We start from the raw sequence: 57,671 nt of genomic DNA on the forward strand, positions 1-57,671 counted from the left end.
CCCAGCCGCCGATCCAGACCTCCGGTCGGGGCTGCTGGATCGTGTCGGGGAGCGGCTGCCAGTCCTCGACGGAGAAGAACGGACAGTCGTAGGAGATCGGTCCGTCGGACTCGAAGAACTCCTTGATGAACTGGATGCCTTCGATCATCCGGCCCGCTCGCTCGTCCATCGGGACGTCGAAGGCGTCGAACTCCTTCTCGACGTAGCCGAGGCCGACGCCCAGGGTCAGGCGGCCGCCGGAGATATTGTCGAGCATCGCCGCGCGTTGGGCGACCTCAACGGGCTTGTACAGCGGCAGGATCAGGACGCTCGTCACGAGCTCGAGATCCTCGGTTCCCTGCGCGATGCTGGTCAGGCGCGTCAGCGGCGCGGGCCAGTAGTTGTCGCCCTCCGTCGCCTGGTGATCGTTGACCCAGCAGGTCTCGAATCCGACGCCCTCGGCGACCTGACACTGCTCGACGACGCCTTCCCACGTCTCTCCACCCTCGATGGGGAATATTCCGAATTTCATCGTTTCTGACCAGCGATTGGGACGCACTTACCTCTTGTGCTATTCCGCCTCGAGTCCGCCAGCGCTCGCCCGCGGGGTTCTTGCCGTCCGGGGGATCGAGGCCGGCGGTCGTCACGTTAATTGGCCACCTTCGAGTAGGTGAGTCGAATGCGAATCACCGACTACGAGCTGTACGAGGTACCCCCTCGCTGGCAGTTCTTAAAACTCGAAACGAGCGACGGACGCGTCGGCTGGGGAGAGGTATACACGAAGTGGCACTTCGCGGGCGACAGCGATCCGGCGACGCGGAGCGCGGTCGACCAGTTGATGCACCAGTACGTCCTCGGCGAGGACCCGAGCCGCATCGAGTACCTCTGGCAGGCGATGTACCGCAGCAGCTTCTACCGTGGCGGTCCGGTCCACATGAGCGCCATCGCTGGCATCGACGAGGCGCTGTGGGACCTGAAAGGGAAGGCGGCCGGTATGCCGGTCTACGAACTGCTTGGCGGGCCCGCGCGCGACCGCGTTCGGCTCTACAAGCACGTTCGGGCACACGATGTCGACGACGTCTCGGACCCGGCAGCCGCGGCGGCCGCGGAGGCGCGCGAGCACGTCGAGGCGGGATACACCGCCGTGAAGCTCGTTCCGACGGGCGGCCTCGAGATCGTCGATACGCCGGCGGCAGTCGACCGGGCGCGCGAAATCGTCGGCGCCGTTCGCGATGCCGTCGGCCCCGACATCGATGTCGCACTCGACTTCCACGGGCGCGCCTCGAAGGCGATGGCCCGCCGGCTGGCGTCCGCCCTCGAGGAGTTCGAACCGATGTTCGTCGAGGAGCCCGTGACGCCGGAGCACGATCACGCGCTGCCCCGGATCGCCGAGGGGACGACGATCCCGATCGCAACCGGCGAGCGCCTCTATTCCCGTGGGGATTTCCGGCCGATCCTCGAGGCGGACGCAGTCGATATCGTCCAGCCGGACGTCTCGAGCGCCGGCGGAATCACCGAGACGAAGAAGATCGCGGACGTGGCGGAGACGTACGACGTCTCGATCGCTCCTCACTGCCCCATCGGACCGTTGGCGCTGGCGTCATCGCTGCACGTCGATGCGGCGGCGCCGAACGCCGTGATCCAGGAGCAGGTGATCGTTGGCGACGAGGCGGCGATGCGGTACGTCGAGAACGACGCCGTTTTCCAGCCGTCCGATGGCTCCCTCGAACTCCCAGACGGCCCCGGACTCGGACTCGAGATCGACGAGGACCGCGTCCGAGAACTCGCGGGAACGGACCTCGGATTCGACCGGTCGCCGGCCCACCGCGCCGACGGGAGCGTCGGCGAGCGCTGACCGGCACGGCGACGAACTCGGCGGCGGTCAGCGCTACGGTGTCGCCCCCGCCGAGTCCTCCGAGCAGGAGGTCCACCAGCCGCTGGCGGCCGTCCCCTCGCCGCACGCCGACTCGAGGGCGTCGATCGGCTGTCGTTCCGGCGGTGTCATCGGCGCTGCGGCGGTGACCTCGACGCTGAACGGACGGCTGTTACCGGGGTCTACCGACGGAACGGCGGGAAGGGAGCGTCGGTCAGGGCGGGCTGGCGTTCGGATCTTCGACGGCCAGCGCCCACTGATCGACCCACTCGCGCAGGCCGTTGCTCGGCGGGTTCAGCGAGCGGGTGTTCTCCGAGAGGCTCGGGTAGCCGCCGACATCGTCCGGGTGTGCCACCCAGTAATCGTACGGCGAGTCCGTGTACGCGTCGCCTGCTCTGCGTTCGATCTCGTCGACGACCCTCGAGTCGTTGGCGGTCCGGTCGGCCGGTCGCGCACCGGCGGCGGAGAGGTTGTGGCTTTCCACGCTGCTCGATCCCATCGCGTCGAGCCCGCTCGGCCAGAGCGGACGACTCGACAGTTCGGCGGTCCCGCCGGTCAGCGGCGTCGAACTCGGGTCCGTGACGTTGTCCTCGAGGTAGGCGTTGCCGTCCTCGATGACCGTGTCGCCGAGGTCCTGAGGGATGAAGTAATTCCCGACGAGCGAGGCCTCCGTGTCCCCGTCCATGTTGACCGACTCGTTGAAGAAGTACATCACGTTGTTGGCGAGGACGCTGCGCGTTTCGCTCTTCAGTCGGGGGACGCGTCCCCGGACCTTCGCCCAGACGTTGCCCGCCAGCGTGACGTTGTCGGCGCCGTCGCCGATCAGCGAGCCGTAGTTGTGGTCCGAGCCGTCGCCGTAGGGGTCGTACAGCCCCTCGTATATCAGGCAGTTCGTGACGGTGGTGTCGTTCGTGTCGTATCCTACCGAGAGACACTCGTCGACGCCCCACGAGGCGCTGACGTGGTCGACGACGTTGTTCGTCGTGCCGTCGGCGGTGTTGAACGAGTCGTTGCTCTGAATGTCGCCGTCGGAGCCGGGACCGACGCGCGATCTGATATGCTGGACGACGCAGTCGTCGGCGTCGACCTGAACCTGCCCCTTGACGAAGGTGATCCCCGGCGAGGGAGCGGTCTGGCCGGCGACCCAGCAGTTGTCCTCGGTGATCGCGAGCGAGTCGCCCCCCAGATCGATCGTCCCTGAGGTCTCGAAGACGATCAGTCGCGGACCGCTGGTCTGGAACGCGTCCTCGACGGCGCTGCGAGTCGGTTCGGTTACCGTGATCACCTGGACCCCGTCGTCGAACCACGACGTGTCTGCGAAGCCGGCGTCGAGGCCGAACGCCGAGGTGGTGTCGCCGCCCCCGCCGTCGCCGTCGTCACCGCCGTTTCCACCGTCGCCGCCGGAGAGGTTCTCGAGGTCGAAACGCTGGTTGTCGTTGCCGTAGTCCTCCCAGGTGAGAACGTCCGCGCCGTCCCCGGTCGACCGGCCTTCGACGTCCACGACGAGCCCGGTCTGAACGTTCTCGATCCTGTAGTGGCCGTCGCTGTCCCGGACGACTTCCCAGCGCTGCCGGTCGGTGTCCGACCACCCGTGCTGGACGCAGGAAGCGCCGTTATCGCCGCCAGTTCCCTCGACGTCCAGTACTTTGTCGCTGTTGACGTTACCGATCCGGTAGACGTTGCCCGAGAGGTGTTCGAACCGCCAGCGCTGGTTGTCGTCCCCGTCCCAGCTCTGTTGCTGGACGTTCGCACCGTCAGCGGTTGAACCGCCTGCCAGGTCCAGCGACTTCCCGCTGTGAACCGGCGTGATGCGGTAGACGGCGCCGTCTTCGACGCCGGACGCCTCGGCCGCTCCTGTCCCGGAGAAGCCGGCCAATGCGCCGAGTGCTATTCCTGTCGATCCGACTGCCTTCTTCAAATATGATCTCCGATAGTGTGTCATTAATAGACACCAGTTCTAGAGCATACATTATACAATATAAATCTTTGTCACACAAGTACTGTTACAAACTGGCGGACGAAACTCCCGTTTCGGCGACATCGCACAGCGCATCCAGATGGATTCTGACGATCCGTTGATCGTACCGCTGACGGCTCCCGTCGGCGCAGTCGACCCGATGCGACCGGACTACGGGACCGATATTTTGATGGTGTCCCCGAAAGGGCTAGACGTATGGACGTACTGATGACCGGCGTGTACGGCCGGTGTGGAACCGCAGTTATCGACCGCCTTCACGAGGACCCAGAGTACGACTTCACGTACTTCAATCGCTCCGACCGTTCCGAGGGCGAACCTTACGGCGAACTGGACACCGTCGTCGCGGACATCTCGGACAAGGAAGCGCTCGAGTCCGCCGCCGAGGGACAGGACGCGATGGTTCACATGGCGGCCTACCCCTACACGGACGGCGAGTGGTCCGATATTTTCGAGCCGAACATTATCGGGATGTACAACGCGCTCGAGGCGGCTCGCGAGCAGGAACTGGAGTCGTTCGTGTTCATCTCCTCGAATCACGTGATGGGGCTGTACGAACTCGACAACGCCCCCGAGATCTACTACCCGGACCACGACCTCGTCGTGGACCACACGGACCCGGTCCGGCCGGACTCCTACTACGGCGCGTCCAAGGCCTTCGGCGAGGACCTCGGTCGCTACTACGTCGAGCAACACGAGTACCCCAAACAGTTCTACGCGCTCCGCGTGTGTAGCGTCCGGATGCCCGAATACGACCACCCCTACGGCGACGCCGAGAAGGGCGTCGATGACGGGGAGTTCGAGCGCGGGAGCGAGGAGTACGAGCACACCGTCGCCCGCATGAAGGCCATGTGGCAGTCCCGCCGGGACTTCGCCCATCAGGTCGAGTGCTGTCTGGACGACGACGACGTTGAGTTCGGCATCTTCAGCGGCGTCAGCGACAACCACCGCCGGTGGTACGACCTCGAACACGCGCGCTCACGAATCGGCTACGATCCACAGGACGACGGCGAAGAGTGGGACGCGCCGCCGGAGTAACGACGGTCTCCGGTGTCCCCCTCCGTTCGACGGAGGACGGGGCGTCGTCTGCACGGCCCTCGAGACGGGAGTTCCGGTTCGGAAGCCGCGCGCCATTGCGTCGAAAGGTTTAGACCCTCTCGAGCGGATCGATTCCACATGGACTGCATCGGCGAGACCGGCAGTGTACGCTCTCGGGTGACTCGATGACGATCAACAGCGACTGGGGCGAGTGGTGGGCCCGCGAGGAACTCTACGAACCGTCGATAACAGGCGTTTCGCTGTGGTTCCTCGGCGTGACCGGCTGGGCGATCAGGACGCCCGAGACGACGATTTTCATCGATCCCTACTTCAGCACCGAACGGGACCGCGAGTACGTCGCCCGGATGCCGCCGGTGCCGATGGAACCCCAGTGGGCCGAAGCCTGCGACGCCGTGTTCTGTACGCACGACCACCGCGACCACTTCTGGCCCCCCTCGTTCGGTCCACTGCTGGACCACGGGGGATCGGTCCACGCGCCGCCAGAGTGTTACGATAATCACGACGTCAGCGAGATTCCGGCAGAGCAGCGGGAGGTCGCCGAACCCGGCGACACCTACGTGATCGGCGATCTGACGATCCGCGTTCGGGACGGCCGCGACCCCGACGCCGACGGGAGCGTCACCTACGTGCTCGAACACGAGGAGGGAACCATCTTCCACGGCGGCGACAACCGGCCTTGCGAGGCGTTCCGCGACGTCGGCGAGGAGTTCGACATCGACATGGGCATGCTCTCCTACGGGACCAGCGGTCGCATCGTGATGGACGGCGAAGTCAAGCGTCGGAAACTGTACAACGACGCTCAGGACGTCGTCGAGGCCGCCAACGCCCTCGAGATCGATCGGCTAGTCCCAACCCACTGGCGGCGCTGGCGGTCGATCCAGGCCGATCCCGGCGCGCTCTCGAAGGCCGCGACGACCTTCGAGTACCCCCGCGTGATCGAGGAGATCGAGGTCGGCGACCGCCTCCGACTCGACCGACCCGGGATCGTCCCGCCGGCCCGTCTCGACGGGTAGTGAGCGGTCGCCTCTCGCGAAGTCAGCGGTTTCGCGGCGATTCAGCCTCGAGACCGCTTCGTTTCAGAGTTATCGAAGCGACTACCGGTAGCGTAGCTTCGGGAGAGTAGTCGGAGTCCCGGCGATCGCTGCGAGGCCCTTCTGACGAGATCGATTTGCGTCACTGACCGCCATCGATCACACGAGAGCCGTTCGATCAGCGCTCACGCGCTGGTCGCTACTGCGAGACTATCATCTCACACCGTGACGGACGAGTCGAAGCAGCGATCGACGAAAAACGGAACGAGTGCTATGGGACGGGTCGACGGTGATCGGCTAGTAGTTCCGGTACACCGTCTTCGTCGACGTGAAGAAGTCGAGACCGGCGTCGCCCTGCTCTCGGTAGGTGTTCGTCGAGGACTGCTTGTAGCCGCCGAAGGGAACGTGGAGTTCCAGCCCCGTCGTCTTCTCGTTGACTTTCGCCACGCCCGCCTCGATGCGGTCGACGAACTCGCCGGCCTCGTTGAGGTCCTCCGTGACGATCGAGGCGGAGAGACCGTAGTCGACGTCGTTGGCCACCGCGAGCCCCTCCTCGAAGTCGCTCACCTTACTGACGGCGAGCACCGGACCGAACACCTCTTCCTGTGCGATTCGCATGTCGTTTTCCACGTCGGCGAAGACGGTCGGATCGACGAAGTAGCCGTCGGCGTACTCGCCGTCAGTGAGCTCCTCGCCGCCGGTGACCAGCTTCGCACCCTCGTCCTTCGCGATGTCGATGTACTCGAGAGTGCCATCGAGTTCGCTCTCCGAAACGTGAGGGCCCATATCGGGGTCGTCCATACCCGACCCGATCTCGATTGACTCGGCGTACTCGACGATGGCTCCGACGAACTCGTCGTAGACGTCCTCGTGGACGATGGCTCGAGAGGCCGCGGTACACGACTGGCCGGTCGTCCCGAACGCGCCGACGCCGAGAATCTCCGCCGCTTCCTCGATGTCCGCACTCGGCATCACGACCGTCGGGTTCTTCCCGCCCATTTCGGCCTGAACGCGCGTGAGGTCCTCCGCTGCGGTCTGGGCGACGGACGTCCCAACAGCAGTGCTACCGGTGAAGGAGACGCCGTCGATGTCCTCGTGGCCGGCGATCGGGCCGCCGACCTCTGAACCGGATCCAGTGACGAGGTTCGCTGCGCCGTCGGGGAGTCCCGCTTCGTCGAGGCATTCGAAGACGATGCGCACGACGTTGGGTGCCGCGGAGGCGGGCTTGAGAACTGCAGTGTTTCCGGCCGCGAGCGCCGGTGCGAGTTTCCACGCCGGAATGGCGATGGGGTAGTTCCACGGCGTGATGAGCCCCACCGTTCCGAGGGGTTCGCGTTTGGTGTACAGGTCCTTGTCCTGGCCGCTCGGGGATTTCACCGTACCGCCGATGTCGCGGGTCTTCTGTGCGTAGTAGTAGAAGATATCGATGGCGCGCTGGACCTCGCCGCTCGCTTCGGAGTAGGTCTTCCCCTCCTCCCGGACCAGCGTCTCCGTCGCCTCCTCCTTGCGCGCTTCGAGGCGCTTCGCGGTGCTGTTGAGAACCGCGCCGCGTTCCGGGCTCGGCATGTTCGCCCACTCATCCTGTGCCGCGACGGCCGCGTCGATGGCCTCCTCGGCGTCAGCCGTCGTCGAGGCCTGGAAGTGCCCGACTATTTCGTCGCTATCGGCCGGGTTCCGTACTGCGAACGTCTCCCCAGCCGTTGATTCGATCCACTCTCCGCCAACGTAGTTGTTGTACGTCTCCGTCATCGTACCCATTGTTGACTCTCCTGGGTAGTAATATTTGGGAAACCGTTTTCGCTGTCGAGCCGACAGCCCAACTGATTTATACTGGTATTCTGTAACAGGTGATAATGGGAACCACACAATCGGACACCGAGACCGACGTGGATACTAGAACAGACCCGACCGACTCCGCATACGAGCCGCCGAAGGGAATCGGCGGCGCCGTTCGCAATTCGGTGCTGCTCAAGATCGCGATCGGCGGCGTGCTGTTCGTCCTCATTGGTGCCTTTCTCGATTCCGGCATCCTCGTCCCCACGGGCGAGCTCTGGAGCATTTGGGCGGCGATCTTCGCCACGTGGGGCGCCGGACTCATCCTCGCCGGACTCGTCGGGTACGGCTTCCTCTGGTGGAAGCGTTCCTGAACCATCGGCTCTTTTTCCGATTCCACGTCGCATTCACCGTCGGACGAGCTGGGAAACGCCGTTCTCGTTCGACTCCCGCGTCAGCGACACCCCCTCGAACTTTCGGAGGGTGAACTCTCCGAGGACGTTCACCTCGCACCCCTCTTCGAGGTGGCCGCCGACGGTCCGCTCGCCGTCGAACCCGGTGACGTGGAGATGCGGTTCGCCGTTCGCGATGACGCCTCCAACGTCGGTTATCTCCCAGGCCCCCTCGAGCTCGAGATCGACGTTCCGCTGCGAGCGGTCCTCGGGCAGGTCCGTCCGGTCGACGTAGTGAATGTTCAGGGTGCTGAACGTACCGATACCCGACACGACCGCGCCGGTGTCGACGTCGTGTTCGTCGCAGGCGGCCTCGATCGATTCGAGAGCGAGATCGCCGCGGTCCAGTCGAACGATGACGTGTCCGTCGTCGCTTTCGAACGTCTCCATACGGTGTCTCTACGGGCGACAGGCATAAATTGACGCCCCTGTCTGGAGTCAGTCGGTGAACAGCGGGCAGTCTCGATGTCGGTCAGTGAACACGGGGTTGTCCCTGTCGCGTCTCCCGGTCGGACAGTCGTCCCCAAAAGACTATTGAGCGGGTATGCGAACTACTACCGTATGGATCGACGTGCATTTCTCGTCGCGGCAGGCGTCGCTATCGCGGGCTGTACCGGCGGGTCGGAAACCGAGAGTCCGTCCGACGAGACGGGAACCGGTTCGGCGAGCGAAACGGGGGAACTGGCCGTCACCGACGTGTCGGTGCCCGGCACTGTCGGTATCGGCTCCACCGTCTCCCTCTCCGTGACGGTACGGAACGACGCGGACGCCGAGGAGAGCTACGAGTCGTCCGTCTCCCGTCGGATTCGCAACGGGGAGTGGACGGAACTTGACACGACGGTCGAGATTTCCGTCCCGGCCGGCGAGACGGTCACCGAAGACGTCGCGGTGCCTGCCTACGAGTATCTGGCGGCCGGAACGTATCGGCTCGACGACGGCGAGCATCTCGCTCGCACCGCATTCGTGAAACGCGAACTCGAGCTCGGCGAGTCGTACACGACGCCGAACGGCGTTCGGCTCACCGTCTCGGATGTCACGTTCCCCGACTCGTACACGTACGACACCGGCGACGGAACGGAGACCATCGATGCCGCCGAGGGCGAAAAACTCGCGGTCACGCATCTCTCCGCGGAGAACACGACGGACTCGACGGTCCGGACGCCGGGCACCGAGGAAGCGGTACTTCGTCGTGACGAACACGAGTTCGGCGACATGAGCTTCGACTCGAACGTGGACAAGTACACCGGTGGCGAACTCGAGGCCGGCGCGCGCATCGAAGGGAACATCGCCTCCGACGTCCCGGTCGACGAACGGCGCGAGGACCTTCGGGTCGGCTACGAGCAATCCTTCGAGGAGGGAGAAGCGATCGCCAATTGGTCGCTGACGTAAAGACAGCGCCGTTACCTGTTCTCGACGGCCGCCTCCTCGCCTTCTGCTTCTTCCGCCTCGAGTTCGGGGATGGGATCGCTGTCCCAGTACTCGTGGTCATCGACCGCTCGGAAGCACATCGCTTCGTGCGATTCGGCTTCCGAGGCGCCGACCGAGGACGGCGACTCTCGCGTACAGATCTCGCGGGCCTCCGGACAACGGGTGTGGTAGCGACAGCCGCTCGGCGGGTCCGTCGGATCCGGGATGTCGATTTCGCGGATCGGTGACTCCGTGCGCTCACCCTCCGTGTGTAGTTGCGGCGTCGCCCATCGGAGCGCCTGCGTGTAGGGGTGTTGCGGGTTGTGGATGATCTGTTCGGGCGGGCCGACCTCGACGAGTTTGCCCAGATACACGACGCCGATTCGACCGCCGGTCTTCTCGGCCATGTAGCGGGCGTTCGAGAGGTCGTGGCTGATGAACAGGTAGGACGTGTCGAACTCGTCTTGCAGCTGGATCATCAGGTCCATCATCTCGACGCGCAGCGACACGTCGAGCGCGCTCACCGGCTCGTCGGCGAGGATGAGGTCCGGGTTCATCAACATCGCTCGGATGAGCGCGACGCGCTGTTGTTCGCCGCCGCTGAGCTGGTGGGGATAGCGTTCGATGTAGTCCTCCGGCGGCGCCATTCCGACGTGTTCGAGCAGGCCGAGGATACGCTGTTTCCGGTCGTTCCCGTCGAGCTCGTTATTCCAGCGTTTCAGCGGCGCCTCGAGGATGGCTTTGACGCGCCGGTGGGGATTCAGCGCGCCGCCGGGGTCCTGATGGACGATCTGGAGTGATTTGCGTATCTCTCCCCACGACATCCCGTCACCGCCGTTGGCCTTGACGTCCCAGATGTCGTGTCCGCGGTACTGCACGGACCCGCCGGTCACCTCCTGGAGACCGACGCCGGCCTTCCCGAGCGTCGTCTTCCCGCAGCCGGACTCGCCGACGAGAACGACCACGTCCTGCTCGTAGATATCGAGGTCGACGCCGTCGACCGCCTTGACGGCGTCCGGATCGGAGAAGAAGTCGAAGAAGCCATTTTCCTGTTCGAAGTGAACCTCAACGTCCTCCATCGAGACGACGGGTTCCGCGTTGGGGTCCGTTACGGACCGGTCTGCGTGCTTGTCGTCGAAGCCCGGAATGTCCGGCGAACCGTACTCGGCCTCGTCGTACTCGTCGGTCATCGGAATCTCGTCCTCGGCCTGCTCCCAGTGGTGACAGTGGACGTAATGAGTCTCGTTGACCTCGTATGGACCGGGGTCCCGATCGCGACACTCCTCGGTAGCCAGCGGGCACCGGGGGTGGAACGAACAACCCTGCGGGACGTTAACCGGATCGGGAGCGCTTCCCTCGACCGGTCGCATGGCCTCGATCGGGGAGTCGAGGTTCGGGGTCGACTTCAACAGTAATCGCGTGTAGGGGTGGGTGGCGTGCTCGAGGATCTCCTCGGTGTCGCCGAGTTCCGCGAACTCGAAGGCGTACAGGACCCCGATCCGGTCGGCGATGTCGGCAACGAGCGGCAGGTCGTGCGTGATGAAGACGATGGAGAGGGCGTACTCCTCTTTGATCTCCTCGATGAGAGAGATGATCGAGCGCTGCATCAGGAGGTCGAGCGCCGCCGTCGGCTCGTCCATCACGAGCACCTCGGGTTCCAGGATGAGCGAGAGCGCGATGAGCGCTCGCTGTTTCATGCCGCCGGAGAGCTCGTGGGCGTAGGCGTCGAGCACCCGTTCGGGATCCATATACAGATCGCGGAGAATGTCGTGGGCGCGCTCCATCCCCTCCTCGATGTCGTGGTCGTGGGCATCGAGCGTCTCCACGAAGTGCGTCCGGATGGGGCGAACGGGGTTGAACGAACTCATCGCCCCCTGGAACACCATCGAGATTTCCTCCCACCGGAGCTGCCGCAGTTCCTCCTTGTTCAGATCGAGGATGTCGACGTCTTCGCCGGGCGTCGGATGGTACGTGATATCGCCCTGTAACAGGCCGGGATCGACGACGGCGTCGAGGAGGGCGGACGCGAGCATCGATTTGCCGCTCCCGCTCTCGCCGACGACGCCGAATATCTCATCTCGTTGGATGTCCAGACTCACGTCGTCGAGGACCTGTGACGTGCCACGGTCCATGTCGAACGTGACCGACGCGTTCCGGATTTCCAGAATCGGGTCCGCTTGTTTTAGTCCGCTTTCGTAGTTGTCTTTGGAAACAGTCATGTTAGAGACCTCCAGTCTGACCGCCGGCACCGGGTGCTTCTTCGACTTCTTCGTCGACCTCGCCGGTCGTCTTCTCGTGGCGTGCCCGGACGCGCGGGTTGAACACCCGGTCGAGGGACTGTCCGAGCAGGATGAGGCCGATAGAGATGACGACGATCGAGATCATCGGCACGAGGAACCAGTGAATCGCCGCCATTCGTGTGTGAGCGTTGGCACCGTACGCGAGGTTGAGAATACTCCCCCAGTTGAGGTTCTGGAAGGGGAGAATCCCGAGGTAGTACAGTGCGACGGCCTCGAAGATGACTCGACGCCCCGCGTTGGTGAGGTTGATGACGACGAACGGCATCAGGTGCGGGATGATGTCCTTGAACACGATGGTGCGCGTCGGGAGTCCCAGCGAGCGGGAGGCCTCGACGAACTCCTCCTGTCGGAGGGTGAGCACCTGCGAGCGAATCGAGCGGGCGAGGCCGCCCCACGCCGCGACGCTCAACAACAGCCCGACGGCCCACGGGTTACCGAGGAGGGAGTCGGAGAACATCAGCCCCAGCACCATCACGAGCGGGAAGCCGGGAATGTTGATGAACACGTCGGTTATCGAACTGAGTACCGTGTCGGTCATGCCGCCCTTGTAGCCGGCGACGGAACCGACGACGGTTCCGATCGTGACGGTCGAAACCGCGCCAGCGGCGACCATCTTCAGAATCGTCGACGTGGAATAGATCGTCTGTGCCAGCAGGTCACGGCCCATGTCGTCGGTCCCGAGCGGGTACTCCCACGACTGGAAGGGTAATACGAGGGCCTCTCCCTCGAGGGGCTCAGTCTGCTCGATGAAGACCGGGCCGAGAACGCCCATCAGGAGATACGTGAGTACGATGGTGAACCCGATCCGCGCCCGCCAGTCCGTCCAGATAATGGCGATGGGTGTGTAGACGTACGCATCGTAGAGTTTCCGGAGTTTATCCTTCCGCGTCTCCTCGTACTCGGAGACGACGTCGAACGGTGACGCGTCGTCGATCGCACTTCCGCCGTCGGTCATGGGTTCGTCGGTGTTATCTGTCATCGGTCCGTTCCATCGTGTCGGCTGTTGTTCGAACTGCGTCCCATTGCTATCGCATCCGTGTTCGGTCTTGCCGCTCGGACCGGTGATGTGGTCTCAGTACGATTCATTGTTCTGTCCTCCGGCGCGCGGATCGACGAACGAGTACGTCAGGTCGGCGATCAGCAGGGCGAGCACGATCGCGACCGTGATGACGACGAAGCCGCCCATCATCAGCGGGTAGTCGCGCTGTTTGAGCGCGCTGAACAGGTAGAATCCCAGTCCGCGGTACTGGAACACCCGCTCGAGGACGACGGAGCCGCCGAACATCTCGCCGATGCTGATGAGGAACGTCGTGTACATCGGAAGGACGGCGTTTCGGGCGACGTACTGCGTCGAGATCCGGATATCGGAGAGGCCGCGGAGGCGAGCGACTCGGAGGTAGTCCTCACCGAGGACACGGATACTGTTCCCGCGCATTCCGAGCGAAGCGACCCCCGACGCGACGAGCATCGAGATAATCGGCAACGCGGCGTGGTTGATGATGCCGGTTATGTACGCCCACGTGAATCCGGGATCGACACTGGCCGGCTGCCGACCGCCCGACGGGAAGGGGCCGTGGTAAGCGAGAAAGATCAACAGGAGAATCGCCATCACGTAGTACGGAATCGAACCGATGACGACGGCGTAGGACGTGAGCCCGACGTCCAGTTTTCCGCCCTCCCAGTACGCCATTAACGCGCCGATGGCGATACCGAGGAAGAAGCTGATGAACACGGCCCAGCTCAGCACGAACAGCGTCCACGGGAGCGCCTCGGCGAGAACGTCCGTCACGGGTTTCGCGTAGTAGATCGACTCTCCGAGATTCCCCTGCAGCATGTTGATGCTGTACTCGACGTACGCCTCGTGGATTGGTTGGTCCGGATCGATGGTGAGCCGGGCGTCGATGAGGTTCTGTATCTGTGTGGGGTTGTACCCCTGTTGTGCCAGTCGGGTGACCATCGATCCCATTATACTCCCCGGCATCAGCCGAACGAGGGCGAAAGAGAGCGTGATGACCGCCCACACCGTAAATACTGTCTGGCCTAATCGCCTTATACGCCAGTCAATGGATACCATAGTTCGATGTAGCACATATTTCCGGGTCATTCCTAATGAACGTTCCCATCCGCTTCCGGGGAAGCGGACCGGCGATCGACTCATTTCAGCGGCCGGCGGGCACAGTGGGAGACATGGCGGGACGCGTCACTCGACGCGCAGTCCGCTCGAGCCGTTGTCTCGGAGCGTCTTCCCTCGCTTTGCTCCACTCGGTCCGCACGGAGAGGCTGTGCACGTGTGTGAAACGTATCGCGAGGGCGAGCCGCCTGCGTGTCGGGCTGACCGCGGCAGCGATGACTGCTCCGTTCGACCGGCGAAAGCCGCCGTCGAATCGACGATCGAGGCTCCCGCTGGCCACGTCGACTCGCCGCTCCTTCCAGTGACGCCGCCGCGACCACGCGAACCCTCACGGAAGCGCTCGGAACCCCGCTCTCTTCGGAATCATCGGCCGCGAAATCGGTCTCCGGTATCGAATGACTCCGCGCGGGCCGATCCGCTTCGAGCCGGCTCTCAGAACGGATCCCAACCGGTATAAATCACGATGACGCTCGCGATGAAGCTGAGGACGACCGGGATGAGCGTTAACTGTGCGACGATGTACGAGCCAGTCCCCGGCTCGCCCGCGAGCAGCGAGAAGGCGAGCAACAGGAAGAACACGACGGCCAGTGCCAGAACGACCTGCGATATCGATTGGAGGAAGCCCATACGCCCACATGCGGCTACACACTAATCAAACCACGATAAAAAGTACGGCTGGGGTATCGTATCGACTTACTCGCCGCCGACGTATCGAATCGTCCCGTCTTCCATCTTCGGTGCGATGTACAGCGCGTCGTCCACGCCGTTGATGATCGAATCCTGTGCGTCGATTTCCCAGTTGCCGCCGTCGTACGCACCGGCGTCGGGCTGGAACATCGCCTCCATCTCGGGGAGCGTCTGGTTCCACCACCACATGAGTTCCTTGTGGTACTGCTCGTCGCCCGTAATCTGCCACTGGCGGATGTGGTTTTCGACGTTGATGGTCTTGGTCCCGTCGCCGCCATCGGGGTCGCCGACCGGCATCGGGATGTCGCGTTCGGGCTGGTAGTGGGTGATCGATTGGATCCAGTTCGGCACGAGATCGAGCGTCCACATCGCAGTGATACCGTTCGCGGACGAGCCGTCGGGCATGACGTGGTAGTCGCCCGCCGACCGACGCTCGTCGAGGGTCGCGCTGTCGACCTGCTCCTGTTTGATGGCGACACCGAAGTCCTTCAGGTTCTGTATGAGGATTTGGTGATCCGGACGTTCGATACCGCTCATCCAGTTGATTTCGAACCGATCGCCGTTCGGACGGTACCAGTTACCGTCGTCTCGCTGGTAGCCCGCGTCGGTGAGCAGTTCGGTTGCGCGCTCGGTGTCGTTCTGTCCGTAGAGGGTAAAGTCCTTGACCCACTCGGCTGCGGGGTGGTCTCCCTCGGCGAGAATGTTCCCGGGAACCCGACACGGTCCCCACTCGAAGGGTCGGTTCACGCCCTGGAGAAGGCGCGGTAGTTCCTCGCGGTCGAACACGTGACAGACCGCCTTTCGGACCCGAACGTCTTCGAACGGCGTGTCGTAATTGTGGCCGTGGCCGCAGTTGAACGCGAACAGTTTGTTTGAGGAGAGCGTCTCGCGGAACAGGGTGTGTCCCTCCGGCATACGCCCCTGGAGGTCCTCCTGAACGGGGAAACCAGTGTGTGCGGCGTCGACTTCCTGGGCGGAGTACGGCTGGGTCGGTTTCCCGCTCTCGTAGAGGTCGAGCCTGTACTCTTTCAGGTCGATGTTGCCGGAGTGGGGGTGGTCCTCGTACACCTCCATGACGACGGTGGCGTCTCCGATTTCCGAGACCTGAAACGCACCGTTACCGACTGTGTCCTCGCTGAGCGCCGGTTCGCTACTCGTCGTGATCTCCTGGAGGACGCTGTTGTCCTCCTCGTCGAGGCGCGTCTTCCATCCCTCCCACGGCTCCTCGCCGCTCTTCGTGAAGATACCGCGTCCCTCGCGGCCGGCGAGGTCGGCGGTGGCGTTCTGGAGCGCCCAACTCTCGTCGAGCGCGTCGTGGAAGTTCACGTGAAGCGTCGTCTCGTCGACCGCTTCCGCGGACTCGACGAGCGGGTGGGGACGACCGCCGTCCTCCGCTTGCATCGCGAGAATGCCGAGCGCGATGTCGAACTGGAGCGCCCAGTCCTGTGCGGTAACCTGATCGCCGTTGTGCCACGTGAACTCATCGCTGAGGCGGAACTCCATCGTCGTGTCCTCCACCATCTCCCACTCCTGAGCGATGATGGAATACCCCTCGTTCGACGCGGGGCTGTGGACGACCGCCCGATCGAAGATGTTCGCACCGGGGTGCCAGCAGCCGCTCTGCGTGGGGTTCCACGGGTTCAAGTGGCGGTTCGCGGGCGCGGTTCCGCCAGTCGTTGGGTCGAATACGTTGAATGTTCGGCCGGTACTTTCCGAACCGCCCCCCATACAGCCGGCAGCGAGGGCGACGCCACCTGCGGCGCCGTATCGGAGAACGTCTCGTCTACTCGTGTCATCGAGCCAGTTGTTAGACTCTGGCATAGTCCATTGTCAGAGACAACCACATATATAATTAAGGATTATTCGCGGCGATCTGTTCTTCACCGGCACCCTGCTCACCAAAATTCTGCTGCGATGTCGAAACGAGTTGCTGCGGCGCGCGTCTCCATCCGCGGTCATCGCGCGGTCCGCCCGTACTACTCGAAGATGCGTGCGTCGTCGAGGTTCCACGCGGTGAGATACGCCCGCTCGAGTTCGACGAGTTCGACGAACAGGTCGCTCGAGACGGAGCCCCCCTAAAATAGTTCGTCTCCCTGTCACGGCCGCCGGTTACGCGCCGTCGTCGCCGTCGTCGACGGTTCCTGAAAGGTTTAACATGAAGAGTCTCATCTTGCGTGGCATGGCATCAGGTGACAGTATCAACCGTACCGACGAGAGGGGACCGCTCTCCCGGCGCCGACTGCTCGCGCTCTCCGGGGTCGGCCTCGCGGGCGGTCTCGCCGGCTGTAGCTCGAGCGAGTCCGACAGCGATCCGACGGATTCGAGCGATTCGACGGACTCCGGACCGAGCGGAACCGAGACCGAAACCGGCTTCGACGCCGTTCTCGCCGAGTCCCCGGGCTCGAGCATCGCGCCCGCCGACGGGTTCGCGGACACCTCGTGGCTCGACGGCGACGCGGCGGTCGTGAAAGTGACGAATCTCGAGGCGTCGGGAGAGGGCTCGCTTCGCTGGGCGCTCACCCGGCCCGGCTCGACGATCGTCATCTTCGAAGTCGGCGGCGTCATCGACCTCGAGCGAGAGCACCTCGAACTGTCGCAGTCCGAGACGTTCGTCGCAGGGCAGACCGCACCGTCGCCCGGAATCACGCTCATCCGCGGGGCCGTGGACGTAAACGCCGACAACGTAATTCTCCAGCACCTCCGGGTCCGGCCGGGCGACGACTTCGATGGACCGACGCAGTTCGACGGCATCAACAACGGGGGCGGGTCGAACGTCGTCGTCGACCACTGTTCGGTGACGTGGGCCACTGACGAGAACCTCTCGACGTCCGCCGGTCCCGCCAACTCGAATATCTCCTATACGAACAACCTCGTCGCGGAGTGTCTCGCCGACTCGCTTCACCCGAAAGGCGTCCACCCATACGGATCGCTCGTCAACGACGAGAGCAAGCGCGTGTTACTGGGGGGAAACTGCTGGGCGAACAACCTCGCTCGCACTCCCCGCCTGAAGGGGGGAACCACCTCCGTCGTCGCCAGCAACGTGATGTACAACTTCGAACGAGCGACGAACCTCGGCGGCGGCACCGAGGAGGAGACGCTCGCCACTATCACGGGGAACTACTACCGCGCGGGTCCGAACACTCCGCAGAACGATCCGATGATTGGCGCGACGTTCACCGACGCGGAGGGCTCGATCGAGGCGTACATCGCGTTCAACACGACCGATCCGTCGAGTATGTCCGTCATCGACGCCGGGGCACAACTCACTCGCGTCTCGAGTCGTCCGCTCTGGCCTGAGAACCTCTCGGCCGGAACGAGCGGCGTGTACGACTCGGTTCTGGAAACCGTCGGCGCGCGCCCGGCCGACCGGACCGAACACGACGAGCGCGTGCTGACCGACGTTCGCGAACGGACCGGCGACTACATCGACAGTCAGTCGGAAGTGGGCGGCTACCCCGACCTCGAGGCGACCGAACGCACGCTCGACGTGCCCGACACCGGGCGCGCCGAGTGGCTCGCCGAGTTCACCGCCGCCGTCGAAGTCGCTTCGTGACTCAGGACGCGTCCTCGAGTCGCGTCGTCGGATCCCACCCGTCGAACACCGTCTCCAGTGAGGTGTGCTCGGCGGCCTCGGCGTCCGTGAGTCGGTCGGCCCACTCGACGCGCTCCTCGGGGACGTAGCCGGGGCCGCTATTCTCGTATTCGGCGTACGTGGCCGTCTCCTCGTTGTCCGGGTCGCGCCAGTTGTGCCATCCCGCCGGTTTGATGTGGTCGTCGAGAGAGCAGTTCACGAAGACGGTCTTCGCGTACGGTCGCCACGGACGGCCTAGATAGAAGGCGTTCGACGGTGCGTCACCGGTTACCTTGCAGTCCGTGAACACGTAGCCGTAGTCGGATTCCTCGGGCGTCGAGGCGGCCGTGACGTATCCCTTGTCGCCCACGCAGAATATCTCGCAGTCCTCGAAGACGGCCGTCGCCCAGCCGAAGACGAAGTCGACGCGCCCCTCGATGTAGCACTCGCGGTAGTACTGCCGGGTATCCTCGCCGTACGTGTAGAGGGTGTCCTGCCAGCCGACGAAGCGACAGTTCTCGAAGACCGCCCGGTCGGCGTCTACCCGGACCGCGACCGCCTGTGCGACGTGGTCGGCGTCGTTCTCGAAGGTGACGTTCCGCGCAGTGAACCCGTCGCCGTTGACGAAGAAACTCGACGATCCCGTCGTCCCGATCTCATCGCCGTTCACGTCGGTTACGTCGGCGTGATCGTCGTAGGTGAGCACCGTTTCCTCGGCACCGGCCCCGACGAACGTGACGTTCGTCTTCTCCGCCGGTAGAACGAGTTTCTCCTCGTACCGTCCCGCTTCGATTCGGACGACGGTCTCCGACGGGTCCCGGTCGGTAACCGCGTCGATGGCGGCCTGTACTGTCTTGTAGTCGCCGCTCCCGTCGTCCGCGACCACGATGTCGTACTCCGTCGCTGCTCGCCGCTCCGATTCGTCGTTCGTTTCTGGGTTCCGTGTCATGTTCTCCGCGCCGCTGGACGGCGTTGTCACGTCCCAGATCGGGCACCGATAAAAAGGAATCGACGGAATGATCCGTCGTCGTCAGTCGCGGCGGTACAGCAGGAAGCCGGCGGCGAGCAGTGCCGTCAGCGCGACGGAAATGCCGAAGCCGGGCGTGCCATCGGAATTCTCTCCATCGTTGCTGGAGTCGTTCCCATCGTCATCGCCGCTGGTATCCCCGCCGTCCGAGCTCTCGACGGTGTAGTCGAAGCTAGCGGACAGGTGGTCGCTGTCCTCCGCCGGGTACGGATCGTCGGAGATCGGGAAGTCGTACTGTTCGTTGTCGTTGCTGTCGGTGTGGACCAACACGTACAGCGTGGTGTCCTCAGTCACGGCTTCGCCGAGGTCGACCGACAGATCGGTGTGGGTTCCGGTCTCCAAGTAAGCGGATGAACCGACCGTTGCGCCGGTCGGCGATCCCCTATGAACGGAGACGAACCCGCCGTCGCTTAGCTCGAGCGAGTCGATGGTGATGCTCTCGCCGTTACCGGACTGACCGGAGACGCTGATGGTTCCGGACGGCGGCTCGACGATCTGGCCGTCCGCCTCCGCGACCGTCACCGGCGTCTCGTAGTCGCTGGGCAGGTCAGCCACGATGCGTGCCTCCGCGTGGAGTTCCGTTCCCTGCGGGATGTCGCTCGTGTCGAAGGTCGCGGAGATCGTCCCCCACGGGTCCGTGTTCGGGCCGTCACAGCAGATCTGTTCTCCGAGCCCGTCGAGCGTCATCTCGCCGGTGGACTCGTCGAAGTCCTCGCCCTCCGCGACGAGCCTGATGTCCATCGCGGTACCGCGAGCCATCGTGGAGTTGAACGTTACTTCCGCTTCATCGGATTGGGTCAACTCGAGGTCGTCGGTCGCGAGGACTGTCTTGCCCTCGACGATTTCGAAGGTGATGGTCTCCTCGATAGTCCCCTGCGCTTCGGTTTCGATGGAGAGGGTCGCCTCGAACTCGTCGCCGATTTCGGGTTCGACCTTCTCACCGTCCTGGAAGAAGACCATATCGTTCAGCTTGAACGAGAAGAACAGCCCCGTCTGTTCGGTCCCGTTGTAGAGACGCGCATCGGAGGAATCGTTGTCCGGTGCGAGGAACACGCCGGAGCTGTTCTGTTCGAGGTCCAGCGTCTTCGGCTCACCGTTCGCGTTCGTCTGCGTCACATCGAGCGAGAGCGGTGAGTTGGTGAACTGCTCGACGGGGTCGGCGCCCGGTGACTTCTCGATCGCCGGGAAGACTTCGGTCCCCGTCTCGTAGTGGAGGAACATCTCGTCGAAGTACGGCTGCTCGACGTTGACGTTCTTTGCGATCGTGGAGTCGCCGGAGAGGTGGCCGTCACCGACCTGATTGGCGATGGCGCTGGCCTCCTTGTGGTCCGGGTTCGTGTACGCGATCGTCAGGGGTTTGGAGTCCCTGATGACCGTGTCCTCGATGGTGTAATTCGGGTCGATGACGTCGTCGACCGTCATCGTCGTGGAACCGAGGAGGTGTTCGAAGTCGCCGCTTCCGCGGCCGCCTTCACCGTACACGTACACCTCGAGTTCTTGGTTCTCCATGCCGGCGAGGTTGAACGTCGCGGACACCGTACCGCGCGGCACGGTGCCTGGGTTCGAGACGTCGCCAATTTTCATGTTACCCGTGACCGTGGTCTCGGCCGTCTGATTCTCGCCGTCTTCGGGAACGACGACCATCTCGACGTCCGTGTTGGCGCTGAGCGAGGACTCGCCTGCGACCTCGGCCTGGCCGGTGTTCGGCGCGCTGGCGTCATCCGCGAAGACCGCGTCGCCCTCGACCATGTCGAACGTGACGTCCTGGCTCTGGCCGTGGATGTCGATCTTCGCGTTGTACGATTCACCGGTCTCGAAGCTGGCTTCCTCGCCGTTTTCGTCCAGCGTCGCGCGGTTCGGATCGATCCAGACGTAGAGGCTCGTGTCCGGACCGCCGTCTTTCATGTAATCTGTCTGGACCTCTTCCGTATCGGCGAGGACCATAACCGGCGGAATCTCCGGTCCGGTGGGCGCGGCGACTTCGGCCGGCTCGAAGTTCTCTTGGTTCTCGGCGATGTCGAGCGTCTTATCGCCGCCGTCCTGGCTGATCTCGAGGTCCCAGTTCTCGTTCTCGAGGAATTCCTGCGTCACGACGCCGTCCTCGGCGGGGTCGTCGGAGGCGGGCTCGAGTTCCTCGAGCGTGTCCGCGCTGACCTCGATGTTGAGCGCGACCATGTCCCACTTGCCATTGGGGTTCTTCGCCGTCGAGTTGTCGACCGCGATGTGGTCGTCCCCTTTGGCGTTACCGAACATGTGGATGCCGTTCGAGTCGTTCCCCTCGTACTCGTTTGGCGGAACCGGGTACGGGCCGTTACCGTCGCCGTCATCGCGGAACCAAGAGACCGTCATTACCTTGAGACTGTCTTCCTGGACGTCCGCCGACGACTGAATTGCCGACGACATGTTCGCCGTAGTCGTCGCGTCCGTACTTCCCGCCGCCCCTCCTACGGAGGCGGCCGCGAAAACCGATACGATCATCAGCGTCGCGAGAATCGCTGCTCTCAGCTTCGTATGTAGTTCTGTCATGGATGTCCTGTGGGTCCATCCCTATCATATGAGCAGTTGTGTATATAGATTGTGTTACGTTCTATCATCCACCAATCGATATGAGTGACTGTAATTACCGCGTTTACGAAAAGCGTAGAATAACCGATGATCGGTGCGATACATACTATTTCCGGCGACCCGCACTACTCGAAGACGCCGTCGAGGAAGGGAAACTCCTCGTCGATATCGACCCGCTCCTCCCGGCGGCCGGACTCGTAGGCGGCCATCGTCACGACCACTGCCTTGAGCCCGTCGTACACCGTCGCGGGCGGGTCGGTCCCCTCGACGATGGACTCGAGGAACGCGCTCCCCTTGCTCAGCCGGCGGCTGTAGCCGAAGTACGGGTCGCGTTCGGTCCCTTCGTCGTCGATGGTATAGCCCGTCCGGTCGTCCCACTCGCGGCCCTCGAGGTAGACTGCGCCCTCCTCATCCCAGATGTGGACGTGTTCGCGCGTCCGAGCGACGACGCCCGTATCGGAGACGTTCGCCATCGCACCGTTCTCGAACTCGATGTTGATAGTCGATTGCTTGTCGAATATCTGCTCGTCGTCGTGGAATTCGACGTTCGCGTTGACCTCGGTCGGCTTCAAGCCCGTCGTCCAGAGGATGGCGTCGATGACGTGGGTGCCCACGTTCAGCAGGTGGCCGCCGCCGCTGAGTTCCGGGTCCATCCGCCAGTCGTTCATATTCTCGTAGTATGACTGCCAGTCGTGAGTGATCTCCCCGGTAATGAAACGGGGATCCCGATCGCCGAGCGCCCAGCGCTCGCGGGCCATGTGGTAGGCGGGATTGAAGTGTCGCTGATAGCCGACCATCACGACGTCGTCGCTCTCCTCGGCACGCCGAGTCACCTCGTAGGCGTCCTCGACGTTCGTGGCGAGGGGCTTCTCGCAGAGCACGTGGAGGTCCGCGTCGAGGGCCGCAAGCGTCTGGTCGTAGTGGAGCCCGTTCGGCGTCGCAATGCCGACCGCATCGAGCCCTCCCTCTTCGATCATCCGTTCGTACTCCGTGTACTGGCCCGTCTCCGGAACGTCGAACTCCTCGCCGACGTCCGCCAAGGCCGCCTCGTTCACGTCCGCGAGCGCGACGAGTTCCGAGCCGTCCAGTTCGACGAACTGCTCCGCGAGCCGTCGTCCGAGGCTCCCGATACCCACCACACCGACAGTGATCGCGTCTGAGTCTCCGGTCATTACCTGATACTCCGACAGTCAAAACGGAAATAGTTGTATGCTCACGGTCGGTACCTCGCCCTCGGCCGCTCGTTATCGATACCGCTCAGTTCTCGTCCTCGACGATGACGCCGTCCTCGGCGTCGATACCGGCCGCCAACGAGCCGTGATTGCCGGCGAGCGAGACGACGCCCTCGCCGCCAGCTTCGAGGAACGTTTCGGGGGACTTCGCCCCGTCGCAGCCGCTCACGACCGTCCGATCCACGTCCTGCAAGACGACGGCTGGGCCGGAGTCGGCCGTCACCTCGAGATCGTCGAAGGTCACGGATTCGGTTTCCTCGAACGTCAGCGCCGGGCCCTCGGGGGTCCGAATCTCCACGTTCGTAAACGAGATATCGTCGATGGACTTGCAGAACAGCCCGTGGCGCTGTTCGTAGTTGCTCGCCATCGCGGGGCTCAGATCGGAGGCGCCGAGATCCCGCGTTGCGTCGATTTCGACGTTGTCGAAACTGATGCCTTCGAAGTGCTGTTCGGGCAGGCCGGCCAAGAAGGCGGCGCTCTCCACGTCGCGGGCCGTGATGTCGTGGAAGTTTACGTTCCGGACCATCGGCGTCCCCTCGTCGACGGGGATCTCGTCGCTGTCGATGTCCATGAAGTAGTAGCCGTTGATGACGAACGGACACGCGACGTGGCGCATGACGATGGTGTCGAAGCGGAGGTCCTCGACGACGGCTCCCCGGTCGCGTTGGGTTTTGATGCGGATCCCGCGGTCGGTGTTGGTGAACGTACAGTTCGACACCGTCACGTCGCGCACGTCACCGGACATCTCGCTCCCGATGACGACGCCGCCGTGGCCGGCCTCGACGGTGCAGTTCGTTACGGTGATCTGGGCGGCGGGGATACCGACCTCGCGACCCTCCTCGTTTTTCCCGGACTTGATACAGATGGCGTCGTCGCCCGCGTTGATGTACGAGTCACTGATGCGGACGTGCTGTGAGGAGTCGATGTCGATGCCGTCGCCGTTCGGCGCATCTGCTGGGTTCGCCACGTTCACGTCGTGGAGCGTGACGTTGTCCGAGTAGACGACGTGGGTGTTCCAGAACGGCGAGCGCTTCAGCGTCACGCCAGAGACGGAGACGTTCTCGCTGTCGTACACCTGAAACAGCGGGGGGCGGAGCGTGAAACTGCTCACGTCGTCTTCCTTCTCGTTTCGTTCGCTGAACTCGGCCAGTCGCTCTCGGAGTCCGTCGGGTATCTCCGACTCGTCGGCCTCGTAGAACTGCCACCAGTAGTCGCCCTGGCCGTCGATGGTTCCGCGACCCGTAATTTCCACGTTCTCGGCCTCGTACACCCGAAGACACGGGTGGAAGCCGACCTGATCCCACCCTTCCCAGCGGCTCTTCGCGCTCGGGAACGCCTCGTAGTCGCGGACGAACAGCAGCGTCGCCCCGGCGTCCAGCTGGAGCGTCGTGTCGTCGCCGACGACTAGCGGCGCGCTCAAATACTCTCCGGGAGGGAGACGGACCGTTCCGCCGTTCTCGGCCGCCTCGTCGAGCGCCGACTGGAGTACCTCCGTGTCCCGTCGCTCTCCGTCGCCCGTCGCACCGCGTTGCCGTACATTGATACTGGCCGTAGATACCATGCCCCACCGTTCCAGTAGTGTACGAATAAGCGTTGTGCTGTGCCGTCAGTCGGCCGCCGCGGTCCGGTCCGGCCGCCCATATATTGGGAGGCTATTACACACCACAACCATTAAAGTAGGGCAGAAGCAACGTGCTGCTGAATATAAATCATGGAGAATAATAGACGAACCTTCATCCGGACGATCGGCGTCGGCTCACTCGCCGGCCTCGCTGGCTGTTCCAGCCTAACTGGAGACGAGACGACGGACGAAAATCCAGGCGGGAACGGCGGGGACGGCCCCAAAATCATCACCATCGACGGAGCGGGAACCGATATCTGGAACACCGCCGACGCGGGACACTGGTTCTACACGCAGGTGAGCGGCGACTTCGACGTGCGCGTTCACTGTACTTCGATCGAGAACACGAACCCCCACGCGAAAGGGGGCATCATGGCCAGAGCGAGCACGGAGCCTCGCGCGAAGAACGTCATGATCCGCCGCCGCCCGGGTTACGCGACGTCGCCGCAGTGGCGCCCCGAGAACGGCTCCTCGACGACGAGCACCACCTCCGAGGACGGGCAACCGCTCTCTCGCGTCGACGGCGGCATGTTCGACGGCAACTGGCAGCGCCTGGAGCGTAGCGGCGACACCATCCGCGCGTACGGCTCAGAGGACGGTGAGGAGTGGACGCTGGTCGCAGAGATTCCGTCGAACGTGATGTCGCTCCCCGACGAGGTCTCTCTGGGCCTCGCCGTGACGAGTCACGATCAGGCGAACGCCGCCACGGCCAAGTTCCGCGGCCTCGAGGGCCTCGACACGGCCGACATGACCAGCGAGGACCTCGGGAACCCGATCATCAAGGGCAGCGTCACCGTGAGCCAGCCGGCCGTCGTCAACCTCACCGAACCCGACACGTCGCCTACTGCGGCCTCGCTCACCGGCGAACTCGAGACCATGGGCGGTGCCGACGCCGTCGACGTCTCCTTCGAATACCGAGAGGCGATGTCCGACGAGTGGCAGTCGACGGACGTCACGACCCTCGAGGAGACGGGCGAGTTCGGTTTCGACGTCTCCGGGTTAACGCCGCGTCGCTATTACCAGTATCGCGCGCACAGCGACAACGGTGAAGCGGAAATCAGCACGGTAAACCAACTGTTCTCCACGCCCAGCAACTCCAGCGGCAGTTCCGAGGAGGGTCCCCGGAGCGCCTCTCAGATCGACCCCGGTGACGGGTTCGCAGACGTCGCGCCGTGGCTCGACGATGACACGCCGCTCGTCGTCGTCAGCGAGCCGACTCGCGAGGAACTGGCCCGCGCGACGAATATCGCCGGTCCGCGCGTCGTCGTCTTCGAGACGAGCGGCACCATCGACCTCGGCGCGGAGGACCTGAACGTCCGGAACGATAACTGCTGGATCGCTGGCCAGACCGCTCCCTCGCCCGGCATCACGCTCATTCGCGGCGGTCTCTGGGTGTACGGCAACAACTCCGTCGTGCAGCACATCCGTGTCCGGCCCGGAGACGCCGGCCAGGATGAGGGATGGCAGCCAGACGCTATCGAGATGGCCGACGACACCGAGGGGAACGTCATCGACCACTGTACCGGCACGTGGGGCGTCGACGAGAACATCAACGTCGGGTACGACACGAATGATTCGACGATCTCGAACTGTCTCATCGCGGAGCCGCTCAATGACGCGACTCACGAGAAGGGCGAGCACGGCTACAACTCGATCGTCGGCAACAACGCGAAGAACGTCGCCCACGTCGGCAATGTGATGGCGCTCGGCACGGACCGGAACCCGCGCCTGAAGCAGGGGACCGAGACGGTCGTCGTCAACGACTACGTCCACTACTACGGCGACGGCATGTGGGCCGACCCCGACACGAGTCACGCCATCGTCGGCAACGTCTTCGAGGACCCGCAGTCCGACGAGGCCAACGTCTTCGGTGACGGGAGCGTCTACGCCGAAGACAACCTGCAGGCCGGTGACGGGAGCGTTGACATGATCGGCAGTAACATCACGATGCTCGACTCCGAACCTCACTGGCCCGAGACCCTGGAGGCGCTCGACTCCAGTGCGGTAATCGAGCACAACCTCGCGAACGTCGGCGCGCGACCGGCTGACCGGACCGAGGACGACGAGCGTATCATCAGTGCCATCAGCAGCGGGGACGGCGGCGTCATCGACAGTCAGGAAGACGTCAACGGCTACCCCGAACTCGCCGAGAACACCGAGGACCTCGGCGAACCCGAGAGCAACCTGCGCGCGTGGCTCCGCGAGGAGGCGCTCGCCGTCGAGGAGTAAGCAGGCTACCTGAGCGACTTTTCCGTTCCGCTTCGTCAGTCGCGTCACGTCCGTTGTCGCGGCCCGTCTATCGTTCGCGACGGGCGGTGCATATCCCGAATTCCCAAACGTACAAGGTCCTGCTCGCCGATACCACGTTACTGTATGACTGTGCCTTCCGCGAGCGAGATCGTCGACGGCGTGCGGACTCACGTCGACGCGGTCCTCGAACACGCCCGCGACGACTACGGCGACGAACACACGCCGTTGCTCGTCGACGCCCTCGAGGCGACGACGCGGACGGGCGTCGCGTACGACGGTCGCGACGTCGCCCACGGCCACCTCTCGAACGTCGCCCTCCAGCAGTCATTTCTGCGCGCGCTCGTCGGCCTGAGCGAGGTCACTGACGACGGAACGTATCGCTCGAGGGCCGACGATATTGTCTCGTGGACGTTCGATCACGCCACCGACGACGCCGGCCTGGTATACTGGGGCGGTCACGCCGCCTACGACCTCGAGGCCGACGAGGTCGTCGTCGGGAAGAGCGACCACGAACTCAAGTTCGAGTACCCCTTCTACGAGTTCCTCTACGACGTCGCTCCGGACGCGACCCGCCAGTTCGTCGCGGCGTTCTGAAACGCTCACATTCTCGACTGGGAATCACTCGATTTCAACCGCCACGGCGGCTGGAACGAGCCGATAGGGGACCTCTGGGATCACGAGTACGAGGGCGGCGACGTGTTCTTCTGGGGCGACGGCCTCACCTTCGTCAATACCGGCAGCGACCTCTACTACGCGGCCGGGCTGCTCGCCGAACTCACCGGCCAGGACGAACCCCTGGCGTGGTCGAAGCGACTCGCACACCGATACGTCGAGACCAGACAGGACCCCGGAATCAGCGGCTATCAGTTCAGCCAACACGCGAGTTACTGTAACGGCCCCGAAATTCGCGGGGACCGGGCCCAGTACCAGTTCGCACCGTACATCCACGGCGATAACCGCATCTTCGAGGGGACGCTGTTCCGTCCCCGTCCCATCGTCCAGCGCCAGCAGTTGGCGCTCGCCGAGCGATTAGGGGAGCGCGGAACACCGTTCGGCCGATGGGCGATCGAGGAACTCAGGTCATGGCGCGAGGCCGCCTACCGGCCCGCCGAAAACGAGTTCGAGCCGATGCTCACGGACGGGTTGAGTCTGGACGGGTTCGTCGTCCGCCGGGAGGGGTATTTCGGTCCGAAGGGACGGGTCATCGGCCCCATCGAGGCCGGCCCGGACTTCCTCTGGACGTACGCTCGCGCGTATCGGGCGAGCGGCGACGACCTGTGCCGGGCGACGGTGCGGGATATCGCCATCGGCCTCGGTCTCGGCGACATCGGTGCGCCGCACGAACAGCCGGCGCTCGAGTCCGATCCGATCCCTGACGCCGTGGGGCCGGAGCTGCTGTGTGCGCTCCTCGAGTTGTATCGGGCGAACGGTGACGACGCGTATCTCGACGCTGCAGCCCGGGTCGGCGGTCGCCTCCTCGCCGAGCGGGAGAACGGCCTGTTCACCGACGACGCGGGTCGGGCGGTACTCGATGACCTGACGCCGCTCGCGCTCCTCCGTCTCGCCGTCGCGCTCCGCGGTGACTCCCTCGACGCGCTTCCGACGCCCGTCGGTGACCGAAGCACTCCGACGGGTGGTGTGTAGCACGCCCGTGGCGACGCATCGTCGTCCGGATATGCAGAACGGGCCCGAGGAATTTATGTGAGTGCGAACTACTGTCGAAATATGCGCATCACAGACGTTGGGGGATTCGCCCTGTCGTCCCCGATAGACCCGTCACAAGACCGAGACTTCCACGGCGGCACCCGTCGTCTGCTGAAACGCGACGTCGTGCTCGCCGTCGTCGAGACCGCCAGTGGACTCCGCGGGGCCGCGACAGCGGGCGCGACGAGTTCCGCGATGCGAGAGTACTTCGAGGGCGACTCCCAGGGGACCTTCGCCGACGTGCTCGAGAACGAAGTCGCCGCCGCGCTCGAGGGGGAGGAGATCGACGAGATCACTGACGCCCACGACCTCGTCGAGGCTACTGCCCTTCCCGACCGCCTCGAGACGAAGGCCATCTCCGCGATCGACGTTGCCCTGTACGACATTCGGGGGAAGGAGCTGGGAACGCCAGTGTACGAACTTCTCGGAGACCAGTACGAGAACCCCCCGGAACCCACCACTGACCTCCCGCTCTACGCCAGTTCAGGGATGTACATGGAACCGAAGGAATTCGCCGAGCAGGCCGGCTACGTCGAGGAAGCCGGCTTCTTCGGCTACAAGTACCGCCCCGGGATCGGTCCCGATGCCGACCGCCGAACGATCGATCTCGTCTCGGAGGCGCTCGACGAGACCGAGATGATGCTCGACTCGCACACCTGGTGGAAGCTCGAGGACAGTTACGGCGACGAGACCGTCGACGACATCGTCGCGTACGCGGACGAAAAGGGCGCGTACTGGGTCGAAGAACCAGTCGCACCAGACGACTACGCGGGCTACGAACGCCTGGCGGAGACCGGCGCAGCGCTCGCGGGAGGCGAGAGCGAGGCGTCACCCGACGGGTTACTTGCGCTCGGCGAGACGGGCGCCGTCGACTTCCTGCAGGGCGATGTCCGCCACCACCGCGGCTTCACCGGCTGCCGGCGCGCGATCGAGTTCTGTCGCGGTCGAGACGTCGAATTCGTCCCGCACAACTTCGGTACCTGGCTTGGCCTGCTCGCGAACGCTCACCTCGTCGCCGCCGCACCCGAAGTCGACCTCGTCGAGTACCCAATTTTTGAGGACGATCCGCTCGTCGACGCCTCGGGCGACCCCGGAATGTATCCGTTTGATCTCGCATTCGACATCGTCGAGGGACGGCCACCGGTCGAGAACGGTCGGCTCACCGTTCCCGACGAGCCAGGACTCGGTATCGAAATCGACCTCGACGTCGTCGAGGAGTACCCGTTCATTGAGGGGCCGTGGACCGAATTCCGCTACGAGTCGTAGCGACTGCAGGATCACCGATGAGGGATCGTTTCAGGTCTTGTAATCTGATAGGAACATTTCTTCGCCGTGATGGCGGCAATCTGTTCCCTCTTGGGGAACACTACTGGGCCGTATTACTGCTGCTGGTCCCTCTTTAGTCAGACGGCAGCGAGCCGCGGTAACCGATACGTTCTCATTTCGCCGAGAATCCGCGACTCCTTCTGGCCAGTCGGTAACGGTCGATTCAATTCCGCTACTGTCCAGAATACGTCTGGTAACCGAGAGGGGTTCCGTTCGATCCCTGTGCTTCAGCAGGGCATAGCCAACGTTTGCGAACGTGATCGACCGATTTCGGCCGACCCGACGTGTGGAATGGACGGGGGTGGAGAAACAAGCGATTCGGGACAGGAGAACGAAAATTGGGTTTAGCGCTGCCATAGAAGAAACGACCGCTTCGAGGACCCCGCAGTACGCTTTATGACGTTTGTTGTTCGTTGGAACGTGATCCGAAAGCTTACCAAATGTTTGGATCTTGAAAGCTTGGCTCGGCTGAATCCCGCGATTTAAGGGATCGCTCGTCGCCGGAGAACGGTAATTTCTCATCTCGTGATGCGTTCCCGAAGGGGGAACGGACCAAAAGCTTTCAGTAAACCCGACTGGAAGGGGTGATGGCCCTACTAATTTACATCCATATTACTGTAAATCGGGCTCCGTCGAAATCAGCTGCTATCGAACGTGCGGGCGAATGAAATCGGAACAGAATTCATTAGTCGTTGATAGGAAACAAGCAGAACCGAGTGTGTGGCGATGCCTCCGCGACCACGATTATGGATCAGAACAAGGCAGAACGGTATGATAAACGGCTCTTCGTCCGTCCTCGCTGATCAGATGTCCGTGATAATGCCGGGGTCGCCGTTGATGGCCTGTGCGTCCTCGTCCAGCAGTGCCACGACGAGATAGGGAACGTGCGTTTCGAAGTACTCGACGAGCGCCGCGATCCGCTTGGAGTCGATCGCTTCGAGGGAGTCGAGCAACATGAACGGGACCGTCTCGTACACGTCGTGAACGAGATAGCCGGCTAACGCGAACACAAGTCCGGTCACTTCTCGTTCGCTTTCGCTCAGATGGTCGATCGTATCCTCGTAGGCCGCACCTTCGTCAGTACTGCGGACGACCTTGAGATCGAACGACGACTTCGAGACTTTCTGGCGCCCGTCACGAACCTCTCGACTGGTCTGATCGATCCAGATCCGATCGAGATTGTCGTAGCCGAGTGACTCACGGAGGTTCTCCATGTGTTCGTTGAACGCCTCGACCGCGTCCGCTTCGATCTGACCGATCCGCATGCGGAGATCCGTCTGTTCGTCTGTTACGTCCTCGCGGCGCGCTTTGAGCTTCTCCCGCTCACCGAGTCGCTCTTCGATCGTAGCGATTTCGTCTTCGATCTCGTCGCGCTCCCGTTCCTTGCGTTCGAGTTCGAACTCGAGTTGGTTGACCTCCTTGTGCTGGTCGAGAATTCCACTGTACTCTTCGGTCTCGAGCTCGTCAATATCGGTCTCGAGTTCGTCGATTTTGTCGGTAAGGGATTCGCGCTCGTCCGTCAAGTCCTCGATTCGGTCGCTCCGCCGCTCGATCTCGTCAGTGGTCGACTCGAGGCGCTGTCGCGTCTGACGGTATTCGGCCCGGTTTTCGTTGATCGCGGAGCGCGTCTCCCGCCGATCCTCGAGATCGGCGCTGATCTCGGATCGCTCTTCGAGTCGCTCCTGTCGGACGGTTCGGAGTTGTTCGAGCGTCGTCTCGATCTGTTCTCGAGCGACCGACGAACCGCAGGTCCAACACGTGACCGTCTCGGCGTCGGCGAGCAACCGATCCGTCACTGGTCCGTCGTCAGTCTGGCCGTCGTCTGCGAGGACGGAGTCGGGCTCGTCGAGGAGTTGCTCGTTGAACTGGATCGTGCTCTGAAGCTGTGAGATCTCTTCGGAGAGATCTGCTTTCTCCGCCTGGAGCGTCTCGATCTCGGCTTCGATACGGCTAATCTCGGTCTCGTCACCCGCCGAGAGCGATTCGAGTCGGTCCTCAATCTCGTCCCGTTCTTCCTCCAGTGCTTCGATACTCTCGCGCTCGGTCTCGATTCGATCGCGAACGCGCTCGAGTTCGGACTGCGTGTCGCGTAGTTCTCCGAGTTTCGTTTCGAGCGTGGACTGCTTCTCTCGTCGCTGTTCGACATCGACGTTCGTCTCTTCGAGTTCCGCTCGAGCCGTCTCGAGTTCGTCCCGTAGCGTCTCGATCTCGTTCGTTATCCGCGTTCGCTTTGCCTCGAGATCGGGGAGCCGCTGGTCGAGCGTTTCCAGTCTCTCGAGTCGCTCGTCGAGCTCTCGTTTTCGTTGTTCGTACTGTTCGATTTCGGCCTTGATCGCGGCAGTATCGATCGGCCGCATGATCAACTCGCGAAGATCGTCGCCGCGAGCGACGGCTTGCCGCGCCTCGTTGGATTCGAGCAGAAAGGCGAACAGATCCGCAATCTCCGGGTCCGCTAAGTACGGGTCGCCCTCGGTGGCGATCGCTCCGGCTCGCCGTTCGAGCCGCCGCCGATAGATCTCGTTTCCGAACTCGAGTGTCACGCTTCCGTCGTCGGCATCTGCTTTGAGACTCACTCGATCGCTTCCGAGCGCTGCCATGATCGCCTGTAGCAGTGACGTACGGTTAGTCGCGTTTCTTCCTGAGAGAATCGTCACCCCTTCCTGAAAAGAGACTTCCGCCTCGTCGATACCGCCGATATTGCTGACAGAAAGCGTTGCTTCCTTCGGGATGTCGTGTGTCTTCTCGTCCACGCTACTTGCCATAATTACTTGTTTCGCCCATCATATATAGGAATTGTCCTTTTATTTGCAGCGTCTCCGCGCGTATGGCGACCGCCACGGTCTGACCGGTAGTCTCGTTATTGCTCTCTGTTGCCCGATATCTAGCAGTTACAGGAGCGTTGGTCGAGCAGTTCTCTGATAGTGTATTCCTGGTAGCAGTCCTCGCAGGTCACCGTCACGGAGACGTTCACGTTGAATGCACCGATCTCGAGAATCTCCTTTCGCTCGAGTCGCTCGACCGTGTCCGATGTGACTACCGCGGTTCGATTCTGGAGCGCACCCAGTTTCTCGGTACTTCTCTCGAGTTGTTCCTCGTCGCTGGGGGTTCCAATTGCGGTGTCGAGACACTTCGTCAGATGGTTGTAGACCGTCTGGTGGGAGACGAAGTCTGACTCGACCTGTTCGACCGGGACACCGTCACGCTGTAGTTCGTTTCGCGTCTGGACCCGTGTTCCGCTGGTGACGTCGTCGCTCGTGAGCAAACGGTACGTGTTCTTGACCGCTCCCTCTCTAGGGGGGATGTCCGCGTTCGTAAGCGCCGTCTCCAGTACCCGCTGGTTCACGTACGTTGCGAGTTCGCGCGTGCTGCGCTGTTCGTCGGCGTCACCGGTCCAGTAGCTGATTAGCGTGTCGTGGAGATCCGTGAGGTCGTACCTCTCGGAAACTCGACCGAGTTTACACCCACACCTTGATTCAGTCGTATCGGAGCCCTCGTCGGTCACTGCCGATAAATACTGCTGTGAACATAAAATGGTTTCTGTCCCGGAACGTGGCGGAGTCAGTCTCTTCGGTCAGTGGTATACTTCGTCACCAGCTGTACCCCCTATCATATTCAGACCTATCACTTCGTTACTGACGTGACCGTTCGGTTGCCGTCTTCGGAAGAGCGGTGGTCGTTAATTCGGGCGTTATGGAATCTGTCCGAAAGGGACTGTCGTTTGACCACTGATCGTTACAGGTGTACAGTTGTAATTACTCTCTGTCCGATACCCCCGACACTTGATGGTACCATCCGTTTTCACCGTGGGTATACGCGTGATCCCCTCGTGTGTAGATAAACTGGTTCCACGCGGAAACGAACGGTCTCGGCCACTCATCAGCCGTCTCCGCGCGTGTGTTGCTGAAGTAGTTTGAGTCTGGAGTCGTTTACCATTTTACCATCTTGAATATATGTTCGAACTATTCCGACCTCCACGTTTTCAGTGTCGAATCGGGATCCGTTTCGACGGAATGCAGTCTGAAGACGCGTCGCTTCACCAAGGAGGGACACGAATCGTTGAAATTGTTTTTCTCGGTACGTTTCTGATTACGACGTTCCGTTAGAACGAACAAAATTGCCGAAAACAGCCGTTTACGAGCGGTTTTGCTCGTTACTGGATCAACAGTAGTGGACAGTAGTAACGGTGTTCGCCAATCAGAATTCCCGTCTCGTCGACCCCGATACGATTCGGAGAACGTCAAATTTCGGCTGTAGATCGAACTTATGAACCCGATTTCCGACTCCGCCTGACACCGCACTTCTCGAGTCACAGAGTTGTACTGAAAAACGATAATTCGGAAAGAGGTGGAACTGTCTCTAGTAGACGTTAGAAATAGTTGCTCACGGCACTGTCTAGTTCTGTACCTCCTCGATCGGCGTCTTTCCATCGAGAGCTTGATGCGGTCTCTGATGGTTGTAGTAATGCATAAACTTTTCAAGCCACCCGCGGACGCTCGACCGACTGCCCACCCACGAATTATGGAAGCGGTCGATACGCATTTTGAGGGTGTGAAACCACTTTTCGATGAGGTTTCGGTCGGTATAGTTGATCTGACCGCTCAATCCTAATCGAGCAAGGGCAGTCCGATAGCCGAATTGATCAACGAGAAACTCAACATCCGAGAGATCGTGTTTCTCGGTGAGTCGATGGAGAAACGCAGCCGTCGGATCGGTGCCATGCCGCCCAAATAACGCAACATCGAGAATCAACTTTGTCTCGATGCCTATTGCAGCGTACAACCAAGACCATTCGCCGTTAATCTTGACAGCGGTTTCGTCAACGGCGACCCGCTTCGGCTGCGCCTCAGGCGGGTCGCGTCCGCTGTCAGCTAGCCGATGAACCCAGTTCCAAACCGCTCCGTGAGATCGTTGAACGCCTAATTCCGCTAAAATCGTTGTTGTCTCCCGAAGCGAACAGCCGGTCTGATGGAGGCGGACGGCGAACGCCCTGACGCCCGTCAGTCCGCTCATTCTCCCAAGATTCTTCAAAATCCGGTTCATAGCTCTCGCTGAGCAGGTCTGCGAGCATCTAACCAATTCACTCAACCATCTGCTCACTTCTCAAATTGACTCAACTAGACAGTGCCGGCCGCGGATGTCGAATATTGGGATAAAATTTTGGAAGTGATTAGTCAAATACCGACTGAGCAATATTTGGATTCGGAATCACTGTAGGAGGCAGTCAAACGAAAACAGAGGTCAGTACGCGTGTCTTGTTATCAGCCTCTTCGAAATCGTCTACCTGAATGAAAGAGGAGAGACCGCTGCAAATGCCCCTAAGGGGGCAAGGTAATCTTGCGGCGCGCAGAGCGCGCGCCGCGCTTGCGAAAAATTTGGCCGGCCGATATTGGACGTTACAACGGTGCTACCCCTGGGTAGTGAAGAGTGGTACCTCGATAATCCACCTTGCCGGGTCTGCTTAGGACGGGAGACGAGACCTCAAGCAGCTGTATCTAAGGCCAAGGTCACAAATTACCGCCCCGCCGCTGGTAGGGCAAGCCGAAATAGAGGGTAAAGAGGAAGCACCAATATAAGATGGTTTGGCTCTGTTGAAAACATATTCTTCAGAGCATTTTAGCGTGAAACTAATACTCACTACACGTGCGTATTGATCGCTGTTTAATAGGAAGAACAGATTGAGATTTGACCGAATGTAAGCTAACATAACAAAGCATTTAACCTATCTTTTCGTAGCTGGAATTATGGGGATCACCCGCCGGAAGGCACTCCTGCTTGGAGGCGGTCTTGGAATGTCAACGCTTTCGGGATGTGCTAAACTGCCGTTCGTCGGTCCACAACTGACGTTAACGCTTATGAACTTTGATTCGGAACCACATTCTCTCAATGTTGAGATACTCCGAGCAGAAGGTGGCGAACGAAGCGAGTCAAGAGTTTTTCAAGAAAATTTTAAGCTGCCACCGCTGGAAGAAGATGGTGCCGACAATACGGTACAGGAGTCCGATGTTCTCGAAAGTCGGAAATACGCTGTTCGCGCGAACCTGAGAGAGAATGAATCAGTGCGGGAAAAGTACCTCTTCTATCCCGATTGTACTGGTAATGATGAACCAGATGAAGAACTCTATATTGAGGTTAACAGGGAAGAGGAGGATGAAGAACCCTATATCAAGTTCCAGCAAAATTGGTGTGGAAGTGATTCGTGGTGGTTCTGAGTCCGACTGGAAGGGACGTTAACTATGCTTCCTGTACTTACCGCAGAGGGTGCCAGACCTATCATGTTCGAAGGATTTCAACAGAGCCGATGGTTTCTATATGTCAATTAGGTCTCCAGAATCCTAATCTCTGAAAGATTTAATTATGTGGGTGAAGTATCATCTGTTATGAGTAACGCAAAGGAACTATTCGGCTTAGGTGCATTTGTGGCAGGAACTCTATTTCTATTTTATTATTACACGCGAATTGTGGCTGCAGATTCGATGTCAGAATCTGTTGAAATATTCTCGCGAGCGATACAAACTCTTATCTTTACTTTTGTTCCAACATCTGAGATTGCAGCGCTGATTTCAGTGACTGCTGGATTTATCGGGTCAGCTATTTCCATCAAGTCACTTGGGCCTAAACTGGGTATGATTATTTTCTCATTTGGATTTCTTTACACATCTACAAACCTCATCATTTACTGGTTCACAGTCTCGGTTTAGATCAATCCTCAAGTTTCCCTCCCTGGGGTTGCACGTCGACAAATCCCGTTCCCCGAATATGCACACGAGCTGCGACTCGTCATGTGCATATCTCGAGTCGATCCGTTGTTCGAGCCGTCGTTCGTATCTGGATAGCCGATACGTTCCGACGTTTGGACCGAAATAGGTTGTTCAGTGAGCCAAAAAGCTAGGATTTCGGGGGTCGTGTGTACGAGTACGCGAATCAGGACTGAGACTACGCATATCAACGAGACGCGATCGAAGATACAGCTGACTTCTACAACTGCAACAAGACGAAAGCGGTGGTGAGTGCCTGCGACGACATTCCGAAGTTCGTCCAAGTGTCCCGCCAAGTCCTTGAGCACGACGACCTCACACTCGAGCAACGCCGGGAGATCGCCGAGACGCTGTCGACGCGAGCGGTGACCTTCGAGGCCAGTACCGAGATCGTCACCGAAACCGCGTGAGTGTTTCCCTCAGTACTGGTTGCTGTCTGCGAGTAAGTGTACCGCTTGGGTTCGATGTCTCGAGAAACGCCTGCCAGAGACCGGCGTTAGAGCCCCCACCCTCACGTGGTGTGTCAATTGGGGGAAGCTGCCCGAAATTTGGCACCGATATCACGGAGCCTTCTACTGGACCCTGGAATCAACTAGTGGTGTTTATCGCCCCAGAAGTGGTGAAGGGGCTGATCAGTTGTCCTCTTCGGAGTTATCGATGGCAACGAGAGACATCTACACGACGACGTTTGACGAAAGCGTTCAGACGACTACAACTACCTGTCAGACTGTGGCGGCAGCGTTCGATCGACTGACCGCGAGACGATCTGTGAGGACTGTGGACCTATCCTCGAGGACACCAAACTAGACCGAGGACCAGATTGGGGTCGACATGACGAGCAGGGATCCAAGAGACGGACCGGCGCTCCGCTGACACCGACACGCCACGATCGAGGCCTCTCCACCGAGATCGGGTACAAGCAAGACGGACATGGAAACGCCCTCTCGAACACGAAGCGCCGACAATTGAACCGGTTGCGTCGCGAACAGTCCCGTGCCCAATGGCAGTCGAAAGCCGAACGGAACCTCGCCTACGGTCTCAGTGAAATCCGGCGGATCGTCGCAAGTCTCGGCTTCGCACAGAGTATCCGGGACCAGACATGTTCGCTCTTCCGAACTGCACAGTCTGAACGGCTCTGTCGCGGACGATCGCTCGAGGCCGAAGCCGTCGGGTACATTGTCGGTCGGTATTTCGGGCTGGACACGAGCGGGTCAGCGTTTTACCTCGCTGCATGGGAGGGCGAAGAGTCGGAGGCTATCCTCGACCGACTCGAGCGGATCAGTTCGGCCGCTCAGGAGATTATCGACGCCGTCAACAAGGTGGGAAACAATGAGTGACAGTGAGATTCTGCTCGAGATCGTTAACGCGCTCGAAGAGAAGGGGGCTCTCTCGTGACGAGTATCAACTACAGCAGGTGATCGATGTCGAATCACTCGAGCAACTCGTGGACCCGACGAGTCAACACACTGATCTCGAAGTCAGATTCTCGGTTGGAGAGTTCCGTGTACTGGTTTCACCATCCGATGTGGCTGTGCTGAGGATCTCGTAGAATAGTACTCTCTATCGAATTAGCGTTCAGATCGATTCCCCAGTAACTCATGGAAAGAAAAATACCTATAAGATAGGACTCCAATAGATATTCAAATGACATTACATCTAAGAAACCCCATTATGCAACAAACACTATTGATCGATACAACCGACAGACCACGAAAGCTGGTAATGAAAGGAAATGCCTGAATGTCAGAATTGTGGTTCGCATGTTACTGAACAATATTCTCGTGTGTTCACGCCAGATGGCGTTGATGAACCTCGGGTCTGTCCACAGTGTCCCGATAAGCTTCGAGACGGAGCAGAGATCCGAGATGCGAAATCACAACGTCGGTGATCAAGATTAACAGCTATTTGAGCAATTCAATAGAAGTGGATAGTATTCCCTCGACAAATATGGTCTTCGGTCGGTTTCCACTTTAATACTTCGGCAATACAGTGTTCGAATATACCAATTCTATTCATATAATATCTATAATTCTTACAATTATCGCATTCGGCCCTCGTCATAATAAAACACGTCTGTAAGTCCAAGGTCGAGACCGGATGCCGAATAGACGGTGAGCAGATCGCCGGCTTCGATCTGCGTACTCCCTTTAGGCGTGATCGACGGGTCTTCTCCCTCACGGCCGATTGCGACGATAAGGACATCATCGGGGAGCAGATCCTCGTCTGCTTCCTCGATGAGTGTCTTCCCGTCGATCGGCGCATTCCCGGTGACCTGGCTCTGTTGAATTCCTCACTAGTTAACAAGTTCTATAAGGAATCGGGAGGTACAGAACGCATAGTCGCCGTTGAGTATTCAATCATAAACTCTACGGAACGTCGTAGCACTTCTTCCTATTTTTGATTCAGATTGGACCAATAGCTGAGTGTAGTCAAGGTAAGACCGATTCCGATTGCGAATGCATAGTTCGGATTCCCGAGGGCCAAGGTAACTACGAGATTACAAAGAGTGGCTGTAACCCCAGTAAGAATGGCATATTCGCCGCGAGATAGTCCCCATATCCCACTGTCTAGGCGTCTATATACCTGTCTAATATTGTCCATACGTACTTTCTTTACCGAAGCAAAAAATAATTTTCTATTCAATGACACGTGGTCCAGAGGGGCACTATGTCTCGATCACGTCTCCGAGTAATTGAAAGTCCAGATTCAATTCGCTGTTCTTCCTATCAGGATAGACAGAGTGGTTCTGGAGAAAGAAATTTGCTCATCAGTCTAATAGAGACTATGTGTCTCTCATGACTGTTGTCTCCCGAAGCGAACAACCGGTCTGATGGAGGCGGACGGCGAACGTCCTGACGGGCGTCGCCGTCCGCTCATTCTCCCAAAATTCTTCAAAATCCGGTTCATAGCTCTCGTTGAGCAGGTCTGCGAGCATCTAACCAATTCACTCAACGACCTGCTCACTTCTTAAATTGACTCAACTAGACAGTGCCAATCTGAAGGGGTAGGGGGGACGGTGTACGTGAAACGGGACGGTTTCTCCTCCCCCGAAACGAAAATCGAACGCCTGCCGATCTCGCCGTTCGACGGCAAGTCGACTCGTCGCCGATATTGCACGCTCGTTTGCAACTACGGCGGGATGTCACGCATACGAGCGCCCCGACAACCCGTTTCCGACGTTAGCGCCGGATGATCGATCGAAATCGACGGATCGAAGAACGACGATCGCCGTTCCGCTCCCCGCCACGGGGATCGCCATGATTATTTTTCTTGCCATCGCAGGAGGAGATATGGATGTCTATGGTATCATCGGAAACCCCGTCGAACACTCACTGTCACCACCGATGCACGAAGCCGCCTTTCGCGAGCACGGAATCGATGCCAAGTACGTCACCTTCGAGGCCGATCCCGATCGGATCGAGGAGGCGTTCCGTGGCGCGGATGCGCTCGGGATCGACGGTCTGACTGTCACGCTGCCGTTCAAACACGACGCCTTCGAGTTCGCCGAGCCGGACGAGCAGATCCGACGGGTCGGGGCGGTCAACACGATCGACTTCACTGAGAACGGGCCCGTGGGATACAACACCGACATGACCGGGACGCTCCGCGCCTTCGAGCATCACGACGTGAACCTGAAAGACACTCGTGCGGTCGTCGTCGGTGCTGGCGGTGCTGCCCGGGCGCTAGCCTTCGGCTTCGAGGACGCGGGCGCCGACGTACAGATCGCCAACCGGACGGCGTCCAAGGCTCACGACCTCGCCGACGAGGTCCCGGGTGCGACCGGTCACGGACTCGAGGACCTTTCCGACCTGATGGCCGACGCCGACGTCGTCGCCAACGCGACCAGCGTCGGGCTGGAGTCCGACGAATCGGTCGCGCCGGCCGACGCCTGGCACAGGGACCTCGTGGCCTTCGACGCGGTATACAAGCCGCTCGAGACGCGGTTCTTGACGGATGCGGCGGCCGCTGGCGCCCAGACGATCGACGGCGCCTGGATGCTGCTGTTCCAGGGCGTCGGCGCCTTCGAGACGTGGACGGGCGAGGACGCACCAGTCGAGACGATGAACGGGGCGCTGCGCAGTCACCTGTAACTCACGCTCGGCGACGACTGCGAACTGCGAGTTGACCGTTCGAGCGCACCTATTTCGTTTCTTTCGCTGGTCGCCGTGAGGCGTGGCCCGTCGATGGACGGCGAATCGAGGCCATCGGTTCGGGCGCGTCAGCGACCGATTCGGCGTCGATAGCGGGCAGAGGTAAGTCCCCGACCTGATCAGACGTCAGCGTCCGACTCGAGGACCCGCTTGCCGGCGATCAGGAACCAGCCCTGGCCGTAGAGGTTGATCGCCTGCGGAGCCTCCGGACCGCCGGGCATCGCCGCATTGCGCTGGACCGCACCGTCGGGGGTCACGACCGTCTTGGCCGCACCGATCGCGTCTTCGGCCACCTCGCGGTATTCCTCGTCGAGTAGGCCCCGATCGACGGCCTCGGTGAAGGCGTAGGCGTACTGGAGGGTTCCCGACGTCTCCAAATACATCGTGTCGTCGTCGATGAGGTGGTGCCAGAAGCCGCTGGCGTCCTGGTACTCGGCCATGCTCAGGAGGTGGTCACGGACGAGCTCCTCGAGGCGATCGCGCTCGGGGTGGTCTTCGGCCACGTAGTCTAACGTGTCGAGGACGCCCGTGGCGAACCAGCCGTTGCCGCGCAGCCAGAGCGAGCCGTCGGGATAGTTGTTGGGATGCTCGCGCCAGATGTGCCGGTAGAGGTCGGTGTGCGGATCGCGGAGATGTTTCGCGTGGACCAGGATCTGGTCGACGGCTTCGTCGATCGCTTCGGGCGTGTCCGTGAGCTGGCCGTAGCGGGCCATGAACGGACACATCATGTAGATGGCGTCGATCCACAGTTCGATGTCGTCCATGTGGTGAGTAATCCCCCCGTCCACGCTTCGAGGCGCGTCCTCGTGGAGGTACTCGAACTGTCGTCGGCAGGCGTCGAGGTAGGAGTCGGGACCGCCGTTTTCGTAGACCTCGAGGGCGAGGATGGCGACAGCTCCAGCGTCCGGAATGGGACGGAAGATACGGTGTTCGTCCCACTCCGGTACGACGTCGATCGATCCGTAGGCCATCAACCCGTCGCTCGACTGCGATCGGACGGCCCAGTCGATATACCGTTCGGCGATCTCGGTGTGTTCGTCGTCGTCCGTCGCCAGCAGGCCGCGGAGCGCCATCGGCCGTTCACCCTGAATGAAGTCCTCGAAATCGAGGTCGAACGTGTACTCGGCGACGGTCGGGAGCAGTTCTTCTAACGGACGTTCCATGGGCATATGCGGATATGTGACGGATTATCACTTAAGGTTATAGATGTCGATCCGGTCAACGACTATCGAATCGACCTATCGTGTGTTCGATCGGTTCGTTGAGGGTCTCTCCAATCACGATGATTGGCAGAGGGAAATCCGATGTAGTCCATCGCGATGTGAACTCACGTTCGGGAGCCGGGAATCCTGGACGATAACGGATCTTGACGCCGAAATAGCAGCTATTGACGTCGTGAATTGATAGAATTGGACAGTAATCACTCCTGGGAGATGCGCGTATTGACCCACGCTACGACGTTTATTACATACGTACATCCGTAATGTTCGTGAGACGGGAACCGATCTCACTCGCCGGTCTCGAGGACGTGACGAGGTGGATCATCGGCGATCCCACCTCACGCACGCCGGCGAGTGGTTGACCGTAGATCGGTCGGTCGGCTCAGGCCCGTACGGCTGCTCGAGCCCATTTTTGAGCCAGACCTATCTAAACCCCGAACAGTACTCAAAAAGCGAGATCTCAGAAGGGAAAGCATAGCGAGCGATAGCGACTGTCGCGTCGTTTCCTCACGACCTACGGACCTCGAGCCGAATCGAATACGACCGACCGCTATTTCAGTTTCGTGCTGACTCGACAGTGTCGACCATTCGGCGCGCGTTCTCGGTGATCGTTGCGTAGTCCTCGTTCGCGACGGCGTCGTCCTCAACGATCGCGCTGCCGGCGCCGACGGCGACGGCTCCAGCCTCGATGTACGCCGCCGCGTTCGACGGACCGACGCCGCCGGTCGGGACGAGCGGGATCTGCGAGAGCGGGCCACCGATTGCGGCGACGTGTTCCGGCCCGCCAGTTTTCGCCGGAAACACCTTCACGAAGTCGGCGCCCGCTTCGTAGGCTCGCAGTGCTTCGGTCGGCGTGAACGCGCCCGACGCGATAGGCGTCCCGTAGCGGTTGCTCACCTCGATGACGTCGGTGTCGACGGTCGGCGTCACCAGAAACTCCGCACCAGCCAACTGCACGGCCCGCGCCGTTTCCGCGTCCAGGACGGTCCCTGCGCCGACGAGGACGTCGTCGAACCGACTCGAGAGCGTCTCGATCGTTTCCAGGACGTTCTCTGTATCCGCCGTCACCTCGAGCGCCGTGACGCCGCCGTCGGCGACTGCCGAAGCGACGTCTATCGCAACGTCCGGCTCGACGCCTCGAAGGATTCCGATTACACCGCCGTCCACGATCTGCTCGATCTTTTGAACACTCATACGGAGTGCCAACGGAGGATGCCTACTAAATTACACTGATATTGATCGGTCCACGGTACGGACAGTTACCTGTCGATCGCGGCACCTCCATTGGCGATGACTGTCTCGACCTCGTCTTCAGTGATCACCGCCAGATCGCCTTTGACCGTCCGTTTCAGCGCTGCCGTCGCCGCCGCCCATGTCAACGCGTCCCCGACGGACGCATTGCGGACGTACCGCGAGAGGAACGCGCCGACGAACGCGTCGCCGGTCCCGATTGGGTCGAGCGTCTCGGTGTCGAACGCGGGCTGACTCACGCTCTCGTCGGCGGTGCTCGCGACTGCGCCGTCCGACCCCCGTGTTACGACGACTATCTCACAGTCGAACCGCGTGCGGAGTCCGTCGGCGATCGCTTCGCCCGTCCCGTCGACCTCGAGTATCGACCGGGCGTCGCGCTCGGGGGCGAACAGCAGATCGACCTTCGGGAGGAGCTCCTCGTACGCCGACCGCGCTGTCGATCGCGACCAGAGTTTACTCCGATAGTTGAGGTCGAAGGCGGTCGTGGTGTCGATGTCCAGCAGTTCGCCGGTTGTGTCGGACAGCGTTTCGGACAGCGCCGGCGTGATACCCGTGGTGAAGAATACGTCCGACGATCGAATCGCGTCGATCGGCACGTCGTCCGGTTCCGCCGTCGTTATCGCCGCGTCGTGCCGGTCGTAAATGACGTTCGTTCCGCGCGGTTCTCCGCCCTCTTCGATGTAGTACGCTCCCTGTCTCCCCTCGTCGCTCCAGACGACCGCCGGCGTAACGCCGTGCGACCGTACTTCGGTGGTCACGCGCCGACCGAGCGACGTCTCCGGAAGTTTCGATATCCAGACCGCGTCGGCGCCGAGCCGACTCGCCGCGATCGCGACGTTGCTCTCGGCGCCCGCCGTCCGGAAGTCGAGCGACTCCGCCGTTTCCAGTCGCTCTCCGCGTTCCGGCGACAGGCGGAGCATCGTCTCACCGAACGTCGTGATATCGGTCGTCGTCTCATCGGTGGAATCCGTCATACTTGTCAGTTGCCAGTTCCCGGCGACGGACATAACTTTGGGGATTCCCGCCGGAACGCCGGGAACCTGTCGGGGTCACCTGCGAGGGCGTGGGTACACCGCGTATCGCGATAGAAACCGATCCGATTCGGCAGCGCCGACGAATGCGAGTGGAGCGGACACCGCCGGAAGAATTGCGTTCCCACTCTCGATAATCCGCAAGAACGATACTCCGTCGACGAGACCGGGTCCCGCGCCGCCGTGTGGACGTGTCCGGCCTGCAGTCGTCCGAGGTCGTACAGCCCGTTGCCGCCGGCGTCGACGTCGGCGTCCCACTCGTACCACGGCTGGTTGCCCGTAGTCGGTCCGTCGCCGGATCCCCGCCGCCCGCTCGCCGTCCCCGAGAGCGCGCCGAGTCCGGTCGCGCCGAGCACCGCCACGCGCCGCGTCGGCCCATCGAGAGCGGTGTGGTATCGGCCGTGTCCGTCTTCGCGGTTCGGTTCGTGTGACCGGGCTCCGTCGACCCGACCTGGTTGCTATCATTTCCCATGTTAACTCCTGACGTAATTTCGCAACAGCGTATTCCGCAATACACCATCATATAATTGTTTGTATATGAATTACAATTATATATGATTATTAATAATATTTACTGATCAAGTACTCTAACGTCTGTTCGATGCGTCAGTGTGTATGGCAGGCAGTCACACCGATCAGCAGACGGGGTCCGATATGTGGCCTACTCGAGCAGAAAGTTCCGGGTCCTCCGGCCGGAAGACGGTCGGCAATACCGGACGTCCGTCATAGAGCGGATATCGGAAAATCCGACAACGTGTCGGAGTCGACTGCGCTACGACGATCACGTTCGTGATAGTTGCACCGCCTCCCGGACTTTTGTTCGCTCCCACCGGATAGATTCTCGGTATCTCGAGGCCGACGATCGGTGGGCCGGTGTGGGGCGCCTTCGTTCGCGATACGACGGGCCCGCCACGCCGGTTGCCCGTCCGTTTCCCGAATCGGTATCGGCTGAGGTCGGTCCTCGAATACAGCTGTACAGATGTAAATATAGAGGCTATACCGTGCTACCGGTGACCGATCACGTTCGCCATTGCCGGACGAGAAGGTCCCCCACACGTGGGCGCTGACTGACACGGCCGACGACCGCGCATCGACGGCGCTGACCGCTACGATTCTTGTTCACTCCATCGGGTCTGTCTCTCGAGTCACCCGCCGGAACCGGACGCAGGCGTCACTCGAGGCGCCGGTCCCGCGTCTCCCGCGGTCCGAGATACGATCGGCGAGTGTCGCCGTCGATATGGACGATCACTCGATCGACGACGACGCCAGGATCCATCGCGTACAGTGACAGCATATGACGACCGGACCCCTCGAGTTCGTGGCTCGTCATCGAGCGGACGGTCGAGCGGAGCACGTTCCGCTGCCACTGCGGGTCGTGTTCGCTGCCGTTCGCGTCGAAGTCGACGACCGTCGGCTCGGCGTCGTCGATCGCGACCGCGTACCGGTGGGGCGTCGAATCGGTCGGCGCGTGCGTCGGAAGCAACTGAACCTCGACGTGGACGTCACCGGCATCGGCCTCGAAATCGTACTCGAGGCGTGCCGCTCGCTCGCGGACTGCGTCGTCGTCGTCGTCGACGCGGGGATCATCGATCGGGCGCCCGGCCATCGCGGTCCCGGTCGTTCGACTGAGGCATTCGACGGGTTCCCAGCGCGTCTCTGCCTGAGTTGCGGCCGTCGGATGATTGGCCTCGAGTCGCTCCGCCGGACCGTAACGATCGACCGAACCGACGGCGTCGTCACGGTCGGCGACGACGTGGTGTTCTCGAACGCGGACAACACGTTCGAGTCTCCGCTCGTCTCCACGTTTCCGATTCGAAGCGACGAGCGAGGACTCGTCATCACCGGCGACCGCGGTCGCCTGCGAGTGACGCCGAACGGTCCGGACGCTAACCGCAGCGTCGAACGGCTTGCGGACGCTATCGAGACGGCCGACGGGACGTGCGACGTCTACCGCGCTCGCATTGAACGGACCGTCAGTAGCCGCGTAACTTCGCTACAGCTACGGATAGAACCTGACTAAGATCGAAATCTATGACTCATATGGTAGACGGCAGTGTCTAGTCAGGCCAGTTTGAGGAACGAGCAGGTCGTGGAGTTAGTTTGGAGAGAATCGCAGACCCGCTCAGCGAGTGCGACGCAGCGGAATTTGATGAATCTTGGGAGCGAAAGCAGACGGCGACGCCCGTCAGGGTGTTCGCCGTCCGTCTCCACGCGACCGGTTGTTCGCTTCGAGAGACGCAAGCCATTCTTCGCTGTCTCGGCGTTGAGCGCTCTCATCAAGCAATCTGGCACTGGGTAGATCGGCTGGTTGACGGCGTTCCAGACCCGCCGATTGCTTCGCCGTCGCGGGTCGCCATTGATGAGACCGCTGTCAAGATCAACGGCGATTCGATGTGACACTCGCGATCGTCGGTCGCCAGCCCCGACAGAAATCGGTATATTATAGCCCATCGAGGGTCGAACGTGTCGCGTGAAGCAGTACACGATCACCCGTGCACAAAGCGACGTCCCTCTCGGTGACGCTGTCAACGGAACGCCGTGGGAGGAGGCAGCGGAGTTTCGCATCGACGAGTTCTCGTGGTACGAGGGCGGTCCGAAACCGCTCACGACCGGTCGCGTCTGCTACGATGACGAGGCGATATACCTGCAGTTCTTCGTCGAGGACCCCGATATCATCGCTGCGGTGACGGAGCTCAACGGTCCGACCTTCGAGGACAGTTCCGTCGAGTTCTTCGCCGATCCGACTCCCGACGAGGACTCAATGTACGTCAACTTCGAGCCGAACTGCTGTGGTCAGTTCAAGCTCGCCTGGCAAGCAGCTGGCTGGCAGGAGCGAGGGATCGATCGCGACCTCGTCTCGCCCGAACTCGCATCCCGAATTTCGGTTCGGACGTCGGTCCCTGGCCCGACGACGGCGGGTGACTCTGCCGACAACTGGTGGCTCGCAGCCGCGATTCCCTTCGATGTCCTCTCGAGACTGACCGGCCGCGAGATTGCGCCGACCGCGGGGACGGAGTGGCGGGGTAACTTCTACCGGAGTGGTGTCGCTTCCGACTCCCAGAAGGCGACCTGGAACCCCATCGAGAAACCCGTTCCCGACTACCACTCGCCGGAGTACTTCGGTCGGCTCCGGTTCGAGTGACTCCTCGGTGGCGCTAAAACAAGCGAATTGATGCTGTCAGTCCTCGAGCAACGGCTCGAGTTCGGCAGCGAGGTTCTCACCTATCGTGATCATGGCGTCGTCACCAGGGTGGACCAGATCGGCGGTGAGGCCGCCGATGGTAGGCAGCAGTTCAGGCCCCTCGAGGAGGTGGACATTTTCATGGGGTGTCTCGGCGACGACCTCGCGGAGTTCCTCGCGGAATCGCTCGCACAGTCCGTCGGGGTCAGCACTTCGACAGACGTCCCGGGCGTTGCGGAAGATGGTGATAGCGACGACCGGGTTGTTGCGATGGGCGCTCGCGACCCGGTCGATCAGCTGCGCAGCGCGTTCGCGGAACTCCTCGGGGGAGAAGGTCCCGACCATGTTCACCGAGATCGAGAGCGTTGCGATATCCCAGTCATCGCGCTCGGCGATGTGATCGGCCATCGCGGCGTCGCAGTAAGCGGTGCCACAGGAGCCGAGGTTGATCAGGTCGGCATCGAGCCGACGGGCCGTCTGGCTGACGTAAGTCAGGTGCTCGCCCAGCGGCGCCTCGCCTTCGGTGATCGAAGTGCCGTACGCGAGGTAGCGCCGATCGGGCAGTTCCTCCTCGCGGGGCGGACGGACGTCGCCCTCGAGGTCGTGATAGACCATCGGTCCGCCGCGGTGCTCGCCGGGTAACTGGATCCGACAGACCCGCGGATCGAACGCGAGATCGTCGCGGACCGACGGCTCGAGGTCGGTCAGCTTCTCCGGAAGCGCGACCGAAATCGTCGTCGGGTCGTCGCCGATGACGACCTCGGTCGCGCTCTGGATCGGTCCCCAAGAGACTCGGACGGTCCCGTCCTCGGAACTCCCTCCGGGAATCGTCGAGAGCGTCACCGTCGCGGGACCGTCGGGGACGAATCGGAGTTCGACGCCCGCGGGGTGGCGCATCCGCGACTGCGCACCGTCGTTGAGATTAGTTCTGACCGCTTTCGGAACCCGTTGTAGCAACTTCCCGTCTCGACCCTCGATCGACTGCACGTCGCCGACGTTGTGAAACTGGATACCGTCGTAGTGCATACGGATACGTTCTCCCGCTACACTATCAACTGTTTGGGATTCCGGTCGGTCGTGTTTAGTTTGTATCATTGTGCTGGGCTACAAAGGCTTGGAGCCACGATTCAGCTGCTGACGGTTGGCGTGACTGAAACAGTTTGAGAACGAAGATTTATATTGTTTTATCTCATAGAAGATACGTTCAACAGCGTTCCGGTTTCCCTGTTTTTCGTATCGAAATCGGAGCCCAGATCGACGGAGTGCAGTCTGAATATGTTTTGCTCCATCGATGAGAAACAGGGTATCGTCAAGATTCTATTTCTCAGTGATTCCATGTAGGAAGCGTTCTGTCAATGCGGTCGTAGTTGTCGAATACAGCAGTAGTTGGAGTATTTTGTTCGTTTCTGGATCAACCGCAGCGTACAGCTAATAGCGATATTCGTCACGTTAAATCACCGTTTCCTCGAGCACGACGTGATTCGACCTCGCATCATCTGTCGGCTGTAGATCGCACTTGTGAACCCAATCGTGGACTGCCTTTCGACTGCGTTCGACACCAAAAATATGTAATTTTCGAACAGTGTTCGAAATAGAGAGACCAACAAGGTGGAGTCAAATGCCGAGCTCCATCCGCTGCCGTGGTGTGCGGCGTCAACGGAATTCTCGAGTTTCGAAAGCGTCTGCATTGCGAATTATGTCGACGAGAATGAGAACTACTGCCACTAAAAGAAGAGCCACTACTACCAAACCATTAAAAATGGTTCTCCTGTCGGGAACGGATATACGCCGCCAGCTGAAGACTGATGACAAGTCCTCTCGTGAGAAGGGGAACCGCTCGGTCGGTATCAGTTATATCTCTGTGATTACTCAGTGATTCCCTTCGATTGCCTGTGCGTCCTCGTCCAGCAGTGCCACGACGAGGTACGGCACGTAGGATTCGAAGTACTCGACGAGGTCGGCGATTCGCTCCGAATCGATCGCCTCGAGCGAGTCAAGGAGCATGAACGGAATCGTCTCGTAGACCTCGTGGACGAGATAGCCGGCCAACGCGAACACGAGGCCGGTCACTTCCCGTTCGCTCTCGCTCAGATGATCGATCGAATCCTCGTAGGCCGCGTCATCGTCGGTACTTCGCACGATCGTGAGGTCGAACGACGACTTCGTAACTTTCCGACGGCCTTCGCGGACCTCGCGGCTAGTTCGATCGATCCAGATCCGATCTAAATTGGTATATCCGAGCGTCTCGAGCAGGTTCTCCATGTGCTCGTTGAACGCTTCGACTGCATCCTGTTCGATCTGGTCGATCCGTGTGCGGAGGCTCGTCAGTTCGTCGGTAACATCCTCGCGACGCGCTTCGAGTCCGTCGCGGTCGTCGAGTCGGTCCTCGATCGTTTCGAGTTCTTCTTCGACTTCGTCCCGTTCGCGCTCTTTTCGCTCGAGTTCGAACTCGAGTTGATTGACCTCCTTGTGCTGGTCGAGGACGTCGCTGTAGTCCTCCGTTTCCAACTCGTTGATCTCGCGTTCGAGTTCGTCGATCGCATCGGTCAGCTCCTCACGCTCGGCCGTCAGCTCTTCGAGTCGATCGCTCCGCCGATTGATTTCGTTGTCAGTCGACTCGAGGCGGCGACGCGTTTGTTCGTACTCCGTCCGATTTTCCTCGATATCGGCGACCGCCTTCCGCCGGTCGTCGAGTTCGGCGCTGATTTCGGAGCGCTCCTCGAGGCGGTCCTCTCTCGCGGTCCGGAGCTGGTCGATAGTCATCTCGATCTGCTCTCGAGCGACTGCGGACCCACAGGTCCAACACGTGACCGTCTCCTCGTCAGCGAGCAACTGATCCGTCACGGGATCATCGCCCTCCTCATCGTGGCCCGCGTTCGGCTCGAACGAATTCGGCGCTTCGAGGAATTGCTCGTTGAACTGGATCGTGCTCTGGAGTTGCGAAATCTCCTCTGAGAGCTCGTCTTTCTCCTCCTGAAGCGTTTCTATTTCCGCTCGGAGTCGACTGATTTCTGACTCGTCGCCCGTCGACAGAGAATCGAGTTGCTCCTGAATCTCCGTTCGTTTACACGCACTGACCATGTTCTTCGGTGAACAACCAGACCGTCTCCCCCGTCTTCTCCGCCAGCGACTCGAGCTCGAGACGCGACGCCGCCACGATGGGAAGGCGTTCTCTGGCCTGGATGCCAATGTCGAGAAACTTCAGGCCCGCTCGAGCGTGTGCGACTGCCAAGTTTGCGGCTGTCTTCGTTTTGCCCACCCCACCTGCCTCGCTGTACGTTGAGTACGCTAACATACTCTCGTCATGAACACCATCCATATTGAAAGTCCGGTGTGTTCATTCTTTCCTGGAGTTCGTTATGTGTTGTGGTGGAGTTCACTGATGAACACCAGCAGTGAACATTATGAATGAACACAGATAACGAACACATGTAGGAGAAACACTCAGTGGAGCGTCTTAATGAATGTATGAGGGGAACACACCTACTGAAGCGTCTTAATGACTGTATTTGATAGAAGTCATTAGTGAACCCGAGGACGGCGTCGGGGGACCTGTCGTTATCTAACTTCAGGATCGGTCACTGGCTTGGCGAAGGCAACCGACTCCCGCACATTCGTGATCTCAACGTCGGCCTTATCGCCGGGTTGGATCCCGGAAACGACCACGACGAACCCTCGTTCCACCTTCGCAATTCCGTCACCTTGGTCGTCCAGTGTATCGATGGTCACTGACCGCACCTCGCCCTCTTCTACCGGCAGTGTCCCATTCACATGGCGGTTCCGATCGCGGTCGTCGTTTGGCACTGGTTCCGAGTTGGCCTGTCCATCTCGAGCTCAGTCCGCTGAGGCAAGCAGCGCCACCCGGTAGACATCACCAGTTGAGAGTGAGCTTTCGTCGACGAACTCCTTCGGAATCGATACCGTGTACTGGTCCCCGCGCTTTTCGAGTGCCGTTTCGTAGAGAAGACGTAACAAATCCTGAATCTCTGCCATTACCGGCTGTATGGCGGGCTGACTGAAGGAAATTTGATTGTCCAGCGGATCAACCGGCTTCGCAAACTCTCCACCAATTCGATATAGCGGAATACAGTTCACAACCACGTCACCATCGTCTATTCGGTGGATAGGCGTCTGGAAACCCCCGAAACCGATGGATTGTTTCGATTTACTTGTTGGTCATGATTACCCCAATAATCACGACCACTTTGAAGTACCCCGACGCCGTCGGGTAAGCACGAATGTTGCAACCGCCTCATGACGCCGCTTTCTCCGGGGTAGAGACGCTGAGAGTGGGGGTCTTTCTGCAGTTACCGAGTGGTTTTCGAATTCACCTCCCCAGCCGGAAGCCTGATCACGAATTATTGACAATCCGTAATCGAGATGGCGAACTCACCTCCCTGGTCGGACAAGCCACCCATTCAGCAGCTTCAGACGGTCGTCGACCTCCTCGAGACGCCAATACTCGCTCAGATTTATGTCCCATTTTGCAGCACGGTCCCGTCACTTTTTCCGAGATCGTCGACGAACTCGGTATCCGGATGTCTTTCTCCGCAAGCACGTTGATCCCGTAGTGAGTATTTAGGTAGAATCAGGTCCACATATAATGTTTTTATAGTAGTAGTCCGTGTCACGTCATATGAACCGCGAGACGGAAAGTACGGATTCGCCTGGAGCATCTATTTCGCTTTCGGTACCCCCTTCAGATCCGGAACTATTCAAACATAAGGCGACGAGTGATGTCCTTTTATTTTTAACAAACCATCGATTCAGTGACTTTTCGCTGCGAGAACTTGCGACACAGATCGGCCATTCACACCAGTCCGTTCGACGGGCTGTGAATGTTCTCAGTTCGAATGATCTGGTCACAGAATCTCCCAAAAGCAACCAGCGCCTTGTTCAGATCAACAGACAGCGCCTTTCCATCCCAGACGATCCGATTCTTCGGATTCCCCAATCGGAGTATCACCAGCCGGTCAAAACTGCTGTAACGAAGCTCCGTGAGAACATTAGTGACGTCGTCGGCATCATCCTGTACGGGAGTGTTGCCCGGGGAGATGCTGACCGACGAAGCGATATCGATCTCTGGGTGCTGGCTCGCTCTGAGCGGGCCGAAAGGCAACGAGAATCGAACGCCATCGCACGCGACCTCGAAGAGATGGAATTCGATGGTGACCGGTACGCGTACGATATCGACGTCGAGGCCGTCCAAGCGATTCCGGCCTACACCGATGACATTCGGGAAATCATCGTCTCGGGAATTCCGGTCTACAAGACGAGTGACTTCGAAACTGTCGAAAACCTCCTTCTGGAGGAAGGAGCTGCCGATGAGTAGCGGCTCAGACCCGTCATCTGTGCTCGCAGCACTTGAGCGTGCGCAGGACGCCTTCGAGATGGTTGGACGAGGTCGGACAGAATTCGAGGACGGAATTAGCGCCGATGCAGACTGGAAGACACAACTGACGAAAGCATGTCGCCTTCTCGAAGTTGTTGACACACTCCAAGCACAAGACGGGTACTACACTGCCGTCATCGAGGTCTGTTTCGGGGCCATTGAACGGTCGATCGAGGCGTATGCCCTCTCGATGACGACCGATACACTCCAAGATTTCCAGGATCATCAGTTCAGCTACGAACGTGCCCATCAGATCGGGCTATTCGAGAGGCAGACTGCAGAGGAGATGAAGAACCTCTACAGCGAAAACCGGACTGAGAGTTATTACGGTGGCGGTCGTCCAACCGAAGAACAAGCGGACGCAATGACCGAACTCGCAATCGCTGTCCATCAGTTCGCGGTGAGTCAGATCCGGGAGGGCGGCGTCTGTCTGTGTGACTGACTCCATTAGACACTTAGAGAGAACACTATGGACCAGAATACATCCACAGGACGAACGCAATTGACCCCATTTATCGACTCGTTCGAGCGCTACCTCCAAGACAAGGGGAAAGGCCGCGGTGGGGACGGCGGGAACTACCGACGCAACGCAGCGCGCGAGCTCGAGCGGTTCTTCGAGTGGGCTGCCGGCGACCGCGGCGACGACTGGGCCGGGATCGTCCCCGACGATGTCGACCGAAAGCCCACCTTTGAGGACCTCGACGAACGCGTCTTTCGAGAGTACGCCCGGCACCTCGCCGGTGATCGAGGGCTCAAACAGAATACTGTACAAACCTATTACCGCTATATCTCTGCGTGGTGTGGCTGGTGCGTCAACGAGGGCTACCTCGAGGCGCACTACGCGCAGCGGGCGAGTGCGATGGCACCACTCCCCGACGACGACGGCCGCAAGCCCGGTGACCAGCAGGCCTGGACGTCCGAACAACGCCATGCCATCACTCGGCACGTTGACGAGCGAGCCCACGATGCCATCGAGATGTACACGACACTCCCGGAAGATGTCGGTCCCCTCGACAGACAGCGAGCGCGATACACGGCGCTGAAAGCTGCCCGTGAACGCGCCCTTGTGTTCGTCCTCGCCTACACAGCTGTCCGTGTCGGGGAACTGCTTCGAGACCCGAACGACCCGCGCCGGCGCGGGGTCCGATGGGAGGAAATCTCGCTCGAGGACGGGAGCATGGACGTCTATCGGAAGAAACAGCAGTGGGACGCTGCGAGCCTCCCCGATCCGGTTATCTCGCCGCTTCGGAGCTATCAAAAGTTGATGGAGCCACCAACTGAGCACTGGCCAGTGTTCCCGACGTTCGACCAGCGGACGCTCGCGACGCTCGTGGAGGATGAGTTGGCCGATCGAGGAGAACGCCCGGCTGCAGTCAGCGAGCGACGTGGCGAGTACGCTCGTGACCTCTTACTAGCTCTCGACGAGGACATTCGACCGCCGTCGATCACGACAGATGGAGCACGGTCGGTTCTCCAACGACTCTCAGAGGTCGCGGAGATCGATATCGACCATCCGAAACACGACTATCTCGCGCCCCACGGTGGTCGTCGTGGGATGGGGGAAGTTCTCGTCCGCGCGTTCGGGTACACGGTAGCAGCCCGCTATTTGGATAACTCCGAGGAGATGGTTCGTGAGCGTTATTCACATATTGAAGCAGGAGAGCTAGGTGATGTTGCTACTGAGGCCCTCGAGGAAATCGACAGTATATCGGGCACTGTCTAGTTTAGCACCTCCGCTGGCGTCTGTCTGTTGAGTGATTGGTCCGGTCGTTGTGTGTTATAGTAGTGTGCAAACTGGTCAAGCCATTCTCTAACGCTCGCCTGACTGCCTATCCAGGAGTTATAGAAGCGATCAACGCGAATTTTGAAGGTGTGAACCCACTTTTCAATCAGGTTTAGATTACAGTAATCAAGCTGATATTTCCATCCTAATCGGGAGATGGCAGTCAGATGTCCATAGCCGTCAACGAGAAATACCGTCTCGGAGAGATCGTGCTTCTTGATCAACCTAGGTAGGAACGCAGCAGATCGATCTGTGCCTCGTCGTCCGAAGATTGCGATATCGAGAATCAACCGCGAGTCTAAGTCAATTGCAGTATATACCCAAGACCAGTCGCCATTGATCTTGACAGCGGTCTCATCAATGGCGACCCGCGACGGCGAAGCAATCGGCGGGTCTGGAACGCTGTCAGCCAGCCGGTGTACCCAGTGCCAGATTGCTTGATGAGTGCGTTCAACGCCGAGCAAGCGAAGAATAGCTTGTGTCTCTCTAAGCGAACAACCGGTCGCGTGGAGACGGACGACGAACACCCTGACGGGCGTCGCCGTCTGCTTTCGCTCCCAAGATTCATCAAATTCCGCTGCGTCGCACTCGCTGAGCAGGTCTGCGAACTGCAAAGCCAAACTAGCTCTACGACCTGCTCGCTTCTCAAACTGCGCTAACTAGTGTTGCTTCAAGCGTTATTTGAGACGGGATAGAGCGTTCGAAGTTTGGTTCGAGCGACTGCTGTAGCGAACTGCCACTCAATAGCGGACGGCACATTGTTTCGCTGCTGTTCCCACGTAGCGACCTCCGAACGGAAGGTCGCTGCGTCAGGAATCCGCCGATTCAAGCATTAAGTCTCGAGTGCTCTGAGCACGCCGATTGCCGGCCCAGAGGTAAGCTCGCGGATGAACTAACTTGAAAGAAAGGAGGCTCCCGAAATGATTCGATGGCAAGTAGATATTCAGGCCGTAAGCCCCATGGGCGGCGGCAATCCGGAAAATCGTAAAAGGCGCAGGACAGATTTTCCCTCTGAGTCGCCTGAATTCGATCGGTAGAGACCAGCGGGGATCGTACTATAAGCTGCGCTCTTTCATCTTTCTGGTAATATAACCAGCGATTCGATTTCTCACCCGCTTAGCCTCTACGCTGGTTAACTGTTCGACACGAACCTTGTTCTCCTCGAAGTCGTCGGTGAAAGTGCTGGGATGTTGTTCGATTAACGAATCACCGATAGACATGATTTCGTTGGCGTTCGAGGGCATAGTGATAGCACGATAGCATTGACAATAGTTCTTTGGCAAACTTTGTATTGGTAGTTGATAACGATTGGCTTTGCGAGCAGACGCGGTTGTGATGTCGATTGTGGAATCCAACTCTTCACAGGCGGTGATTGTCGATCTTCGGAGTGCCATGTGTCGTCGATATATTAATTGCCCTCTAGTCAGAAGGTGAGATGAGAGCAATCACCATGACACGAAGCGTCACGATAACTATCAGAGAAATGCCTACTGAACAGACTCGCGTTTGCCACTTCGACGAACTGTCGGAACGAGCAAAAGACTGTCTCCTACGGACAATCGAGAACGAGATCACGGCCGGGGTTGATCCCGAAGTCGCTACAGAGCTCGTACAGTACGACCTGATCAAATTCGTCGAATACTACGACGTTCAACTCACTGATCACGGAGCCAGCGGCTCGGTTTCCGCTTAACGTCCTGGTTGATAACTATAAAACCGCTTATAAATATGGGCAAGGTGAGTGGGAATATATAGGGTTCTGGATATAAATGGAATGTGTCGATTTTTGTCGGAAGAACCGGTAAGAGGGCAGATCAACCAAAGGACTTAAGAATAAAATGACCGAAGACAGTAACTGATGACGGCAGAACCAGAAGATATTATCAGCATCGGAGACCGCTTGTTACGTCAGCATCCCGACTCATTCACGAACGATTTCAGTACGAATAATCAGGTAGTAGCGAAGATGACCAACGTCGGATCAACACGGATCAGAAACAGGATAGCTGGGTACATAACCCGAAAGCGAGCCGAAAAGTAATCAGACGGCACTCGTTTTCGTGGGTCGATTCTGTGATCTGGCTTTCGTCTAGCCCACGTCCAGTGCCGATTTTGTACACGTATTCCTGAACTGCCCCACCCTTCAGAATCAGCGCAGTCGTGCGTATAACGATACTGTTCACCATCGGTTTCGCTCGCTTGTCCGGGAGAAATTGCGCAGACGGACGACTGCGTCTCAGCGTCCAATTGAGAACGGTACATCCAATCGCGGTCCGTACGCGCCGACCATTGTTTAACAGACTTAGTATGTTAATCTACGGTATCAGGGAGAACCGTTTCCACGGCTCACGAGTACACGACGGCGAAGCCACACATTCGATACGAAACAGCTACACACTCTATACGCCCGATTCCTTAGGGATCCGACTGCGTCATTGAGACTCGAACGTCTCGAAGAGAAAAGGAAGAAAGATTTTTGGAGATATATGTAGTAACTGCTAACAGATGTTAATCGCTGGCACGGTAATCGTCGACTCCAGTACCATCATCCGTGACGGTGCCGTCGTCGTAGATAATTCGGTCATCGAGAGCGTCGGGAACCGAGGTGATCTCGTTGATCGGTATCCCGATCACAAGCAAGAGGAGTACGATGTTCTTCTCCCCGGCCTCGTAGGAGGACACATTCACTCCGTACAGAGTCTCGGTCGTGGAATCGCCGACGATACGGAACTCCTCGACTGGTTGTTCGACTATATTCTACCGATGGAATCGTCGCTTTCGGCCGAGGAGATGGAAGTGGCTGCGAAGCTCGGATACCTCGAGATGATCGAGAGCGGAACGACAACGTGCGTAGACCACCTCTCCGTCGACCACGCGGATAAGGCATTCGAGGCCGCGGGAGAGATCGGCATTCGAGGGGTTCTCGGCAAAGTACTGATGGATC

General features: G+C 60.2%; 44 protein-coding genes and 12 pseudogenes (2 of these 56 only partly in view). 24 read left to right on the plus strand and 32 right to left on the minus strand.

The genetic code is table 11. The features are described from left to right. Positions 1-511, minus strand: partial view of an LLM class flavin-dependent oxidoreductase gene (locus LDH74_RS21910; RefSeq protein WP_226042601.1) — the 5' portion only. The gene continues 476 nt to the left of window position 1, outside the view; only the first 511 of its 987 coding nucleotides appear in the window; its start codon is at positions 509-511; its stop codon lies off the left edge, out of view. Between the two features lie 147 nt (positions 512-658). Here LDH74_RS21910 and dgoD point away from each other — a divergent pair, with 147 nt between their 5' ends. Next, positions 659-1,834, plus strand: coding sequence for a galactonate dehydratase (gene dgoD / locus LDH74_RS21915; RefSeq protein ID WP_226042602.1), 1,176 nt, complete (start codon positions 659-661; stop codon positions 1,832-1,834). A 232-nt stretch (positions 1,835-2,066) separates the two neighbouring features. On the opposite strand, the gene LDH74_RS21920 is transcribed toward dgoD, so the two are convergent. Further along, positions 2,067-3,770 carry an RICIN domain-containing protein gene (locus LDH74_RS21920; protein WP_226042603.1) on the minus strand — a complete coding sequence of 568 codons (1,704 nt, stop codon included), beginning with the start codon at positions 3,768-3,770 and terminating at the stop codon, positions 2,067-2,069. A 255-nt stretch (positions 3,771-4,025) separates the two neighbouring features. Between LDH74_RS21920 and LDH74_RS21925 the strand changes: the two genes are divergently transcribed. Together LDH74_RS21925 and LDH74_RS21930 are read left to right on the plus strand one after the other, a co-directional pair. Further along, the gene (locus LDH74_RS21925; protein ID WP_226042604.1) at positions 4,026-4,865 is read left to right on the plus strand and encodes an NAD(P)-dependent oxidoreductase; all 840 of its coding nucleotides are present in this window, start codon (positions 4,026-4,028) and stop codon (positions 4,863-4,865) included. Between the two features lie 185 nt (positions 4,866-5,050). Next, a complete protein-coding gene (locus LDH74_RS21930; RefSeq protein ID WP_226042605.1) occupies positions 5,051-5,899 on the plus strand; it encodes an MBL fold metallo-hydrolase in 849 nt (282 codons plus the stop codon). A gap of 315 nt (positions 5,900-6,214) precedes the next feature. Here LDH74_RS21930 and LDH74_RS21935 read toward each other — a convergent pair whose 3' ends face one another. Continuing rightward, entirely contained in the window at positions 6,215-7,666 is a 1,452-nt protein-coding gene (locus LDH74_RS21935) for an aldehyde dehydrogenase family protein (RefSeq protein ID WP_226042870.1), read from the minus strand. A gap of 104 nt (positions 7,667-7,770) precedes the next feature. Here LDH74_RS21935 and LDH74_RS21940 point away from each other — a divergent pair, with 104 nt between their 5' ends. Then, complete coding sequence (locus LDH74_RS21940; protein WP_226042606.1) at positions 7,771-8,064, plus strand: hypothetical protein; 294 nt, start codon at positions 7,771-7,773, stop codon at positions 8,062-8,064. Between the two features lie 33 nt (positions 8,065-8,097). On the opposite strand, the gene LDH74_RS21945 is transcribed toward LDH74_RS21940, so the two are convergent. After that, positions 8,098-8,532 (minus strand): PPC domain-containing DNA-binding protein, encoded by a 435-nt coding sequence (locus LDH74_RS21945; RefSeq protein ID WP_226042607.1) that lies wholly within the window; start codon positions 8,530-8,532, stop codon positions 8,098-8,100. 171 nt (positions 8,533-8,703) lie between these two features. Here LDH74_RS21945 and LDH74_RS21950 point away from each other — a divergent pair, with 171 nt between their 5' ends. Next, positions 8,704-9,531, plus strand: a complete 828-nt coding sequence (locus tag LDH74_RS21950; protein WP_226042608.1) for a hypothetical protein — start codon at positions 8,704-8,706, stop codon at positions 9,529-9,531. A gap of 11 nt (positions 9,532-9,542) precedes the next feature. Here LDH74_RS21950 and LDH74_RS21955 read toward each other — a convergent pair whose 3' ends face one another. The 5 genes from LDH74_RS21955 to LDH74_RS21975 form a co-directional block, all read right to left on the minus strand. After that, positions 9,543-11,768 carry an ABC transporter ATP-binding protein gene (locus LDH74_RS21955; protein WP_226042609.1) on the minus strand — a complete coding sequence of 742 codons (2,226 nt, stop codon included), beginning with the start codon at positions 11,766-11,768 and terminating at the stop codon, positions 9,543-9,545. Between the two features lies 1 nt (position 11,769). Continuing rightward, a complete protein-coding gene (locus LDH74_RS21960; protein WP_226042610.1) occupies positions 11,770-12,828 on the minus strand; it encodes an ABC transporter permease in 1,059 nt (352 codons plus the stop codon). Positions 12,829-12,921: 93 nt separating this feature from the next. Then, positions 12,922-13,923 (minus strand): ABC transporter permease, encoded by a 1,002-nt coding sequence (locus LDH74_RS21965; RefSeq protein WP_226042611.1) that lies wholly within the window; start codon positions 13,921-13,923, stop codon positions 12,922-12,924. A 489-nt stretch (positions 13,924-14,412) separates the two neighbouring features. Continuing rightward, positions 14,413-14,607: a hypothetical protein gene (locus LDH74_RS21970; protein WP_226042612.1), complete on the minus strand. Its 195-nt coding sequence runs from the start codon at positions 14,605-14,607 to the stop codon at positions 14,413-14,415. A 66-nt stretch (positions 14,608-14,673) separates the two neighbouring features. Further along, the gene (locus LDH74_RS21975; protein WP_226042613.1) at positions 14,674-16,488 is read right to left on the minus strand and encodes an ABC transporter substrate-binding protein; all 1,815 of its coding nucleotides are present in this window, start codon (positions 16,486-16,488) and stop codon (positions 14,674-14,676) included. 358 nt (positions 16,489-16,846) lie between these two features. Between LDH74_RS21975 and LDH74_RS21980 the strand changes: the two genes are divergently transcribed. Further along, complete coding sequence (locus LDH74_RS21980) at positions 16,847-18,220, plus strand: pectate lyase (RefSeq protein WP_226042614.1); 1,374 nt, start codon at positions 16,847-16,849, stop codon at positions 18,218-18,220. A 1-nt stretch (position 18,221) separates the two neighbouring features. Here LDH74_RS21980 and LDH74_RS21985 read toward each other — a convergent pair whose 3' ends face one another. From LDH74_RS21985 to LDH74_RS22000, 4 genes are all read right to left on the minus strand, one after another. Beyond that, positions 18,222-19,187 (minus strand): pectinesterase family protein, encoded by a 966-nt coding sequence (locus LDH74_RS21985; RefSeq protein WP_226042615.1) that lies wholly within the window; start codon positions 19,185-19,187, stop codon positions 18,222-18,224. Positions 19,188-19,268: 81 nt separating this feature from the next. Continuing rightward, a complete protein-coding gene (locus tag LDH74_RS21990; protein WP_226042616.1) occupies positions 19,269-21,791 on the minus strand; it encodes a PGF-CTERM sorting domain-containing protein in 2,523 nt (840 codons plus the stop codon). Between the two features lie 164 nt (positions 21,792-21,955). Continuing rightward, a complete protein-coding gene (locus tag LDH74_RS21995) occupies positions 21,956-23,002 on the minus strand; it encodes a Gfo/Idh/MocA family oxidoreductase (protein ID WP_226042617.1) in 1,047 nt (348 codons plus the stop codon). An 85-nt stretch (positions 23,003-23,087) separates the two neighbouring features. Then, a complete protein-coding gene (locus LDH74_RS22000) occupies positions 23,088-24,623 on the minus strand; it encodes a glycoside hydrolase family 28 protein (protein WP_226042618.1) in 1,536 nt (511 codons plus the stop codon). Between the two features lie 150 nt (positions 24,624-24,773). Between LDH74_RS22000 and LDH74_RS22005 the strand changes: the two genes are divergently transcribed. The 3 genes and pseudogenes from LDH74_RS22005 to LDH74_RS22015 all read left to right on the plus strand — a co-directional run bounded on the left by LDH74_RS22005 (position 24,774) and on the right by LDH74_RS22015 (position 29,903). Continuing rightward, complete coding sequence (locus tag LDH74_RS22005; RefSeq protein ID WP_226042619.1) at positions 24,774-26,912, plus strand: pectate lyase; 2,139 nt, start codon at positions 24,774-24,776, stop codon at positions 26,910-26,912. 144 nt (positions 26,913-27,056) lie between these two features. After that, positions 27,057-28,577: pseudogene (locus LDH74_RS22010) on the plus strand (pectate lyase). An 81-nt stretch (positions 28,578-28,658) separates the two neighbouring features. Further along, the gene (locus tag LDH74_RS22015; RefSeq protein WP_226042620.1) at positions 28,659-29,903 is read left to right on the plus strand and encodes a mandelate racemase/muconate lactonizing enzyme family protein; all 1,245 of its coding nucleotides are present in this window, start codon (positions 28,659-28,661) and stop codon (positions 29,901-29,903) included. Positions 29,904-30,766: 863 nt separating this feature from the next. Here the strand turns inward: LDH74_RS22015 and LDH74_RS22020 are convergent. The 4 genes and pseudogenes from LDH74_RS22020 to LDH74_RS22035 form a co-directional block, all read right to left on the minus strand. Next, the gene (locus LDH74_RS22020) at positions 30,767-32,725 is read right to left on the minus strand and encodes an archaea-specific SMC-related protein (RefSeq protein ID WP_226042621.1); all 1,959 of its coding nucleotides are present in this window, start codon (positions 32,723-32,725) and stop codon (positions 30,767-30,769) included. A gap of 119 nt (positions 32,726-32,844) precedes the next feature. Further along, positions 32,845-33,465, minus strand: coding sequence for a rod-determining factor RdfA (gene rdfA, locus LDH74_RS22025; RefSeq protein ID WP_226042622.1), 621 nt, complete (start codon positions 33,463-33,465; stop codon positions 32,845-32,847). 331 nt (positions 33,466-33,796) lie between these two features. Further along, a pseudogene (locus LDH74_RS22030) lies at positions 33,797-33,951 on the minus strand (IS6 family transposase); the annotation flags it as partial. Positions 33,952-34,355: 404 nt separating this feature from the next. Further along, a pseudogene (locus LDH74_RS22035) lies at positions 34,356-35,031 on the minus strand (IS6 family transposase). Positions 35,032-35,704: 673 nt separating this feature from the next. Here LDH74_RS22035 and LDH74_RS22040 point away from each other — a divergent pair. The 5 genes and pseudogenes from LDH74_RS22040 (at position 35,705) to LDH74_RS22060 (ending at position 38,267) form a co-directional block, all read left to right on the plus strand. Further along, positions 35,705-36,172 carry a hypothetical protein gene (locus LDH74_RS22040; RefSeq protein WP_226042623.1) on the plus strand — a complete coding sequence of 156 codons (468 nt, stop codon included), beginning with the start codon at positions 35,705-35,707 and terminating at the stop codon, positions 36,170-36,172. A gap of 168 nt (positions 36,173-36,340) precedes the next feature. Beyond that, positions 36,341-36,661 (plus strand): hypothetical protein, encoded by a 321-nt coding sequence (locus tag LDH74_RS22045; protein WP_226042624.1) that lies wholly within the window; start codon positions 36,341-36,343, stop codon positions 36,659-36,661. Positions 36,662-36,918: 257 nt separating this feature from the next. After that, positions 36,919-37,128, plus strand: a complete 210-nt coding sequence (locus tag LDH74_RS22050; protein ID WP_226042871.1) for a hypothetical protein — start codon at positions 36,919-36,921, stop codon at positions 37,126-37,128. Between the two features lie 564 nt (positions 37,129-37,692). Further along, entirely contained in the window at positions 37,693-38,055 is a 363-nt protein-coding gene (locus LDH74_RS22055) for a hypothetical protein (RefSeq protein WP_226042625.1), read from the plus strand. Then, positions 38,048-38,267, plus strand: a pseudogene (locus LDH74_RS22060) (HalOD1 output domain-containing protein). The gene LDH74_RS22055 and the pseudogene LDH74_RS22060 overlap by 8 nt, the downstream one beginning before the upstream one ends. Positions 38,268-38,756: 489 nt before the next feature. Here the strand turns inward: LDH74_RS22060 and LDH74_RS22065 are convergent. Continuing rightward, positions 38,757-39,005 (minus strand): annotated as a pseudogene (locus LDH74_RS22065) (TrkA C-terminal domain-containing protein); the annotation flags it as partial. A 516-nt stretch (positions 39,006-39,521) separates the two neighbouring features. Next, positions 39,522-39,653: pseudogene (locus LDH74_RS22070) on the minus strand (IS6 family transposase); the annotation flags it as partial. A 355-nt stretch (positions 39,654-40,008) separates the two neighbouring features. On the opposite strand from LDH74_RS22070, the gene aroE reads away from it, so the two are divergent. Then, the gene (aroE, locus tag LDH74_RS22075) at positions 40,009-40,809 is read left to right on the plus strand and encodes a shikimate dehydrogenase (protein ID WP_226042626.1); all 801 of its coding nucleotides are present in this window, start codon (positions 40,009-40,011) and stop codon (positions 40,807-40,809) included. A 179-nt stretch (positions 40,810-40,988) separates the two neighbouring features. Here the strand turns inward: aroE and LDH74_RS22080 are convergent, their stop codons facing one another. The 5 genes and pseudogenes from LDH74_RS22080 to LDH74_RS22100 all read right to left on the minus strand — a co-directional run. Further along, positions 40,989-42,038: a glycoside hydrolase family 88 protein gene (locus tag LDH74_RS22080; RefSeq protein ID WP_226042627.1), complete on the minus strand. Its 1,050-nt coding sequence runs from the start codon at positions 42,036-42,038 to the stop codon at positions 40,989-40,991. 606 nt (positions 42,039-42,644) lie between these two features. Beyond that, positions 42,645-43,283 (minus strand): bifunctional 4-hydroxy-2-oxoglutarate aldolase/2-dehydro-3-deoxy-phosphogluconate aldolase, encoded by a 639-nt coding sequence (locus LDH74_RS22085; RefSeq protein ID WP_226042628.1) that lies wholly within the window; start codon positions 43,281-43,283, stop codon positions 42,645-42,647. A gap of 65 nt (positions 43,284-43,348) precedes the next feature. Continuing rightward, positions 43,349-44,314, minus strand: coding sequence for a bifunctional 2-dehydro-3-deoxygluconokinase/2-dehydro-3-deoxygalactonokinase (gene kdgK1 / locus LDH74_RS22090; protein WP_226042629.1), 966 nt, complete (start codon positions 44,312-44,314; stop codon positions 43,349-43,351). Positions 44,315-44,319: 5 nt separating this feature from the next. Then, positions 44,320-44,733 carry a hypothetical protein gene (locus tag LDH74_RS22095; RefSeq protein ID WP_226042630.1) on the minus strand — a complete coding sequence of 138 codons (414 nt, stop codon included), beginning with the start codon at positions 44,731-44,733 and terminating at the stop codon, positions 44,320-44,322. A gap of 809 nt (positions 44,734-45,542) precedes the next feature. After that, positions 45,543-46,004 (minus strand): annotated as a pseudogene (locus tag LDH74_RS22100) (hypothetical protein); the annotation flags it as partial. A 45-nt stretch (positions 46,005-46,049) separates the two neighbouring features. Between LDH74_RS22100 and LDH74_RS22105 the strand changes: the two are divergent. From LDH74_RS22105 to LDH74_RS22115, 3 genes and pseudogenes are all read left to right on the plus strand, one after another. Next, entirely contained in the window at positions 46,050-46,391 is a 342-nt protein-coding gene (locus tag LDH74_RS22105; RefSeq protein ID WP_226042631.1) for a hypothetical protein, read from the plus strand. Positions 46,392-46,480: 89 nt separating this feature from the next. Next, positions 46,481-46,759 (plus strand): annotated as a pseudogene (locus LDH74_RS22110) (IS6 family transposase); the annotation flags it as partial. Between the two features lie 82 nt (positions 46,760-46,841). Further along, on the plus strand, positions 46,842-47,513 hold the full coding sequence (locus LDH74_RS22115; RefSeq protein WP_226042632.1) for a carbohydrate-binding family 9-like protein: 672 nt from the start codon (positions 46,842-46,844) through the stop codon (positions 47,511-47,513). Positions 47,514-47,549: 36 nt separating this feature from the next. Here the strand turns inward: LDH74_RS22115 and LDH74_RS22120 are convergent, their stop codons facing one another. The 6 genes and pseudogenes from LDH74_RS22120 to LDH74_RS26700 form a co-directional block, all read right to left on the minus strand. After that, positions 47,550-48,578: an SGNH/GDSL hydrolase family protein gene (locus LDH74_RS22120; protein ID WP_226042633.1), complete on the minus strand. Its 1,029-nt coding sequence runs from the start codon at positions 48,576-48,578 to the stop codon at positions 47,550-47,552. Positions 48,579-48,633: 55 nt separating this feature from the next. Further along, positions 48,634-49,202, minus strand: a pseudogene (locus LDH74_RS22125) (IS6 family transposase); the annotation flags it as partial. 219 nt (positions 49,203-49,421) lie between these two features. Further along, positions 49,422-50,618: pseudogene (locus tag LDH74_RS22130) on the minus strand (archaea-specific SMC-related protein); the annotation flags it as partial. A gap of 133 nt (positions 50,619-50,751) precedes the next feature. Further along, positions 50,752-50,847: pseudogene (locus LDH74_RS22135) on the minus strand (ParA family protein); the annotation flags it as partial. A gap of 263 nt (positions 50,848-51,110) precedes the next feature. Further along, positions 51,111-51,356, minus strand: a complete 246-nt coding sequence (locus LDH74_RS26695) for a TRAM domain-containing protein (protein WP_345778565.1) — start codon at positions 51,354-51,356, stop codon at positions 51,111-51,113. 30 nt (positions 51,357-51,386) lie between these two features. Continuing rightward, the gene (locus LDH74_RS26700; protein WP_345778566.1) at positions 51,387-51,545 is read right to left on the minus strand and encodes a hypothetical protein; all 159 of its coding nucleotides are present in this window, start codon (positions 51,543-51,545) and stop codon (positions 51,387-51,389) included. A gap of 387 nt (positions 51,546-51,932) precedes the next feature. Here LDH74_RS26700 and LDH74_RS22145 point away from each other — a divergent pair. From LDH74_RS22145 to LDH74_RS22160, 4 genes and pseudogenes are all read left to right on the plus strand, one after another. Next, positions 51,933-52,087 (plus strand): annotated as a pseudogene (locus LDH74_RS22145) (ArsR family transcriptional regulator); the annotation flags it as partial. 101 nt (positions 52,088-52,188) lie between these two features. Then, positions 52,189-52,884, plus strand: coding sequence for a nucleotidyltransferase domain-containing protein (locus LDH74_RS22150; protein WP_226042634.1), 696 nt, complete (start codon positions 52,189-52,191; stop codon positions 52,882-52,884). Beyond that, positions 52,877-53,386 (plus strand): DNA-binding protein, encoded by a 510-nt coding sequence (locus LDH74_RS22155; protein WP_226042635.1) that lies wholly within the window; start codon positions 52,877-52,879, stop codon positions 53,384-53,386. Before LDH74_RS22150 ends, LDH74_RS22155 begins: the two co-directional genes overlap by 8 nt. Before the next feature lie 27 nt (positions 53,387-53,413). Next, positions 53,414-54,667: a phage integrase SAM-like domain-containing protein gene (locus LDH74_RS22160; RefSeq protein ID WP_226042636.1), complete on the plus strand. Its 1,254-nt coding sequence runs from the start codon at positions 53,414-53,416 to the stop codon at positions 54,665-54,667. Here LDH74_RS22160 and LDH74_RS22165 read toward each other — a convergent pair. Next, positions 54,664-55,341, minus strand: a complete 678-nt coding sequence (locus tag LDH74_RS22165) for an IS6 family transposase (RefSeq protein WP_226042872.1) — start codon at positions 55,339-55,341, stop codon at positions 54,664-54,666. The two genes, LDH74_RS22160 and LDH74_RS22165, sit on opposite strands and share 4 nt — an antisense overlap. Before the next feature lie 441 nt (positions 55,342-55,782). After that, positions 55,783-55,971 (minus strand): 30S ribosomal protein S17e, encoded by a 189-nt coding sequence (locus LDH74_RS22170; RefSeq protein ID WP_226042637.1) that lies wholly within the window; start codon positions 55,969-55,971, stop codon positions 55,783-55,785. A gap of 614 nt (positions 55,972-56,585) precedes the next feature. Here LDH74_RS22170 and LDH74_RS22175 point away from each other — a divergent pair. Together LDH74_RS22175 and LDH74_RS22180 are read left to right on the plus strand one after the other, a co-directional pair. Next, positions 56,586-56,768 carry a 30S ribosomal protein S17e gene (locus LDH74_RS22175; RefSeq protein WP_226042638.1) on the plus strand — a complete coding sequence of 61 codons (183 nt, stop codon included), beginning with the start codon at positions 56,586-56,588 and terminating at the stop codon, positions 56,766-56,768. Positions 56,769-57,232: 464 nt separating this feature from the next. Then, positions 57,233-57,671 carry the 5' portion of a 5'-deoxyadenosine deaminase gene (locus LDH74_RS22180; protein WP_226042639.1) on the plus strand. Its footprint extends 890 nt past the window's final position, so only the first 439 of its 1,329 coding nucleotides appear in the window; the start codon lies at positions 57,233-57,235; its stop codon lies beyond the right edge, outside the window.

The sequence above is a fragment of the Natrinema sp. DC36 genome, from assembly GCF_020405225.1.
Lineage (GTDB): Archaea > Halobacteriota > Halobacteria > Halobacteriales > Natrialbaceae > Natrinema.

Coding starts and splice junctions, on each gene's coding strand:
- dgoD (WP_226042602.1), top strand. CDS start 659: ATGCGAATCACCGACTACGAGCTGTACGAGGTACCCCCTCGCTGGCAG.
- LDH74_RS21925 (WP_226042604.1), top strand. CDS start 4,026: ATGGACGTACTGATGACCGGCGTGTACGGCCGGTGTGGAACCGCAGTT.
- LDH74_RS22015 (WP_226042620.1), top strand. CDS start 28,659: ATGCGCATCACAGACGTTGGGGGATTCGCCCTGTCGTCCCCGATAGAC.
- LDH74_RS22085 (WP_226042628.1), bottom strand. CDS start 43,283: ATGAGTGTTCAAAAGATCGAGCAGATCGTGGACGGCGGTGTAATCGGA.
- LDH74_RS22000 (WP_226042618.1), bottom strand. CDS start 24,623: ATGGTATCTACGGCCAGTATCAATGTACGGCAACGCGGTGCGACGGGC.
- LDH74_RS21950 (WP_226042608.1), top strand. CDS start 8,704: ATGGATCGACGTGCATTTCTCGTCGCGGCAGGCGTCGCTATCGCGGGC.
- LDH74_RS22175 (WP_226042638.1), top strand. CDS start 56,586: ATGACGGCAGAACCAGAAGATATTATCAGCATCGGAGACCGCTTGTTA.
- LDH74_RS22040 (WP_226042623.1), top strand. CDS start 35,705: ATGGGGATCACCCGCCGGAAGGCACTCCTGCTTGGAGGCGGTCTTGGA.
- LDH74_RS21985 (WP_226042615.1), bottom strand. CDS start 19,187: ATGACACGGAACCCAGAAACGAACGACGAATCGGAGCGGCGAGCAGCG.
- LDH74_RS22155 (WP_226042635.1), top strand. CDS start 52,877: ATGAGTAGCGGCTCAGACCCGTCATCTGTGCTCGCAGCACTTGAGCGT.
- LDH74_RS22080 (WP_226042627.1), bottom strand. CDS start 42,038: ATGCCCATGGAACGTCCGTTAGAAGAACTGCTCCCGACCGTCGCCGAG.
- LDH74_RS22160 (WP_226042636.1), top strand. CDS start 53,414: ATGGACCAGAATACATCCACAGGACGAACGCAATTGACCCCATTTATC.
- LDH74_RS21940 (WP_226042606.1), top strand. CDS start 7,771: ATGGGAACCACACAATCGGACACCGAGACCGACGTGGATACTAGAACA.
- LDH74_RS26700 (WP_345778566.1), bottom strand. CDS start 51,545: ATGGCAGAGATTCAGGATTTGTTACGTCTTCTCTACGAAACGGCACTC.
- LDH74_RS21935 (WP_226042870.1), bottom strand. CDS start 7,666: ATGACGGAGACGTACAACAACTACGTTGGCGGAGAGTGGATCGAATCA.
- LDH74_RS21965 (WP_226042611.1), bottom strand. CDS start 13,923: ATGGTATCCATTGACTGGCGTATAAGGCGATTAGGCCAGACAGTATTT.
- LDH74_RS21975 (WP_226042613.1), bottom strand. CDS start 16,488: ATGCCAGAGTCTAACAACTGGCTCGATGACACGAGTAGACGAGACGTT.
- LDH74_RS22120 (WP_226042633.1), bottom strand. CDS start 48,578: ATGCACTACGACGGTATCCAGTTTCACAACGTCGGCGACGTGCAGTCG.
- LDH74_RS21930 (WP_226042605.1), top strand. CDS start 5,051: ATGACGATCAACAGCGACTGGGGCGAGTGGTGGGCCCGCGAGGAACTC.
- aroE (WP_226042626.1), top strand. CDS start 40,009: ATGGATGTCTATGGTATCATCGGAAACCCCGTCGAACACTCACTGTCA.
- kdgK1 (WP_226042629.1), bottom strand. CDS start 44,314: ATGACGGATTCCACCGATGAGACGACGACCGATATCACGACGTTCGGT.
- LDH74_RS22150 (WP_226042634.1), top strand. CDS start 52,189: ATGAACCGCGAGACGGAAAGTACGGATTCGCCTGGAGCATCTATTTCG.
- LDH74_RS21955 (WP_226042609.1), bottom strand. CDS start 11,768: ATGACTGTTTCCAAAGACAACTACGAAAGCGGACTAAAACAAGCGGAC.
- LDH74_RS21960 (WP_226042610.1), bottom strand. CDS start 12,828: ATGACAGATAACACCGACGAACCCATGACCGACGGCGGAAGTGCGATC.
- LDH74_RS21995 (WP_226042617.1), bottom strand. CDS start 23,002: ATGACCGGAGACTCAGACGCGATCACTGTCGGTGTGGTGGGTATCGGG.
- LDH74_RS22045 (WP_226042624.1), top strand. CDS start 36,341: ATGAGTAACGCAAAGGAACTATTCGGCTTAGGTGCATTTGTGGCAGGA.
- LDH74_RS22005 (WP_226042619.1), top strand. CDS start 24,774: ATGGAGAATAATAGACGAACCTTCATCCGGACGATCGGCGTCGGCTCA.
- LDH74_RS22170 (WP_226042637.1), bottom strand. CDS start 55,971: ATGCCCTCGAACGCCAACGAAATCATGTCTATCGGTGATTCGTTAATC.
- LDH74_RS21945 (WP_226042607.1), bottom strand. CDS start 8,532: ATGGAGACGTTCGAAAGCGACGACGGACACGTCATCGTTCGACTGGAC.
- LDH74_RS22105 (WP_226042631.1), top strand. CDS start 46,050: ATGATTGGCCTCGAGTCGCTCCGCCGGACCGTAACGATCGACCGAACC.
- LDH74_RS22020 (WP_226042621.1), bottom strand. CDS start 32,725: ATGGCAAGTAGCGTGGACGAGAAGACACACGACATCCCGAAGGAAGCA.
- LDH74_RS21980 (WP_226042614.1), top strand. CDS start 16,847: ATGGCATCAGGTGACAGTATCAACCGTACCGACGAGAGGGGACCGCTC.
- LDH74_RS21990 (WP_226042616.1), bottom strand. CDS start 21,791: ATGACAGAACTACATACGAAGCTGAGAGCAGCGATTCTCGCGACGCTG.
- LDH74_RS21970 (WP_226042612.1), bottom strand. CDS start 14,607: ATGGGCTTCCTCCAATCGATATCGCAGGTCGTTCTGGCACTGGCCGTC.